The sequence below is a fragment of the Grimontia marina genome, assembly GCF_900060185.1.
GTDB lineage: Bacteria > Pseudomonadota > Gammaproteobacteria > Enterobacterales > Vibrionaceae > Enterovibrio > Enterovibrio marinus.
Genome location: NZ_FIZY01000001.1, coordinates 115,343 through 173,013, shown reverse-complemented (window position 1 = coordinate 173,013; position 57,671 = coordinate 115,343). Strand labels below are relative to the sequence as shown.

The 57,671-nt window shown below is 45.8% G+C and carries 50 protein-coding genes, 1 tRNA gene and 2 pseudogenes (1 of these 53 cut by a window edge); 11 read left to right on the top strand and 42 right to left on the bottom strand.

What is annotated here, in order from left to right:
• The first annotated feature begins 198 nt into the window (after positions 1-198).
• The 3 genes from GMA8713_RS00790 to GMA8713_RS00780 all read left to right on the top strand — a co-directional run bounded on the left by GMA8713_RS00790 (position 199) and on the right by GMA8713_RS00780 (position 3,197).
• Entirely contained in the window at positions 199-594 is a 396-nt protein-coding gene (locus tag GMA8713_RS00790) for an NINE protein (RefSeq protein ID WP_062704787.1), read from the top strand.
• Between the two features lie 120 nt (positions 595-714).
• Positions 715-1,314 (top strand): TetR/AcrR family transcriptional regulator, encoded by a 600-nt coding sequence (locus GMA8713_RS00785; protein WP_062704785.1) that lies wholly within the window; start codon positions 715-717, stop codon positions 1,312-1,314.
• A 17-nt stretch (positions 1,315-1,331) separates the two neighbouring features.
• On the top strand, positions 1,332-3,197 hold the full coding sequence (locus GMA8713_RS00780; RefSeq protein ID WP_062704783.1) for an MFS transporter: 1,866 nt from the start codon (positions 1,332-1,334) through the stop codon (positions 3,195-3,197).
• On the opposite strand, the gene menE is transcribed toward GMA8713_RS00780, so the two are convergent.
• From menE to GMA8713_RS00750, 6 genes are read right to left on the bottom strand one after another with little or no spacing between them, the layout of a single operon-like run.
• Positions 3,194-4,537: an o-succinylbenzoate--CoA ligase gene (gene menE / locus GMA8713_RS00775; RefSeq protein WP_062704781.1), complete on the bottom strand. Its 1,344-nt coding sequence runs from the start codon at positions 4,535-4,537 to the stop codon at positions 3,194-3,196. The genes GMA8713_RS00780 and menE overlap by 4 nt on opposite strands.
• A complete protein-coding gene (menC, locus tag GMA8713_RS00770) occupies positions 4,519-5,499 on the bottom strand; it encodes an o-succinylbenzoate synthase (protein ID WP_062704779.1) in 981 nt (326 codons plus the stop codon). Before menC ends, menE begins: the two co-directional genes overlap by 19 nt.
• 12 nt (positions 5,500-5,511) lie before the next feature.
• Positions 5,512-6,378, bottom strand: coding sequence for a 1,4-dihydroxy-2-naphthoyl-CoA synthase (menB, locus tag GMA8713_RS00765; protein ID WP_062704777.1), 867 nt, complete (start codon positions 6,376-6,378; stop codon positions 5,512-5,514).
• Positions 6,379-6,402: 24 nt separating this feature from the next.
• Positions 6,403-7,197, bottom strand: a complete 795-nt coding sequence (gene menH, locus GMA8713_RS00760) for a 2-succinyl-6-hydroxy-2,4-cyclohexadiene-1-carboxylate synthase (RefSeq protein ID WP_062704775.1) — start codon at positions 7,195-7,197, stop codon at positions 6,403-6,405.
• Positions 7,181-8,899, bottom strand: coding sequence for a 2-succinyl-5-enolpyruvyl-6-hydroxy-3-cyclohexene-1-carboxylic-acid synthase (menD, locus tag GMA8713_RS00755; RefSeq protein ID WP_062704773.1), 1,719 nt, complete (start codon positions 8,897-8,899; stop codon positions 7,181-7,183). The genes menH and menD overlap by 17 nt, the downstream gene beginning before the upstream one ends.
• Positions 8,896-10,212: an isochorismate synthase gene (locus tag GMA8713_RS00750; RefSeq protein WP_062705076.1), complete on the bottom strand. Its 1,317-nt coding sequence runs from the start codon at positions 10,210-10,212 to the stop codon at positions 8,896-8,898. The genes menD and GMA8713_RS00750 overlap by 4 nt, the downstream gene beginning before the upstream one ends.
• Positions 10,213-10,707: 495 nt before the next feature.
• Here GMA8713_RS00750 and GMA8713_RS00740 point away from each other — a divergent pair, with 495 nt between their 5' ends.
• Entirely contained in the window at positions 10,708-11,922 is a 1,215-nt protein-coding gene (locus GMA8713_RS00740; protein ID WP_062704769.1) for a pyridoxal phosphate-dependent aminotransferase, read from the top strand.
• Between the two features lie 123 nt (positions 11,923-12,045).
• Here GMA8713_RS00740 and rrtA read toward each other — a convergent pair whose 3' ends face one another.
• Complete coding sequence (gene rrtA, locus GMA8713_RS00735; RefSeq protein ID WP_062704767.1) at positions 12,046-12,609, bottom strand: rhombosortase; 564 nt, start codon at positions 12,607-12,609, stop codon at positions 12,046-12,048.
• 49 nt (positions 12,610-12,658) lie between these two features.
• On the opposite strand from rrtA, the gene GMA8713_RS00730 reads away from it, so the two are divergent.
• Positions 12,659-13,285, top strand: coding sequence for a tRNA-uridine aminocarboxypropyltransferase (locus tag GMA8713_RS00730; protein ID WP_062704765.1), 627 nt, complete (start codon positions 12,659-12,661; stop codon positions 13,283-13,285).
• 135 nt (positions 13,286-13,420) lie between these two features.
• Here the strand turns inward: GMA8713_RS00730 and GMA8713_RS00725 are convergent, their stop codons facing one another.
• From GMA8713_RS00725 to GMA8713_RS00680, 10 genes are all read right to left on the bottom strand, one after another.
• Positions 13,421-14,776 (bottom strand): anti-phage deoxyguanosine triphosphatase, encoded by a 1,356-nt coding sequence (locus tag GMA8713_RS00725; RefSeq protein WP_062704763.1) that lies wholly within the window; start codon positions 14,774-14,776, stop codon positions 13,421-13,423.
• Positions 14,769-15,365, bottom strand: coding sequence for a 5'-deoxynucleotidase (yfbR, locus tag GMA8713_RS00720; RefSeq protein WP_062704761.1), 597 nt, complete (start codon positions 15,363-15,365; stop codon positions 14,769-14,771). The genes GMA8713_RS00725 and yfbR overlap by 8 nt, the downstream gene beginning before the upstream one ends.
• A 199-nt stretch (positions 15,366-15,564) precedes the next feature.
• On the bottom strand, positions 15,565-15,849 hold the full coding sequence (locus tag GMA8713_RS00715; protein ID WP_062704759.1) for a ComEA family DNA-binding protein: 285 nt from the start codon (positions 15,847-15,849) through the stop codon (positions 15,565-15,567).
• A gap of 159 nt (positions 15,850-16,008) precedes the next feature.
• Entirely contained in the window at positions 16,009-17,901 is a 1,893-nt protein-coding gene (gene ppiD / locus GMA8713_RS00710; RefSeq protein ID WP_062704757.1) for a peptidylprolyl isomerase, read from the bottom strand.
• Positions 17,902-18,189: 288 nt separating this feature from the next.
• Entirely contained in the window at positions 18,190-18,462 is a 273-nt protein-coding gene (hupB, locus tag GMA8713_RS00705; RefSeq protein ID WP_062705075.1) for a nucleoid-associated protein HU-beta, read from the bottom strand.
• A 198-nt stretch (positions 18,463-18,660) separates the two neighbouring features.
• Positions 18,661-21,033: an endopeptidase La gene (lon, locus tag GMA8713_RS00700; RefSeq protein WP_062704755.1), complete on the bottom strand. Its 2,373-nt coding sequence runs from the start codon at positions 21,031-21,033 to the stop codon at positions 18,661-18,663.
• A gap of 419 nt (positions 21,034-21,452) precedes the next feature.
• On the bottom strand, positions 21,453-22,733 hold the full coding sequence (clpX, locus tag GMA8713_RS00695; protein WP_062704753.1) for an ATP-dependent protease ATP-binding subunit ClpX: 1,281 nt from the start codon (positions 22,731-22,733) through the stop codon (positions 21,453-21,455).
• A 138-nt stretch (positions 22,734-22,871) separates the two neighbouring features.
• The gene (gene clpP / locus GMA8713_RS00690; RefSeq protein WP_062704751.1) at positions 22,872-23,495 is read right to left on the bottom strand and encodes an ATP-dependent Clp endopeptidase proteolytic subunit ClpP; all 624 of its coding nucleotides are present in this window, start codon (positions 23,493-23,495) and stop codon (positions 22,872-22,874) included.
• A gap of 107 nt (positions 23,496-23,602) precedes the next feature.
• Positions 23,603-24,904 (bottom strand): trigger factor, encoded by a 1,302-nt coding sequence (gene tig, locus GMA8713_RS00685; RefSeq protein ID WP_062704748.1) that lies wholly within the window; start codon positions 24,902-24,904, stop codon positions 23,603-23,605.
• A 456-nt stretch (positions 24,905-25,360) separates the two neighbouring features.
• Positions 25,361-25,437 (bottom strand) — tRNA-Arg (locus GMA8713_RS00680).
• Between the two features lie 288 nt (positions 25,438-25,725).
• On the opposite strand from GMA8713_RS00680, the gene GMA8713_RS00675 reads away from it, so the two are divergent.
• The 3 genes from GMA8713_RS00675 (at position 25,726) to folD (ending at position 28,576) form a co-directional block, all read left to right on the top strand.
• On the top strand, positions 25,726-26,223 hold the full coding sequence (locus tag GMA8713_RS00675; protein WP_062704746.1) for an MgtC/SapB family protein: 498 nt from the start codon (positions 25,726-25,728) through the stop codon (positions 26,221-26,223).
• A 181-nt stretch (positions 26,224-26,404) separates the two neighbouring features.
• On the top strand, positions 26,405-27,592 hold the full coding sequence (locus GMA8713_RS00670) for an MFS transporter (protein ID WP_062704744.1): 1,188 nt from the start codon (positions 26,405-26,407) through the stop codon (positions 27,590-27,592).
• Positions 27,593-27,721: 129 nt separating this feature from the next.
• On the top strand, positions 27,722-28,576 hold the full coding sequence (gene folD, locus GMA8713_RS00665) for a bifunctional methylenetetrahydrofolate dehydrogenase/methenyltetrahydrofolate cyclohydrolase FolD (RefSeq protein WP_062704742.1): 855 nt from the start codon (positions 27,722-27,724) through the stop codon (positions 28,574-28,576).
• A gap of 296 nt (positions 28,577-28,872) precedes the next feature.
• On the opposite strand, the gene GMA8713_RS00660 is transcribed toward folD, so the two are convergent.
• From GMA8713_RS00660 to GMA8713_RS00635, 6 genes are all read right to left on the bottom strand, one after another.
• Positions 28,873-30,039, bottom strand: coding sequence for a nucleotide sugar dehydrogenase (locus GMA8713_RS00660; RefSeq protein WP_062704739.1), 1,167 nt, complete (start codon positions 30,037-30,039; stop codon positions 28,873-28,875).
• A gap of 241 nt (positions 30,040-30,280) precedes the next feature.
• Complete coding sequence (locus GMA8713_RS00655; RefSeq protein ID WP_157515445.1) at positions 30,281-31,393, bottom strand: hypothetical protein; 1,113 nt, start codon at positions 31,391-31,393, stop codon at positions 30,281-30,283.
• Between the two features lie 42 nt (positions 31,394-31,435).
• On the bottom strand, positions 31,436-32,518 hold the full coding sequence (locus GMA8713_RS00650) for a hypothetical protein (protein ID WP_062704735.1): 1,083 nt from the start codon (positions 32,516-32,518) through the stop codon (positions 31,436-31,438).
• Positions 32,519-32,798: 280 nt separating this feature from the next.
• Entirely contained in the window at positions 32,799-34,157 is a 1,359-nt protein-coding gene (locus tag GMA8713_RS00645; RefSeq protein ID WP_062704733.1) for an MBL fold metallo-hydrolase RNA specificity domain-containing protein, read from the bottom strand.
• Between the two features lie 203 nt (positions 34,158-34,360).
• The gene (locus GMA8713_RS00640; protein WP_084387630.1) at positions 34,361-34,915 is read right to left on the bottom strand and encodes a sugar transferase; all 555 of its coding nucleotides are present in this window, start codon (positions 34,913-34,915) and stop codon (positions 34,361-34,363) included.
• 18 nt (positions 34,916-34,933) lie between these two features.
• Entirely contained in the window at positions 34,934-35,881 is a 948-nt protein-coding gene (locus GMA8713_RS00635; RefSeq protein ID WP_198159437.1) for a UDP-glucose 4-epimerase family protein, read from the bottom strand.
• A gap of 147 nt (positions 35,882-36,028) precedes the next feature.
• Between GMA8713_RS00635 and GMA8713_RS00630 the strand changes: the two genes are divergently transcribed.
• On the top strand, positions 36,029-37,912 hold the full coding sequence (locus GMA8713_RS00630; protein ID WP_062704731.1) for a polysaccharide biosynthesis protein: 1,884 nt from the start codon (positions 36,029-36,031) through the stop codon (positions 37,910-37,912).
• Positions 37,913-37,974: 62 nt separating this feature from the next.
• On the opposite strand, the pseudogene GMA8713_RS26505 reads toward GMA8713_RS00630, so the two are convergent.
• The 15 genes and pseudogenes from GMA8713_RS26505 to GMA8713_RS00565 form a co-directional block, all read right to left on the bottom strand.
• Positions 37,975-38,257, bottom strand: a pseudogene (locus GMA8713_RS26505) (transposase).
• A pseudogene (locus GMA8713_RS28720) lies at positions 38,231-38,308 on the bottom strand (IS200/IS605 family transposase); the annotation flags it as partial. The pseudogenes GMA8713_RS28720 and GMA8713_RS26505, both read right to left, overlap by 27 nt.
• Before the next feature lie 236 nt (positions 38,309-38,544).
• Positions 38,545-39,291, bottom strand: coding sequence for a class I SAM-dependent methyltransferase (locus tag GMA8713_RS00625; protein WP_062704729.1), 747 nt, complete (start codon positions 39,289-39,291; stop codon positions 38,545-38,547).
• A 1-nt stretch (position 39,292) separates the two neighbouring features.
• The gene (locus GMA8713_RS00620; protein ID WP_062704727.1) at positions 39,293-40,120 is read right to left on the bottom strand and encodes a glycosyltransferase family protein; all 828 of its coding nucleotides are present in this window, start codon (positions 40,118-40,120) and stop codon (positions 39,293-39,295) included.
• Positions 40,110-41,396: a capsular polysaccharide export protein, LipB/KpsS family gene (locus GMA8713_RS00615; RefSeq protein ID WP_062704725.1), complete on the bottom strand. Its 1,287-nt coding sequence runs from the start codon at positions 41,394-41,396 to the stop codon at positions 40,110-40,112. The genes GMA8713_RS00620 and GMA8713_RS00615 overlap by 11 nt, the downstream gene beginning before the upstream one ends.
• Before the next feature lies 1 nt (position 41,397).
• Complete coding sequence (locus tag GMA8713_RS00610) at positions 41,398-43,602, bottom strand: glycosyltransferase family 2 protein (protein ID WP_062704723.1); 2,205 nt, start codon at positions 43,600-43,602, stop codon at positions 41,398-41,400.
• Positions 43,603-43,628: 26 nt separating this feature from the next.
• Positions 43,629-45,425, bottom strand: coding sequence for an ABC transporter ATP-binding protein (locus GMA8713_RS00605; RefSeq protein ID WP_062704720.1), 1,797 nt, complete (start codon positions 45,423-45,425; stop codon positions 43,629-43,631).
• Entirely contained in the window at positions 45,418-46,335 is a 918-nt protein-coding gene (locus GMA8713_RS00600) for a rhamnan synthesis F family protein (protein WP_062704718.1), read from the bottom strand. Before GMA8713_RS00600 ends, GMA8713_RS00605 begins: the two co-directional genes overlap by 8 nt.
• Before the next feature lie 2 nt (positions 46,336-46,337).
• Complete coding sequence (gene rfbC / locus GMA8713_RS00595; RefSeq protein ID WP_062704716.1) at positions 46,338-46,892, bottom strand: dTDP-4-dehydrorhamnose 3,5-epimerase; 555 nt, start codon at positions 46,890-46,892, stop codon at positions 46,338-46,340.
• The gene (locus tag GMA8713_RS00590) at positions 46,873-48,066 is read right to left on the bottom strand and encodes a rhamnosyltransferase WsaF family glycosyltransferase (RefSeq protein WP_062704714.1); all 1,194 of its coding nucleotides are present in this window, start codon (positions 48,064-48,066) and stop codon (positions 46,873-46,875) included. Before GMA8713_RS00590 ends, rfbC begins: the two co-directional genes overlap by 20 nt.
• Before the next feature lie 6 nt (positions 48,067-48,072).
• On the bottom strand, positions 48,073-48,927 hold the full coding sequence (gene rfbD, locus GMA8713_RS00585; RefSeq protein ID WP_062704712.1) for a dTDP-4-dehydrorhamnose reductase: 855 nt from the start codon (positions 48,925-48,927) through the stop codon (positions 48,073-48,075).
• Between the two features lie 24 nt (positions 48,928-48,951).
• The gene (gene rfbA / locus GMA8713_RS00580; protein WP_062704710.1) at positions 48,952-49,821 is read right to left on the bottom strand and encodes a glucose-1-phosphate thymidylyltransferase RfbA; all 870 of its coding nucleotides are present in this window, start codon (positions 49,819-49,821) and stop codon (positions 48,952-48,954) included.
• Between the two features lie 94 nt (positions 49,822-49,915).
• Entirely contained in the window at positions 49,916-50,977 is a 1,062-nt protein-coding gene (gene rffG, locus GMA8713_RS00575) for a dTDP-glucose 4,6-dehydratase (protein WP_062705070.1), read from the bottom strand.
• A gap of 86 nt (positions 50,978-51,063) precedes the next feature.
• The gene (rfaH, locus tag GMA8713_RS00570) at positions 51,064-51,561 is read right to left on the bottom strand and encodes a transcription/translation regulatory transformer protein RfaH (RefSeq protein WP_062704708.1); all 498 of its coding nucleotides are present in this window, start codon (positions 51,559-51,561) and stop codon (positions 51,064-51,066) included.
• 224 nt (positions 51,562-51,785) lie between these two features.
• The gene (locus GMA8713_RS00565; protein ID WP_062704706.1) at positions 51,786-52,841 is read right to left on the bottom strand and encodes a response regulator; all 1,056 of its coding nucleotides are present in this window, start codon (positions 52,839-52,841) and stop codon (positions 51,786-51,788) included.
• Between the two features lie 299 nt (positions 52,842-53,140).
• Between GMA8713_RS00565 and GMA8713_RS00560 the strand changes: the two genes are divergently transcribed.
• Positions 53,141-54,031 carry a LysR family transcriptional regulator gene (locus GMA8713_RS00560; RefSeq protein ID WP_062704704.1) on the top strand — a complete coding sequence of 297 codons (891 nt, stop codon included), beginning with the start codon at positions 53,141-53,143 and terminating at the stop codon, positions 54,029-54,031.
• A gap of 182 nt (positions 54,032-54,213) precedes the next feature.
• Positions 54,214-54,813 (top strand): Yip1 family protein, encoded by a 600-nt coding sequence (locus GMA8713_RS00555; RefSeq protein WP_062704702.1) that lies wholly within the window; start codon positions 54,214-54,216, stop codon positions 54,811-54,813.
• Between the two features lie 95 nt (positions 54,814-54,908).
• Here the strand turns inward: GMA8713_RS00555 and purF are convergent, their stop codons facing one another.
• The 4 genes from purF to folC form a co-directional block, all read right to left on the bottom strand.
• Positions 54,909-56,423, bottom strand: a complete 1,515-nt coding sequence (purF, locus tag GMA8713_RS00550) for an amidophosphoribosyltransferase (protein ID WP_062704700.1) — start codon at positions 56,421-56,423, stop codon at positions 54,909-54,911.
• Positions 56,424-56,500: 77 nt separating this feature from the next.
• Complete coding sequence (gene cvpA, locus GMA8713_RS00545) at positions 56,501-56,992, bottom strand: colicin V production protein (protein WP_062704698.1); 492 nt, start codon at positions 56,990-56,992, stop codon at positions 56,501-56,503.
• A 63-nt stretch (positions 56,993-57,055) separates the two neighbouring features.
• A complete protein-coding gene (locus tag GMA8713_RS00540) occupies positions 57,056-57,583 on the bottom strand; it encodes an SPOR domain-containing protein (protein WP_062704696.1) in 528 nt (175 codons plus the stop codon).
• Between the two features lie 2 nt (positions 57,584-57,585).
• Positions 57,586-57,671 carry the 3' portion of a bifunctional tetrahydrofolate synthase/dihydrofolate synthase gene (gene folC / locus GMA8713_RS00535; RefSeq protein WP_062704694.1) on the bottom strand. 1,183 nt of this gene lie beyond the right edge of the window, so 86 of the gene's 1,269 nt are visible here — the last part of the coding sequence; its start codon lies beyond the right edge, outside the window; its stop codon occupies positions 57,586-57,588.

The following is a 57,671-nucleotide window of genomic DNA, read 5'->3' as shown; positions in this document are numbered from 1 at the left end:
TAAATGGCTATACGTAACTGCGAGCAAGATTTCTCCTTTTTGGCGAATTTTTGAGAACAATGAGGTAAACCTTTGAGGGGATGGCGATCCTAGATGAACAATTGCCTTACAATGCAGTCCATATTCATAGAGAGGAAATAAACCCAAAGATGCTCGCATTCAGATTGTTTGGGTGTAACAAAATTAAAGGTTGATGCGATGAATGATACACACAGTAAAGTCGTTGGATACATTTTGTGGATCTTTGGCTTTCTCGGTGCACACCGTTTCTATTATGGTAAACCAGTAACGGGAACGATCTGGCTCTTCACATTTGGACTACTAGGTATCGGATGGCTGATAGACCTGTTCTTGATTCCCTCAATGGACCGTGAAGCAGACCTCCGCTTCAACAGCGGACAAGTAGATTATTCTGTTGCTTGGATTTTGCTGACTTTCCTCGGCGTATTCGGTATTCACCGCATGTATATGGGGAAATGGCTGACTGGCATTCTTTACCTTTTTACCGCCGGGTTTTTCCTTATCGGTGTCATTTACGATTTCTGGACGCTCAACGACCAAGTGTCTATCAAAAATGCTGAGCGCTTCAGCTAAAGTTTGTCTTCGATGCCTCTCAGTAAAGTGCTCATATCTAAACTGAGAGGCTTGTAACTTGCCCTTTCCAGACCCCACTCCTAAAATATCGAACATTGTTCACTATTTGCAGTAAAAGTAATGGCACGCAGAAATGACCATAGCCGCGAAGAGCTGGTAGAAATGACGCTTAATTGCGTTGAAGAGTACTTGAACAACCAGCCTTATCATGCTTTGAGTTTACGAAAAGTCGCTGCTCAAATCGGCTATGTGCCCAGTACATTGGTCAATGTCTTTGGCAGTTATAATATTCTGCTGCTGCATGTTGTGGCACGTACTCTTGATGACTTACGTCATCAGGCTCAACAAAAGCTAACTGGCACCTCTAACTGCCGTGAAGCCTTGTTTACCCTCGCGCACCTTTACCTCGAGTTTGCATCAAAAAATCCTTATCGCTGGCAGTTGGTCTTCGAGCACAGCATGAAGGGCGACAAGCTTCCTGACTGGCAGAGCGATCGTATCCAGAGCATGACAGGTATGCTGGAAAGCTTGCTTAAACAACTTTCTCCGGCAAAGAGTGAAGAGGAAGTGGTAGAGGCAAGCCGCGTACTCTGGGCGGGAGTTCATGGCATCACGCTGCTCGCAGTTGACGACAAGTTCTTCACCTCAGTGCCTGTCAATGGTGCAGAGCTTATTGATAACCTACTGACAGGCTACCTGAAGAGCTGGACTGACGCTTAATAGCCGGGAAAGAAAGAATGACAAGCCAGACCGGGCTTCTGAAACAGCGACGTTTTCTGCCCTACTTTATCACCCAGGCACTCGGCGCATTCAATGACAACGTTTATAAAAATGTCCTGTTGATCCTTGTTGCCTTTGCCGGTCCCGGTGTTATCGGGATCAGTACAGACCTTTTTATCAATCTTGCTGCCGGGTTGTTCATCCTCCCCTTCTTTTTGTTCTCTGCTTTTGCCGGGGAACTCGCGGATAAATTCGAAAAATCGGGATTTATTCGTGGCGTCAAATTGCTTGAAATCGGCATCATGAGTCTCGCTGCCATTGCTTTTATCTACGAAAGCTATATGGCGCTCTTGGTTCTTCTCTTCTTGATGGGAACACAGTCAGCGTTTTTTGGCCCTGTTAAATACGCCTTGCTGCCGCAAACCCTGAAACCCCAGGAATTGGTTTCGGGTAATGCTTTGGTTGAAACCGGTACGTTCCTTGCGATTTTGCTAGGTACCATGGTGGCGGGTGTCATCGCGAATATGGATGGTGCAAGAGATATTGCTGCTATCTCTGTGGTGGTGTTTGCCTTGCTCGGTTATCTGAGCGCCCGTTCTATTCCTGAGGTGGCTGCTGGCGACCCTTCTCTCAAAGTCAGTTTCTCTCCTATCCGACAAATGAAAACCACGCTGGCGATTGCCCGTAAAGATAGAGTTGTGCTGCAGTCGATTCTTGGGATCAGTTGGTTTTGGTTTCTGGGTGCAAGCTACCTTACGCAATTCCCGAATTTCGCCAAGCTTCACCTTGGCGGTAATGAAGCAACCGTTTCCTTCCTGCTGACGCTTTTCTCCGTCGGGATTGCTGTCGGCTCACTACTTTGTGACAAGCTTTCAGGCCATCGTATTGAACCCGGTATCGTGCCAATTGGCGCAATGGGTTTGACCATTTTTGGTATCCACCTGATGGTCTCGACGCCTGCAGCGCCTTCAACTGCTGCAAGCTTTGTAGAATTTATTGCCGACCCGTCACTGTGGTGGGTGTTTGTTGATTTACTGTTGATTGGTATTTTCGGGGGTATTTTCATTGTTCCCCTGTATTCCATGATGCAGGCACGCTCAGAAGATAGTGAGCGCTCACAGGTCATCGCCGCTAATAACATATACAACGCCTTGTTTATGGTCACCAGTGCGATTCTCGCCATGGTGCTGCTAGGTGTTGTCGGCTTGAGTATCCCTGATTTTTTCCTCGTGCTGGCCCTGCTGAATCTCGTTGTCACCCTCTATGTGGGCAAGCAGGTTCCACTGTTCGCTTTACGCTTTGTTATTTGGTTCTTAAGCCACAGCTTCTATCGCGTGACACACAAAAACCTCCAGAACATTCCAAAAGAAGGCGGCGCATTACTGGTATGTAACCATGTCAGCTATGTCGATGCCCTGATTCTGGCAGGCGCTTGTCCGCGCCCTATTCGTTTTGTGATGGACGAAGATTACTACCACCTACCCGTCCTGAACTATTTCTTCCGTGCCAGCCGCGTTATTCCTATCAAACTCACTAGCGGCTCCATACGTTGTGCGCTAAAGGAAGTGAAAAATCAGCTCAGTGACGGCGAAGTAGTGTGTATTTTCCCAGAAGGCCAGCTCACGTCTGATGGTGACATGCAGCCATTCAAACGTGGCATAGACCTAATTCTGAAACAGTCATCAGTTCCTGTAATACCTATGGCTTTGAAAGGTTTATGGGGAAGTTATTTCAGCCGTGAAGGTGGTCGTGCCCTGCTCAAATTACCAAAACGGTTTTGGTCAAAAGTGGAAGTCGAGGCGGGAAGTCCGGTTCAGCCAGAAGATGCAAGATGCGACCGATTGTTTAGTGATGTGAAAACGTTAAGAGGCGATTATCGTTAATCCAGCTGTTCGCTTGTCAGCCAATCAGCTAACGCGCGGCGGGAGATTTTTATCCCGCCGTCTAGCAAGTGCTTCGGTATCGAGTATGCGGCTTTAGGCACCTGATGGGACGGCAGCAACGACTTTGCATAAGCCAGAAAGTCACCTTGATTAACATTGCCCATCACCAACGCAACAGGAACCTGCCCCCACTTGGCATCCGCAACGGGCAATATAAACAGTTGAACTATTCCTTCAAAGCCAGAAAGCACCCTTTCAATACTCTCCGGCTGCACATTCTCGCCGCCACAGATAAACATGTTATCCAAGCGACCAAGAATCTGAAGCTCGCCCTCTACCCATTCACCTTTATCTTTAGTCGCAAACCATCCGTCCGACAAAGGCTCCAACTTTCCGCCAATCAGGTAACCCGATGAAAGCGTGTCTCCTTTCACCATGATTTCACCAAGGCTGGAAAGCATAAGTTCACGATGCGGAAGCGGGCGACCTACCGAGAAAAGTCCATTCGCCCGTTTCGCCGTGATGGTCGATGCCATTTCTGTCATCCCATAGCCACACCAACAGCCAATACCTTTTGCTTCGGCTTCATCCACCAGCGCTTGGGGTATCACTGCACCGCCCAAAAGCACGGATGTTAACGAAGAAGGACGCTCTCCTTGCATCAATCGCTGCAATTGCGTCGGTACCAAGGAAGCGTGAGTCACACCTTCTAAAGCTGAGCGCAACGCATCACCTTTGGTGTATGCAATCTTCAGAGTCGCCCCACGCTGTAACCACCGCCAGATAATGGCAACACCGGAAACATGAAATAGCGGCAGGGAAAGAAGCCAGCAATCACTCTCACTAAATGGCATCAATGAAAACAATCCGCTGGTACTCGTCAAATGGGCATTGGCATTGTGAGTGACCGCTTTGGGTATCCCCGTCGAGCCAGAAGTCAGAACAAGGGTCAGGATATCTTGGGGATTAAATGGCACCACATCAGACTGTTGCCAATATCCAGAAGGACATGCGGTATGCGGGTCGATAACCATCTCAATCCCCGCTTTCTCGAGTACCTCTTTCTGGAATGCTTGAGAGAAAGCCGGATTCAGCAGCAGTGTTTTCAAGCCTTGTTGCCAGGCAGCAAGGATAACCAAAAGGGTTTGGTAATCATTTTGCGAGAGGATGGCTACATAGCGGTTATGCGGTTTGGGCAGCAACGGCATACTGCCTATATCTGAAACAAGGCGCTGCCAACTAATAGCCTCGTCTTCCAGATATAAAGCAGTATGCAGGGGTTTTACCTCACCCCAGTAAAGCCAGGGCCAAGTTTCAAAACTTATGGGTGCGCCTGCCATACTACTTCACAGTCAGTCAGTGTTTTCATTGGTAACTCACAGCCTGGCCACGTTTGCTCTAACTGCTCACCAAACAATGAGACTGTATCGAGCCCCGGAACGCTTTCCGGCGTTAGCCATTGGGCGATGCGCGCCAGTGTGTTGAGGCCAAAACTGGATTCAATACTGGAGCTGATCACCGCTTCCAACCCCATGGTATGTGCCTGTTCAACCAGTACTTTCACTGTTTTCAGTGAGCCCACTAAAGTGGGTTTAATCACTATCGCAGATAATCCGGTTTTGCATTCTAGCGAAAAGCCTTCATCGCGCAGGGTCTCATCCCACGCAATGGCAATGCCGGTTTCTTTACTGAATTCGAGGCTTTGCTCGGGCGTCGGACAAGGCTCTTCTAAAAAGGCGATGCGTGAGCGGAAAGCAGGATTCACATAGTTAGAAAACTGCGCTGCTTTTACCGGTGTCCACTGACGGTTAGCATCCAGTCGAAGGCGCAAATCTGGAAGGATTTCCAGAAACATATTCACCACCATGCCATCACGAATCGGCTCGTAAAGGCCCACCTTAATTTTCGCCACTTTCTCGCCCGGCAATTCTGCAAGCTTTTCAACCAGCTCATCCGGATCGCCGCTACACAAGGGCACAGCGAGGAAATTACCTTCCGCCGGGATTTCACCATCAAGTTCCGCCAGTGCAGCGGACAAACCAAAAGCAACCGAAGGATAGAGCGAGTCCCAATCTATTTCGCCGTCCTCCAGCCACTGCGCTAAACAAAGCTCACTCTGAGTTTGTGCTTGCTCGATGGTTTCAGCACTGAATCCTGGCAAAGGCGCAATTTCGCCTCTGCCCACTTTCTCAAAGTCTTTAAGTTCGACAATCAAGCCATCTCGCTGCGCCAGACGGGAGTGACGCAAAATCACACCACTGTCCATCGGCAACGAATAACGGTAAAGCGTTGCTTGCTTCATCTTCCCGCCCTGTTATGGGTTACGTGGGAATTTGTCGAAGTCTGGGCGACGTTTTTCATTGAAAGCGTTGCGGCCTTCCTGACCTTCTTCGGTCATGTAGAACAACATGGTCGCGTTACCTGCCAGTTCTTGTAGACCCGCCTGACCATCACAGTCCGCATTTAGTGCCGCTTTCAGGCAGCGCAGCGCCATTGGGCTGTGCTGAAGCACTTCACGGCACCAACGAGCAGTTTCACGCTCAAGCTCTGCGTAAGGGACAATGTGGTTAACCAGCCCCATATCCACGGCTTCTTGCGCATCGTAAAAGCGGCAAAGAAACCAGATCTCGCGGGCTTTCTTCTGACCGACGATACGCGCCATGTAAGATGCACCCCAGCCGCCGTCGAAAGAACCGACTTTCGGGCCAGTCTGACCAAATTGTGCGTTATCCGCTGCGATCGTCAGGTCACACATCATGTGAAGCACATGCCCACCACCCACAGCGTATCCTGCCACCGAAGCAATCACAGGCTTAGGACAGGTACGGATTTGGCGTTGGAAGTCCAGCACGTTCAAGTGGTGTGTACCTTCATCGTCACGATAGCCGCCGTAGTCGCCACGGATCCTCTGGTCACCACCGGAACAGAATGCATGCTCACCCTGACCACGCAGCACGATCACACCCACTTTTTCGTCGTATCGTGCATCGGCCAGCGCTTTGATCATCTCTTTCACTGTTTGAGGGCGGAATGCATTACGTACTTCAGGACGGTTGATAGTGATTCGCGCGATACCGTCTTCCGATTTTTCAAAAAGGATGTCTTCATAGCCTTCAGAGCAATCATTCCACACCACTGGTGCATACAGTTCCTGTTCAGTTAAGCCTGTTGTTCTAGCCATAGTGTTACCATTTAAATTATTGAATTAATGAGGTTCAATCAGTTGTCTAACCAGCTGGCAAAACAGCTTGGGCTGTTCTGCATGAATGTTGTGGCCGGCGTCTGGGACAATGGAATAAGACAGCCCCGAATGCATCGCCAATGCCAGAAACTTATTGTCCTTCTCTCCACACAGGTAGTGCACCTTTGCTGGCAACGTTCTAAGCAAATCGCCCAGAAAATCCTGTTGGGATAAGGATGTAGCACGCAGCATGCTTGCCACTTTTGTACCGAGGTTATCACTGCGCTTAACGATCAAACTTTGTCTTTGCGCATGATTTAGTGAGGAAAACACTGGTTGTTGGTACCAATCTTGAAGCACATCAACAATGGGCTCATTTTCAAAACGCACCGCCCATTTTTCATCATGTTCACGTCTTGCCACTCTCTCGGGTTCAGGTAAACCTGGATGCCCATTTTCGATAATGAGCCCAGCGAAAGGTACGCTGGTCACCCCGCGAGAACATGAGCAATGGGTAGCCATATACATAGCAATGCGTGCGCCCAGCGAATAGCCCACCAGCCAGAAAGGTGAAGACAATGTCTCACTGATCGTTGCTATCACTTTGTTGCGGGTATCTCCAAAGCCGACCGCTTCGAAATGTTGGCTGCCGCCGTGCCCCGGCAAATCGATAGCAAGACACAGATATTCTTTGGAAAGCTCTTCGATGACAGGCTGCCAATCCCTATGGTCACCAAGCAGGCCATGAAGGAATACAAGGGCAGGTTTGTCTGCCTGCCCTTGGAGGGAATAGCTCAATCTTTCAGAGCAGTTCTGCATTGGCAATTTCACTAAACAGTGCTTTAAGTGCCTTGCCGCACTCGCCCGCCCGAGTCTTGAGTTCAATCACCGTTGTTCCCGGCGTAGACTGCGCATCGATGCATTGTGATCGCGCGGTTTCCAGCGATGAAGGGCACACATAATTGAGCCCAAACATCGCGGCTGCGTGGGAGAAATCAACACCATGCGGCATGCGATAGTAAGTTTCTTTGTTCGCATCCGGTACCGGAAGCATATCGAAAATGCCTCCGCCATCATTGTTGATGATGATCAGTACAAATGGCTGCGGATTGTTAGCCAGTAACGCGAGGCTGTTAAGATCGTAGAGCGCGGAAGTGTCCCCCATCAGCATTGCCATCGGACGCTGTCTTTCGCGCTGAACGCCTGAAGCCGTGGCAATCAGACCATCAATACCCGATGCACCGCGATTGGCAAACACGGCTTTTTCTGGCAGTTGACTACACATGTCCAACAGGCGGATCGCCATGCTGTTTCCAATAAAGAGGTCGCTCTGTTCCGAAAGCCAATGGCTGAAGTCCGCAGCCAAGCTGACTTCTGACAGCGATTCATCAGACGAACCGTTGAAAGCCGCCAATTGCTCAAAATATTGTTGGCTCGCCACAACCAATGCATCAGCCCAACGTGCTTGTTCGGCATCACGGGTGATTTCTGTCAATGCCAGCGCCATATCAGCCAATGACGCATTGATGCGCAAACCGCCTCGATGACTGGGATCCAGCCTTCCTGGATGTTTCTCTACCAACCAGTAGTTACCCTCAAACTGGTTGATGAATTGGCCTAGGCGTTTTGATACCAAACGGCTACCAAATTGAACGATAACATCAGCCTGTTTTAGCACTTCGGCACACGTGGGGTTTTGCAACCAAACATCAAAACCGGCAAATGCAGAGCCTTGGCTCGCTTGAGGATCACAGAAAATAGGCCATTGAAGCTTCTGCGCTAGCAGTTCAATGGCTTGGCGCTCACGTAAAGAGGCCTTACCCACCACTAACACGCCTTTTTGGTGCTGGAGCTGAGCCCAATCGCGCAAAGGCTGACTTAAATCTTCGCGTGAAGGCATGAAGGACAAGTAAGGCTCATCACTCTCCAGCCAGATTCGTACTGGCTCAAGGTAGGACGAAACGTCTTCCATTTCCCCGTATAAAGGTTCAGGGAATGGACAGTTGATATGATAACTCCCGCCCAGTTCTGACTGACGATGCAGCCCCTCTGACACTGTCGACAATAACCAAGCTGGCGAGATTTGTTCTGTGGGTGACGGCAAGAAACTCGTCACTTCTGCGTGCTCGCTGAAAATGTCCTGCTGGCTGATTGCCTGATTAGCGCCACATTGAATAAGCTCAGGCGGACGATCGGCAGTCAGAAGCACCAGCTTTTCGCGGGTTAAACGGCTTTCTGCCACAGCTGGCAGCAAATTCGCTACCGCTGTACCTGACGTGACAATCACGGCAACGGGTTTGTCAGAGGCTTTCGCCAATCCCAGCGCCAAAAATCCCAACCCGCGTTCATCAAAATGGGTATGCAGGCGAATGGAGGAATCAAGGCTTTGAAGTCTTTCCGCTTCCAGCGTTAGCGGTGTTGAGCGCGAGCCCGGAGCAATACAAATGTCTTTCACACTCGCACGTTGCACTGACATCAAAATCAGTCGCGCCCAGATACGGTTGATGATTGAAGGCTTCATCCGGCTTTTTTCTCCAATTGTTTTTCCGGTGAAGGACCCAAGAGATTTCGAAGTGTCGCCATTTTCCGGTCGAGTTCTTTCCACTCACTCTCCGCCACAGAGCCCGGCACGATACCGGCGCCCGCAAAAAGATGGACTTTGTTATCAACAACCAGAGCACTTCGGATCGCCACACAGAATTCACTTTGCTCAGCGCTGAGGTAACCCACTGAGCCGCTGTACCATCCACGAGCGAAAGGTTCATTCTCGACGATAAAATCCACCGCTCTCTCGCGGGGCAACCCAGCCACAGCTGCAGTTGGCTGTAATAAATCCAGCAAAGTAGAAGAAAGTACATCAGCGACCAAACTCGCCTCAATATCGCGCTTTAAGTGCTGCACATTACGAAGGCGCACTAAATGTGGCGTGACTTCCACATCCAATTGCTCGCTATGGGGTATAAGCCGTTGCGTAATGTCATCAACAACCAGACGGTTCTCATAGATATTCTTGCTGTCATTGAGCAGCCAGTTCGCCAGCGATAGGTCCTCCTCGGCGTCTTTACCGCGACCTATGGTGCCTGCCAATGCTTCGGTATATAGCTCGTCGCCGTTTCGCCAGAATAGACGCTCTGGCGTCGAACCAACAAAGCAGTGCTTTTCATCCAGCGCCAGTAGAAAGTGAAAGTTTGACTTATTACTGTCGAGAGAGGCTTTCAGCAGGCTGGCAGCCGGCAAAGCTCTGTCGAGCTCCAGTGTCGTCTTACGTGCCAATACCACTTTCTGAAGATCAGTTGTTTCAATCGACGACAGAGCATTCCTCATCATGGTTGACCATTGTTTAAACTCTGGCTGATGCTGAGTTGCCAGTACTTCACAGTCCGGATGGGATAGCGGTTGGGACTGGCTGATCAATTTGGATAATGTGGCGCGAATTTTTAATAGGTCATCGCAAACGTTCAGCGTGATGAACCACTGTCCATCACGGCAAACTATCTCGATCTGGGGAAGGAAAAAGAAAGACTTGAGACAACGTTGGTCGCGCTCTGTCCGTCCATCGAACGACCGCCCGCCCCAAATTCGCTGGCCTTTAGCGAGTTGACTCTCTGCACAGGCAGGTTCAGAAAATGTTTTAACCTGTCCAAGTGCTAATACCTGTTCTTTACCATCCCGGGTTTGCCAGTAGAATTTAGGGAACAAGGGCTGCGAGTGAAACCAATCCAGCGGATCAGTATTCATTGACCAACAAAATGGCTCAGATAGCTGAGGCGGTAATGGTGATACCGTTAAAAGGGATTTTATCAGTCTATCAATAGCTTGCCGCAAATTTGTCAAACTAACCTCGCTTAAAGCCACGGCCCACACGCACTAGTTCTTGTAGGTAAATGTTCAAGTTCCCAGAAGTTGATGCTTCGAGGCACTCGCGGTGTGGCTAAGAAAACAATCATTCCTCCTCAATGCTACGATGACCTTTGCATTCATTGCTTTCATCTAGATCAATTTCACGTGCTACTTTTAAAAAAATTAATCCCCAGCCATTTTTACTTGCTACGACCACTCTGGAAGGCCAAATAACTTGTAGCAGCCTATAAAACGGGGAATCACGTGCGCTCATCCATCCGATTTTTACCAACATTTCCTTTTGATAATTAGGACTAAGACACTATCAATTGTGACGAAACTCACCTTCAACAGAACAAAACACCCATACTTAGGATTTAATCACTGATTTTAGGTGTTTTCGCCATTTCTTACTATTGACTACTTATAAATCGACTTTTATTAGTGTAATTTACTGCAAAACAGCAATTTTTAAGCTCAGGAACCAAGATGCAAGAAATCGGGATGTCGACCAAGCTGGACAACGTTTGTTACGACATACGTGGCCCAGTGATGAAAGAGGCAAAACGCCTCGAAGAAGAAGGCCACAAAATTCTAAAATTGAACATCGGCAACCCGGCACCATTTGGTTTCGACGCACCAGATGAAATTCTGGTAGACGTGATCCGAAACCTGCCAACTTCTCAGGGTTATTGTGATTCCAAAGGAATTTACTCGGCGCGTAAAGCGGTGGTTCAGCACTACCAAAAACGCGGCATGCTGGATTTGGATGTTGAGGACGTTTACCTCGGTAACGGTGTCTCAGAACTGATCGTAATGGCAATGCAGGCGCTGCTGAACGGTGGCGACGAACTCTTGGTACCTTCTCCTGACTACCCACTGTGGACAGCGGCAGTATCACTGTCTGGCGGTAAACCCGTTCACTACATGTGTGATGAAGAATCGGACTGGTATCCAGATCTGGATGACATCAAAGCTAAGATCACGCCAAATACCAAAGGTATCGTGCTGATCAACCCAAATAACCCAACGGGTTCGGTTTACAGCCGTGATTTCCTATTAGAGATTGCGGAAATCGCCCGTCAGAACAACCTGATCATTTTCGCCGATGAAATCTACGACAAGATCTTGTATGACGGTGCTCAACACCATTCTATGGCGCCATTGGCACCGGATGTGTTCTGCGTAACCTTCAGTGGCCTGTCGAAATCCTATCGCGTGTGTGGCTTCCGCTCTGGCTGGATGATCCTGTCAGGCCCCCGCCATCTGGCGAAAAGCTATATCGCAGGCTTGGAGATGCTGGCGTCAATGCGTTTGTGTGCAAACGTGCCGATGCAGCATGCAATCCAAACCGCGTTGGGTGGTTACCAGAGTATCAATGAACTGATTCTGCCAGGTGGCCGTTTGCTGGAACAACGTGATAAGGCATGGGAACTGCTAAACCAAATTCCTGGTATCAGTTGTGTGAAACCAAAAGGTGCGCTGTACCTGTTCCCAAAAATCGACACCAAGAAATACAGCATCCATAACGACGAAAAAATGATGCTGGACTTCTTGCTGCAGGAAAAAGTGTTGATGGTTCATGGTACGGGTTTTAACTGGCACAAACCGGATCACTTCCGTATCGTGACACTTCCGCGTGTGGATGATTTGGAAATGGCGATTGGCCGTTTCGAGAGATTCCTGTCGACGTATCGTCAGTAAGATAATAGGTCCTAGGGTCCTAGGGTCCTAGGGTCCTAGGGTCCTAGGGTCCTAGGGTCCTAGGGTCCTAGGGTCCTATAGAGATTTTAAAGTCGTAGCTAAGACGTCAAGCTTTTGATTTCCCTAGGATCTAGGACCGCTCTGCCCAGGACCTTCTTTCCATACCAGCGCAAAAGCCATCCCAACTAACGCGCCTGCCACATGCGCCTGATAGGCAACACCTGCTTCTATCAAATCCGCAGTCATTGCATCTCCGCCCGTATAAGCTTCATATCCGAGTTTTACTATCACACCTGCAAGCATAATCCATCCCAGAGGTACTTTGTTCTGGATATCCCGCACCACACCCCAAACAAACAAGCCATGTAAGACACCTGATAGCCCAGCGTACCAATCAAAAGGACTGACGAACATGACCGCGCCTATCACGACCATCATCACCCAAATCATGGGAATAAGGCTTCGGCTGCCATAGTATTCGCGATGAAGAAAAGTGAGTACCACCAGCCCTGTCAGGTTCATGGCAAGATGGATAAAATTGGTGTGCGTCAGGTTTCCTGTTACGATTCGCCACCACTGCCCAGCAAGAATATCTGTGCGATCCCACACCATGAGTTGGTGAATGATAGGAATTTGGGCAATCAGTATGATGATGGCAAGCAAGCCAACAAACCTAAGATGAGCCAATATGTGCTCCAAGCTTCGTGATATTAGTAAGTTATAGCGTACCGTGGTCATGAACCAGAAAGCCAGTCGATATTGTCCGCAGTGCGGAAAAGCCAACAAAGCCTGCATCTGCCCTTTCATCCAGAAGATTGAAAGTGATATGCCTGTGATCGTCCTCCAGCACCCTTCAGAGGTTAAGCAGCCCATCGGTACGGCGCGTATTCTTTCCCTGTCGCTCCCTAACTGTCGACTCATCGTAGGAGAAGACTTCAGTGACAATGATGAGCTTAATGAACTTCTGGACAGCGATGTTCATTATACCCTGCTCTACCCAGCTGAAACATCTGAGCCGATTAGGGACTGGCACGTTGACACTGGCAAACGCCGCGGTTTGATTCTGCTCGACGGTACCTGGCGAAAAGCCTTTAAAATGTATCAGCTCTCCAAAAACCTGCAGGCACTTCCTTGCGTGAAGCTGGATGATATCCAGAGCGGAAATTACCGCATACGAAAATCCCCAATCGACGGTGGCCTTTCAACCGTCGAGGCCGGCTTCTACGCCCTGTCAGCGATGGCGGGCGACAGCGAACCTTTCAAGCCGCTAATGAATGCTTTCAATGAAATGATTGAGTTTCAGATAAAACAAATGCCGCCCGGTGTGTTTGAGCGGCATTATGGGGGGAAAGATAGGTCCTAGGGTCCTAGGGTCCTAGGGTCCTAGGGTCCTACAAAGATTTTAAAGTTGCAGCTACGACGTCAAGCTTTTGCTTTATCTAGGATCTAGGACCGCTCTTTGCTCTTCCTAGGATCTTCTTTCCCTAGGACCTAAAATCTATCGAATCGGATACAGTGGTCCGTGACTTGATGCGGTAAACATGGTCGCGTGAAGCCTTTGCGCATAACCATCTGTCATCCCGGATATGTAATCCGCGATGGTGCGGCGACCGCTTTTTCCTTCGGCTATTTCCTGTTGCCATTGGGCGCGAATCGCAACAGGTAGCAACCTTTGTGGATCGGCATCAAACGCATCAAAAAGCTCCATCACCAGTTGCTGACCTTTGTATTCAACCACCTGAAGTTCTGGTTTCTGTACCACAAACTCACTGACAAAGGCTTTCAGCACTGACAATACCGTATCCATGATATCTGTCAGCTTGGCGTTCCATTGAAGCAAGGGATCGTCAAAGCGGTTCACACCGTCCTGCACAGAAGGCTCAATCGCTATGGATGTCAGCAGAGTGTTGACCAATGCACCAATAGCATCTTTTCGTTCATAATGTGGACCAAACATTTGATCGCTCAAATGCCCAATGTTCTCTTCCAGCCAAGGATCACCACACTCCGCCAGTTTGCTGGCTACTGCTTCCTGCCATTGGTCGCGGTGAACAATACCCATCACAATGGCATCTTCGAGATCATGAACGCCGTAAGCAATGTCATCCGCCAGCTCCATGATCGAACAATCCAGCGATTTATAACGGGTACGGCCATGTTGGTTTTGCGTTGGTGCCATTCTCAGTGAAGTATACAGAGTAGCATCGGTTTCAGACATGCCATCCAATACCCAGTTAAACCGGTCCAGGTCATCTTGATAGATGCCTTTTGCAGGGTGCCACTCCGAGGCTTTCAGGTGACGAAACTCGACAACATCAGGCGGAAGCGCTGAGCGCAATATGGATGCAATCGGCGCCGGATATTTCAATAACCCCAGCAAAGTACGACGGGCGAGGTTCATGCCGTCATGTTCGGTATAAGGCTCAAGTAAGGTAACGATGCGAAAGGTCTGCGCGTTTCCTTCAAAGCCGCCGTCGTTGCGCATCATATAGTTCAGCGCGATTTCACCACCATGACCGTAAGGCGGATGGCCAATGTCGTGTGCAAGGCACAAGCTTTCCATCAAGCTGGTTGAAGGCAAGATATCACGAAACTCGGGCTGTTTCTCTTTGATTTGGGCAAGAATACCGGTACCTATTTGTGACACTTCGAGCGAATGCGTCAGGCGCGTACGGTAAAACTCGCTATGTTCCGCGCCAAGTACCTGCGTTTTTGCCTGAAGACGTCGGAACGCTGCGGAATGGAGAATCCGGGCACGATCACGCTGGAACACAGAACGCTTGTCGTTGCGACGCTTTTTGTTTTCTTCGGCAAGCCGCGCTTCCCATTCCAGTGAAAGTGTCAGTTCAGTCATCGCTGATTTCATCCAGAGAAAGCTCAAAGCTTGGGGCAAAGGTCGTCATGAAATATTCGGTCGCTTTGCTACCCCTCTCACTCATGGTTGTTTCCAAACGACGTTTCGCCTGCTGAAATTCGTGGTTCCCCGCAGAAAGTTCCTCAAGGCATTTTAAATAGGCACAAATCGCATCAGCTTGTTTCACCAAACGATAATCATCGTCATCGATGGCCTCGCTATCGATAAGCGGCCTGTAGTCTTCCCGGAACTCTTCCGGCAACATGCCAACCAATTTGTCTTCCGCAACACGCTCAATCTTTTTGTATTCATCCGCAATGGCTGGATTGAAGTACTTAATAGGTGTGGGCAGATCACCTGTCAGCACTTCACTGCAGTCATGAAACATGGCAAGAAGGGCGACACGCTCTGGCGAGTATTGCCCACCAAACTTCTTATTTTCTATCAGTGCCAGCGCATGGGCGACAAACGCCACCTGAAGGCTGTGCTCGGAGATGTTTTCATTAGAGACATTGCGCATCAGCGGCCAGCGATAAATAAGCTTCATACGCGCGAGATGGGCAAAGAAATGGCTTGTTTTCTGACTCATGGCTTCCTTGATGTCATTAGAACAGTTCTTTACTCATTCTGTTGTCGTCAGCCGAATTTCTCAAGCCCTATACACACACAACCTGAAAATGCCTCTGAATGAGAGCATCTTCAGGTTGTGGGTATAATCGTGGATAGCGAAAATTGGGGAGAACGTGCTCCCCAGCAAACACCAATAAGGATACTAGGGCCTGTTGAGATCAGAGCACGATGCGGTCGCGGTTCTTCTCAACAATTGAATCGCCAATACCCTTCACGCCTTTCAGATCATCTGCCGATTCAAATGCACCATTGGTGTTTCGGTAATCTACGATCGCTTGGGCTTTTGCTTTCCCAACACCATCCAAATACTTGTCGAGCTCTTCGACTTCAGCGGTGTTAATATTCACTTCTGCTGGTGCAACCAGCGCACCATCCTGAGCTGATGCCAAAGGCGAAAGTATCAGTGTGATGGCAAAAAAGATTGCCGATAGAATTGATTTCATATCTGTTTCCATTGTGTTGTTTAAAATGTTTCACAAAGATACAGATCGGCTTGGGACATGCCATTGGAAGGGATAAAAAAACGACGGGGGACGTAAAGTCCCCCGTTGATGCAACTTATCAATTACAGTCGCTTGGCAATCAAATCAAGTTGGATTGATTTATTGCTCAACAGCATCCAGTGTGTAAGTCACTTCAGTGTTTTCTTTCAACTGCGCGATAACAGACTCCAGATCGATGTTCGCTGTGCTACGCGCCACTCGCTCTGCCATCTGGCTTTGTAGGCTGATTTCTTCAGTCGCAGGCTCTTTCACTGAATCAAGCGCCACTAACAATACATCACCATTGACGTTACGGGTAAAGCCGTATTCCGCTTTGCCTTCTACCGGCGTTTTCATGGTAAATGCCAGCTCTACTGTTTCACGCTCAGGAGAAACGCGCGCCAGCTCTGCTTCTTCGCCAAACGCGTAACCTGAAGCATTCAGACTTGCGTCGTTGCCGTCGCTTAGTTCAGCAACCAGTGTATTTGCCAACGCTTCAGCGGCTTTTTCGCCTTCCTGACGCTTCAGTTGCTCTGTTACCTGAGCTTCTACCTCAGCAAAAGGCAGTATCGTTTCAGGGCGAACTTCGTCGACACGAACCACCACAACATGCTCTGGGGCAATTTCGATGATGTCAGAGTTCAGGCCGTCTTCACGCACCTCTGGTTGTTGCAGCGCCTGGGCAACCAATGGGTTAGCCAGTGCACCTTGCAGTTCAGACAGAGACACGAAATCTGTTCTCTCAACTTTCGCATTGACTGACTCAGCGGCATCTTCCAAGTTGTCTGGCATTTCAAATGCTTTTTCAGCCAGCTCGTTCGAAAGGGAATAAAACTTCTCTACCGCGTGATTTTGTTTCAGTTGAGCCATGATTTCATCACGAACTTCAGCAAAAGGTTTAGCATCCGATGGCTTCACGTCATCCAACTTAATGATGTGGAAACCAAAATCAGACTTAACCACGCCAGAAACATCGCCTTTGTTCTCCAGCCCAAATGACGCTTCTTCAAACGCAGGATCCATCACACCTTTGTCGAACCAGTCCAGTTCACCACCTTGTTCGGCACTGAAGGTATCATCAGAGCGGGTTTTCGCCAGTTCAGCGAAGTCTGCACCGCCTTTCAGCTCAACAAGTACCGCTTCTGCTTTTTCTTTTGCCGCATCGTCGTCACCCTGAATCATAATGTGACTGACTTTACGCTGCTCAGCAGTACCATAGTTTGCTTTGTTGGCATCGTAGTAAGTTTGCGCTTCTTCTTCCGTTACATCAGCAACGTCAGCGATGCCTTCACCAGACAACTCAACATAGGCAATCTTAAACTGTTCTGGGCGAACAAATTGAGACGGGTTTTGCTCGTAGTAAGCCTGTTTCTGCTCTTCGGTGATATCCGCTTTTTCAGCAAAATCAGCCAGAGGCAAAGTCAGTGTGCGAACCATGCGCGTTTGACCTTCGAGCTTATAAAGGGACTCAAGTTCACCTTCCAATGCGAATTCACTGCTGATCAGTGCATTAACAAACTGCTCGCGAACCAGATCCTGACGTACATACTCCGCAAACTGATCAGGTGTTAGACCGTTACGGCGAAGTGCTGCCAGATACAAATCGTTGTCAAACAAGCCTGTTGCGCCACGGAATGCTGGCATATCACGAATAGACTGTTTGATTTGTGCATCACTGACTCGTAGACCGAGGTCCTTGGCTTCCTGATCCAGCAGCGCCTGATTCACCATACGGTCCAGTACATTGCGGCGGAATTGTGCCAGGTAGTTCGGGTCACCCAACAGAGTAGAGAAGAAGTCTCCGGCCTGTGCTTGCATCTGTGCACGCTCATTTTGGTAAGCTTGCTCGAATTGATTGCGGCTAATTTCTTGATCGCCCACTGTCGCAGCAGGTACTACCGTGCCACCTGCCAGGTAGCCGCCAACACCAGCGAAAACAAAGGAAAAGATAATAAGGCCTAAGATGATCTTAACCGCGATGCTGTTTACGCCTTCGCGTAGTCGCTCCATCATAACGCGCCGTCACTCCTGCTTATTGAAACGTTCGTCTTTCACATACCCTCTCTTGCACAGCAAATGGCCGATACACATTCGTGTACACAGTCAATTCTTATCAAGAGGAGTTGTTTCGGTATAAACCAATCAACCTGAAGGTGCAAGAAGGTTGGTTCTAAAACTAAAAAAGCGCATCGAGAGATGCGCCTTTACACTCTGATTGAGCCTGATTATACGCTGATGTCGCATACTTTACAGCTTAAAACTAGGACTGCTGCGACAAAGAGCAAAACGAGACGTTTAAGGTTAGTTAACCGCGTCTTTCAGAGCTTTACCAGCTTTAAAGCCTGGGACTTTAGCAGCTGCAATCTTGATTTCCGCACCAGTTTGAGGGTTACGGCCAGTACGTGCTGAACGCTCACGAACTGAGAAAGTACCGAAACCAACCAGCGCGACTTGGTCGCCTTCTTTCAGGCTATCTGATACAGCTTCAATCAGTGCATCTAGAGCGCGACCTGCTGATGCTTTAGACAGATCAGCATTTTCTGCAATTTTATCAATTAACTGCGACTTGTTCACTTTTTCATCCCCTTTACAAACGAACCACAAATCCCATTCTTTGCGGCGGCAGCCGACATTTTCGGTACCAGTAGTTATCAAACAAGACTTAAAAACGCTGTAGCTGTTATGAATGAAGGGCTTGCAGCGTTTTAATTAACTTAGCCCTCAAAAAAAAAGCTGACAAGCCTTTTACCGACTGTCAGCGCTTTACGTTGCTTAATTTTGCTGCACGTCACTCTTTTGTGGGGTTACAAGCTCGATTCCGAGAGGATTGTCTTGTAATGCAAGAGTGAGAACTTCGTCGATCCAGCGCACAGCATGGATGTCTAAGTCTGCTTTTACGTTATCTGGAATCTCTTCGAGATCACGTTCGTTCTCTTTCGGGATGATAACCGTCTGAATGCCACCACGGTGTGCAGCCAGCAGTTTTTCTTTCAAACCGCCGATTGGCAGCACTTCACCACGCAGTGTAATTTCACCTGTCATCGCCACATCAGCGCGCACAGGGTTACCTGTTAGGCTTGAAACCAGTGCCGTACACATCGCAATACCGGCACTTGGGCCATCTTTCGGCGTCGCACCTTCTGGCACGTGTACGTGAATATCACGCTTCTCATAGAAGTCGTTATTAATACCAAGCTTCTCAGCGCGGGTACGAACAACCGTCATTGCTGCCTGAATCGACTCCTGCATCACATCACCCAGAGAACCGGTTTGTGTCAGCTTACCTTTACCGGGCATTGACTCAGTCTCAATGGTCAGCAGATCGCCACCGACTTGCGTCCACGCAAGGCCTGTCACCTGACCAATACGGTTGCTCTCGTCCGCTTTACCGAAGTCAAAGCGTTGAACACCAAGGTAGTCTTTCAGGTTGTCCTGATTGATGGTGATGGTTTTAGTGTCTTTGTTCAGCAGAATTTCTTTCACTGCTTTACGGCACAGCTTAGAGATTTCACGCTCAAGGTTGCGCACACCCGCTTCACGGGTGTAGTAGCGGATGATGCCAATGATGGCTGAATCTTCGATTTCAACTTCTTTTGGCTTAAGGCCGTTACGCTTAACTTGCTTATCAACCAAGTGCTGCTTAGCAATGTTCAGCTTCTCGTCTTCGGTGTAACCCGACAGACGAATCACTTCCATACGGTCAAGCAGTGGGCCAGGGATATTCATCGAGTTCGACGTCGCCACAAACATGACGTCAGACAGATCGTAATCCACTTCCAGATAATGGTCGTTGAATGCATTGTTTTGCTCTGGATCCAACACTTCTAACAGCGCAGAAGACGGGTCGCCACGCATATCAGAAGACATCTTGTCGATTTCATCCAGCAAGAACAGTGGGTTCTTCACACCAACTTTAGCCATTTTCTGGACAAGCTTACCCGGCAGAGAGCCGATGTAAGTACGACGGTGACCACGGATTTCCGCTTCATCGCGCACGCCGCCCAGTGCCATGCGGGTGTACTTACGGCCTGTTGCTTTTGCAATTGACTGACCGAGAGAGGTTTTACCCACGCCTGGAGGCCCTACAAGACACAGAATAGGTCCTTTAAGCTTGTTCACTCGGTTTTGTACCGCCAAGTACTCAAGGATGCGCTCTTTTACGCGCTCAAGGCCATAGTGGTCTGAATTCAGAATCTCTTCGGCTTTCGCCAAGTCTTTCTTCACTTTCGAGCGCTTCGACCATGGCACGCTCACCATCCAGTCGATATAGCTTCGAACCACAGTCGCTTCTGCCGACATAGGCGACATCATCTTCAGCTTCTGCAGTTCTTGCTCGGTTTTTTCTTTGGCTTCCTGAGGCATCTTAGATTCTTCAATCTTCAGCTTCAGGCTTTCAAATTCGTCAGGCGCGTCATCCAGCTCACCCAATTCTTTTTGGATAGCTTTCATCTGCTCGTTGAGATAGTACTCGCGCTGACTCTTTTCCATCTGCTTCTTAACGCGGCTGCGGATACGCTTCTCAACCTGAAGCAGATCGATTTCTGATTCCATCATGGTCATCAGGAACTCGAGGCGCTCAGCAATATCAATGATCTCCAACACTTGCTGTTTATCATTGAGTTTCAAAGGCATGTGCGCAGCAATGGTGTCTGCAAGGCGCGCGGCCTCTTCAATACCATTCAGTGACGTCAGCACTTCAGGTGGGATCTTCTTGTTCAGTTTGATAAAACCTTCAAACTGACTGATCGCAGTACGCACCAGCACTTCCTGCTCGCGCTCATCCATCTCTGGCGTCAACATGTATTCAGCATCAGCGGTGAAGAAGTCATCTTCATGGAACTTTTTAACTTCCGCACGCTGCAAGCCTTCCACCAGCACTTTCACTGTGCCGTCGGGCAACTTCAGCAACTGGAGAATCGAAGCGACAGTACCAACTTGATAAAGGTCTGAGATTGATGGGTCATCAGTAGCGGCATCTTTCTGCGCTACCAAAAGAATCTGCTTATCATTGTCCATCGCTGCTTCAAGGCAACGAATGGATTTATCCCGTCCCACGAAAAGCGGGATAACCATGTGAGGATAAACAACCACGTCACGCAAAGGCAGGACCGGAATTTCAATGCGCTCGGAACGCTCCAAGTTCATATTTTTCTCTCTTCCGTTTTCGTTATTACTGAGTATATGGGGATAGATTGTCAGGATTCAACGGCATAGTCAGCAGAAAGTAAAAAAGGGAGCCCACGCTCCCTTTTTTTCGATATTTTGTTGGTTAAATAAGCAACTTAACCCTAGGGTCTGTTGACCTTTGGTGGTTAAATTTTGTTCTAGCTCTAAGCGTTTTAGGCGCGACGAGGTGTGTGCCGCCTAGTACTCTAAGCAAATACACCTCAACAAAGCATAAAACGCTTAGAGCAGAACCCTTCGGGCAGCATTTGTGGGGAATTTCTGCTACGTTATCGGCTTCTCATGTAGGCTTGCTACACATCGAAGCCTCTGCCTTGCATAAAATCCCCACAAACTGCTGCAAAAATCATCACCAAAGGTCAACAGACCCTATCAACGTTTTACTCCGCGCCTGCCGCCTGATTTTCTGATGTTTCATAAATCAGCAGTGGATCAGACTCACCTTTAATGACTGACTCATCAATGACAACCTTGGTCACGTCTTTGCTTGATGGTAGGTCATACATGGTGTCCAGAAGTACTGCTTCCACAATCGAACGCAGGCCACGAGCACCTGTTTTACGATCCATGGCTTTCTTCGCAATCGCTGTCAGTGCATCGTCACGGAACTCTAGCTCAACGCCGTCCAGTTCCAGAAGCGCGCCATACTGCTTAGTGAGCGCATTCTTTGGTTCACGCAGAATCTGCACTAATGCATCTTCATCAAGTTCACCCAGAATCGCACTCACTGGCAGACGACCGATGAATTCCGGAATAAGACCGTATTTCACCAAATCTTCTGGTTCTACTTTGCTAAACAGGTCGCTCAGTGTCGCTTCCTGATCTTTTGAACGCACTTCCGCGCCAAAGCCGATACCACTGCCTTTCGCCACACGCTGATCTACCACTTTGTCGAGACCGGCAAACGCGCCACCACAAATGAACAGGATCTTGGAGGTATCGACCTGCAGGAATTCCTGTTGTGGGTGCTTACGGCCACCTTGTGGTGGAACAGAAGCAATCGTACCTTCAACCAGTTTCAGCAGCGCCTGCTGAACACCTTCGCCCGATACGTCGCGGGTGATAGATGGGTTGTCAGATTTACGTGAAATCTTATCGATTTCATCGATGTATACGATGCCACGTTCTGCTTTTGCCACGTCGTAATCACACTTCTGAAGCAGTTTCTGGATGATGTTTTCAACGTCTTCACCCACATAACCCGCTTCGGTCAATGTCGTGGCATCAGCCATAGTAAACGGCACATCCAAAAAGCGCGCCAGCGTTTCAGCCAACAGTGTCTTACCGCTACCGGTAGGACCAATCAGAAGGATGTTACTTTTACCCAATTCAACGCCATCGGCTGTTGTGTCGCCATTGCGAAGACGTTTGTAGTGGTTATATACCGCTACAGACAATACTTTCTTCGCCCGATCTTGACCGATAACGTAATCATCCAGGTGCGCGCGGATCTCTTGCGGAGTCGGAAGCTCGTTACTGTCGCGCTTAGGCATGACCTCTTTTATTTCTTCACGAATGATGTCGTTACATAGGTCAACACACTCATCGCAGATATAAACAGAAGGTCCAGCAATTAACTTGCGTACTTCATGCTGGCTTTTGCCGCAGAAAGAGCAGTAAAGCAGTTTACCGCTGCCACCGTCTTTTCGCTTGTCTGTCATTCGCTAACCTCTTTAGGCCTTAGCCCATGTTTACCATGATCTGAGTCTATAACATCTCGGGGAATTTTTCCGAGCACCGAGAGACTCAATTCAGAGACAGGAAGTGTCAGACGAACCTAACTGTCTCAGAATTAATAATTAATCGCGTTTATTCAGTACTGCGTCAACCAGACCATAGTCCACTGCATCCTGTGCAGCCATAAAGTTGTCACGATCAGTATCGCGTTCAATCACTTCCAGCGGTTGACCCGTGTGCTCAGCCAACAAAGTATTCAGCTTTTGCTTGATGGTCAAAATTTCTTGCGCGTGGATTTGAATGTCGGACGCCTGACCTTGGAAACCGCCAAGTGGCTGGTGAATCATCACACGTGAGTTCGGCAGGCAGTAACGCTTATCTTTCGCGCCACCCGCTAACAGGAAAGCCCCCATTGAACATGCCTGACCCATACAAACCGTGCTCACGTCTGGTTTAATGTACTGCATAGTGTCGTAAATAGACATACCTGCAGTCACCGAACCACCCGGTGAGTTGATGTAAAGGAAAATGTCTTTATCAGGGTTCTCTGATTCCAGGAACAGCAGCTGTGCAACAACAAGGTTCGCCATATGATCTTCAACCTGACCGGTCAGGAAGATCACACGCTCTTTCAAAAGGCGGGAATAGATGTCATACGAACGTTCACCGCGGGAAGTTTGTTCAACCACCATCGGCACCAATGCATCCATGATAGACGGCATTCCGTTTTTTTCTTGAAAGCTCATAGTGTTATATCCCTAAAATAAATGGCCCGGATGAAATTACTTCATACGGACCATTGTTATCAGAAGAGTGAATTCTAAGTCAATTGTCCACTCAACAATTCTAGCACTTATGCTTGAGCTGGGTTCATCAGCTCAGAGAAAGCTTGCTCTTTTTCAGAAACTTGTGCTTTACCCAGCAGTGCATCGATAGCTTGTTCTTCAAGAGCAACGTTGCGCATGTTTTCCATCAGACGCTGGTCTTTCTCGTAGTAAGCAACAACTTCTGATGGATCTTCGTATGCAGAAGCCATTTCTTCGATCAGCGCTTTCACGCGGTCTTCGTCAGCTTTCAGCTCTTCAGACTTGATCACTTCACCCAGAAGAAGACCAACCACTACGCGGCGTTTTGCTTGCTCTTCAAACAGCTCACTTGGCAGCTCTGGTGCGTTTTCCATGTTGCCACCGAAACGCTGAACTGCTTGCTGGCGGAGAACGTTAACTTCTTGATCGATCAAAGCAGCAGGTACGTCGATGTCGTTGTTAGCAACCAGACCATCGATCACTTGCTCTTTCACTTTGTTCTTAACTGCTTGCTTCAGTTCGCGTTCCATGTTTTTACGAACTTCTGCTTTCAGGCCGTCGACACTGCCATCTTCAACGCCGAAGCGTGCTACAAACTCTTCAGTCAGCTCTGGCAGTTCTTGCGCTTCAACTTTGCTCAGTTTGATGTTGAACTTCGCGGCTTTACCTTTCAGGTTTTCAGCGTGGTAGTCTTCTGGGAAAGTCACGTCGATAGTGAACTCTTCGCCGGCTTTCTTACCAACGATGCCGTCTTCGAAACCTGGAATCATGCGGCCTTGGCCCATAACCAGTGCAAAGCCTTCAGCTTTACCGCCTTCGAACTCTTCACCGTCAACAGAGCCAGAGAAGTCCATCGTTACGCGGCTGCTAGCTTCAGCTGCTGCGTCAACTTCTGACCAAGAAGCCTGCTGCTTACGCAGAGTCTCGATCATCTCAGCAACGTCTTCTTCTTTAACGTCAGCCAGTGGCTTAACCACTTCAACTTTGTCCAGATCTTTCAGCGCGATTTCTGGGTAAACTTCGAAAGAAGCCTTGAATACCAGATCTTTGCCTTCTTCAGCGTCAACTGGAGTGAAAGTTGGTGCACCCGCTGGGTTGATTTTCTCTTTGATGATCGCTTCGATGAAATGACGCTGCATCACTTCACCCATCACGTCGTTACGTACTGCTTTGCCGTACATACGTGAAACCATCTTCAAAGGCACTTTACCTTTACGGAAACCATCGAAACGACGATTTTTAGCAATGTTGCGAAGCTCTGCAGTTACTGCGTCTTCGATGTTTGCTGCTGGAACTGTGATTGTCAGGTGGCGCTCTAGGCCTTCTGTGGTTTCAACGGTAACTTGCATTGTATTAATAACCTCAAAACTTACTCAGGGTCGCTGAGTGATGTTGCCCGGCTTCTGCCGGTAGCATCCTTTCGTGCTACAGCGAATCGTTCGCCATAGCGCCTGTGAATCTGGATACACTGCGCGTTTGCGCGGGTATCGATTAGCCTCAACAAACGAGGCATGATTTTTAAGACGCGCCATTATAGCGGCACCGCCCTGTCGAGTCGAGACGGGCTAGGTCCATCGTCATGTTTCTGTGAGATTGGGGCGGGAAAATGGATTTCAAGGGGTGGAATGCAGGTTTTTGGCGTGTATTTGAACCGAATAAAGCGGTGGCAAAACGGGTTACGGATTACGGATTACGGATTACGGATTACGGATTACGGATTACGGATTACGGATTACGGATTACGGATTACGGATTACGGGGAAGATGTTCGATGAGTGTTTATGGAGAAGTCAAGAGAGATAAAGTGGCACGCCCTACAGGATTCGAACCTGTGACCCACGGCTTAGAAGGCCGTTGCTCTATCCAACTGAGCTAAGGGCGCACTTCATTCACACAGTGTGCGAACGCAGGGCAGGATTATAAAGGCACGAGTTTTATCGTCAACGCTTTTCCTTGCGCTTTGCTGTTAAATGCCTAAGAAACAAACACAGTTAATGCCCTGAGACGAAAAAATCCCTTCTTTTATCCTCTACCTTCGTCATTAAAAAACTTACGCACTGACGATAAAATGATTTCATCGAGTTCGCTATTGTTCTTTTTCTGTCTAAAGCGGATATTTCTGCGCCACAAATACCAAGGGTCAACAGCCCCTAGCCAAGAAGAGAAAGAAATGACTGAAATTTGGGATATCACCCCATTTAGCTGGGAAGGCGTGCTCACCTGTGCGGCCTGCGGATGGATTTTAGGCCTGGAACGCCAACTCCGTGGTAAGCCCGTTGGTATTCGAACGGCCATCCTGATCATTCTTGGGACCTACCTCTTTATGCGTCTGGCAATGTCCCTTTCAGACAACTCTTTGGATCATGCCCGTGTATTGGGTCAGATAGTGACAGGCGTCGGCTTTCTGGGTGCTGGCGTGATGATGGCACGTGATGGTCAAATTCAAGGAGTGACATCTGCGGCTGTCGTCTGGCTGATGGCAGGCCTCGGCATGGTGATCGCTTTTGACTATGGACGCCAGGCGATGCTGCTTTGTGCGTTCGTGCTTTTTGTTCTGGTTGGCCTAGATAAAGTGGAAACCACCTTTTCTTCCCTCACAAAAGGCGTGCATAAACACTGGGAGGAAAAGCGGAAAAAGACGGAAAAACATGCAGATATCATCGACTAGTAAGTGGTCATTCTGTGTGACCATTTTCATTAAAAAATTTCATCGTCACCACAAAATTATCTCTCTTTACGTTTGTGGGTGGCGAAACAATAATCACGCCTGAACGCACCTTTCTCTGCGTGAAAACCTGTGCTTCCTGTGCAGGTTTTTTAATTTCAATTCAGACCATTAAGGAAAAACATTGCAACAGAACCCTGTTATGCAGGCTGATCGCAACAGTCCTCTTGTGCCTGTTCTTAGCCTAAGCCTTTTTGCCGTTGCGTCAGGTTTCCTGATGAGCCTCATTCCGCTTGCGCTTGACGCACGTGGCATGTCGGTGAATCTTGCCTCCTGGCTCGCGAGCGTGTTTTACGCAGGCCTGCTTGGCGGTGCGTTGATCAGTGCGCGCATCGTTGGCAAATTTGGCCATCGCAGTTCGTTAGTTGCGTTTTTACTTATCGTCGTCAGTACTGTGGGCTTGATGGCGTTCAGCGCATCACCGGCAGCATGGCTGTTTGTACGCTTTGTGGCTGGTGTTGCCGTAGCCGGTGTTTTTGTTGTTATTGAATCATGGCTGCTGATGGCTGACTCAGAGAAAGCACGCGCCAAGCGTCTGGGCCTTTACATGGCTTCGCTTTACGGCGGCTCAGCGCTCGGCCAGCTTGGCATCGGTATGTTCGGAACCGAAGGCGCGATGCCACTGATTGTGGTCGCCACTTTGTTCTCAGCTGCGATTTTGCCACCACTGGTGTTCAAAAGAGGTCGCCCGAAAGCAGTTGGCCATGCCAGCATCAAAGTCAGCGAAATGAAAACCCTGCCAGTAGCGGCCTACATTGGTTGCATTGTGTCAGGCTTGGTGTTGGGCTCTATTTATGGCCTGCTGCCATTGGAGCTTGAAAGCAATTACAGTCACGATCAAGTCGGCGCATTGATGGCAATCGTGATCTTGGGCGGCATGGTAGTGCAACCTCTGGTGAGCTGGCTGAACTCTCGCATGGAAAAAGCCCTGCTGATGGCCTTGTTCTGTTTCCTGGGCTTGCTTTCCATCGCCATGATTGAAATCGCCACAGTAACAGGCGGCGTGATGGCAGGTATGTTCCTGTTGGGTGCATCAGCATTTGCACTCTACCCGGTGGCTATCACCCTGGCTTGCCGCAACGTCGATGAATCAAAAATCGTGGCAGCAGCAGAGCTGATGCTACTGAGCTACAGCGTGGGTTCGGTGATTGGTCCGATCGTGGCCGGTGAAGCTATGTCCATGAAAGGCGGCCTGATGCTCTACTTCGTGGTCTGTTTCGCGGCAACGCTACTGTATATGCTGGGTTCCACCAAACGTAACCGCTCTACCGGCACAGATGGCGTCGACGAAGCGGTATCTGTCGATATCTAATCATTCAGCCCAACACAAGACGTTGGGCTTTAAATTCGCGACCTACGCAAACGTTTGCGCTATAGCCATGTCACATTTTTTTTGTCAAAATAGCGGCACTTTCCCGTCTATCTTCGCCAAAGGAAAAACATGGCCGCCCAAATCATTGATGGAAAACTTATTTCGCAGACCGTTCGACAAGAAGTTGCTGCACGTGTTGAAGCAAGAAAAGCGGCTGGCCTCAGAGCCCCCGGCCTTGCGGTAGTGCTGGTCGGCGACGACCCTGCCTCGCAAGTTTACGTTGGCAGTAAACGTCGTGTTTGTGAAGAAGTCGGCTTTGTTTCCAAGTCCTATGACCTTCCTTCGACCACCAGCGAAGCAGAGCTTCTGGGTTTGATTGATGACCTGAATGCTGACCCAGACATCGACGGCATCCTGGTTCAACTGCCGCTTCCCGCACAAATGGATCCAACCAATGTGCTTGAGCGCATTCACCCAGAGAAAGATGTTGACGGTTTCCACCCATACAACGTCGGCCGCCTGTGCCAGCGCATGCCAAAGCTACGCTCATGCACACCAAAAGGCATCATCACTCTGCTTGAACGCTACAATGTGCCGCTGCGTGGTAAGCATGCTGTTGTTGTTGGTGCTTCCAACATTGTCGGCCGCCCAATGACGATGGAACTGCTTCTGGCGGGCTGCACCACCACCACGTGCCACCGTTTCACCAAAGATTTGGAAGGCCATGTCCGCCAGGCAGATTTACTGGTTGTCGCGGTAGGTAAACCCAACTTCATTCCGGGTGATTGGGTTAAACCGGGTGCTGTGGTGATTGATGTCGGTATTAACCGCTTAGATGATGGAAAACTGGTCGGTGATGTGGAATACGGTGTGGCCGCAGAGAAAGCCAGCCATATTACCCCAGTACCCGGCGGCGTAGGCCCAATGACAGTAGCAACGCTAATTGAGAATACGCTGCTGGCCTGTGAGCAGTACCATTCTTAAACGAACGATAAAGGGTAGTGATTTGCTACCATAGGGTCTGTTGATCTTTGGTGGTTAAATTTTGTTCTAGCCCTAAGCGTTTTAGGCGCGGCGAGGTGTGTGACGCCTAGTTATTCTAAGCAAATACACCTCAACAAAGCATAAAACGGTTAGGGCAGAACCCTTCGGGCAGCGTTTGTGGGGACTTTCTCCTGCGTTATCGGCTTCTCATGTAGGCCAGCTACACATCGAAGCCTCTGCCTTGTATAAAGCCCCCACACACTGCTGCAAAAATCATCACCAAAGGTCAATAGACCCTAATCTTTTTGGAACAAATCCCGCGTGTAGACTTTATCTTTTACATCCAACAAAGCGTCATCCATTCTGTTAGAAACAATAATATCCACCGCCTCTTTAAACACGGCCAAATCCGTCACCACCAGCGAGTTGAACAAGGTCTGTTCCTTATAAACAGGCTCATAAATCACAATCTCTATGCCTTTCGCCTTCAACCTTTTCATCACGCCAAGAATCGAAGAAGCCCGAAAGTTGTCAGAACCCGACTTCATGATCAGGCGGAAAATACCCACGGTTCTGGGCTTTCGTTTCAATATAGATTCAGCAATAAAGTCTTTTCGCGTGCGGTTCGCATCAACAATGGCGCCGATAATGTTATTGGGTACGGACTGATAGTTGGCGAGAAGCTGCTTGGTGTCTTTCGGTAAGCAATAGCCACCATAACCAAAAGAAGGGTTGTTGTAGTGATGGCCAATCCGCGGGTCTAAACACACCCCTTCAATGATCTGTTTCGAATCCAGCCCCAAAGATTCCGCATAAGAGTCCAGCTCGTTAAAGTACGCAACGCGCATCGCAAGATAAGTATTGGAAAAAAGCTTCACCGCTTCTGCTTCCGTCGAATGCACAAACAGAGTTTGGACTTCTTCTGCTAACGCGCCTTCATTCATCAGTGCCGCGTAGGTTTTTGCCTGCTCAGAAAAATCACCGACGATGATTCGGGAAGGGTAAAGGTTGTCGTAAAGCGCACGACCTTCTCTTAGAAACTCCGGGGAGAACAAAATATTGTCAGCATGATGCCGCTTGCGGAGCGAGTGGGTAAAGCCGACGGGCACCGTCGATTTAATCACGATGGGGATAGCAGGGTTCACCGACAGAATGTCAGCGACAACCGTCTCGACACTACTGGTATCAAAGAAGTTGGTCTCCGGATCGTAATCGGTGGGAGTGGTCACCAAAATAAGCTCCGCCCAATGGTAGGCAGTGTGAGCATCGGTGGTCGCGTAGAATCTCAGCTCTGGGTCTTGGAGAAAATGTTCTATCTCGGTATCTGAGATAGGAGATTGACCTTGATTCAGTAAATCCACTTTGTCCTGAATAATATCAACCGCAACGACGTCGTTATGTTGTGCCAGCAGCATTGCATTGGAAAGACCGACATACCCAGTACCAACCACTGCTACCTTCATCTATCGTCCATCCTCTTTTCATCCCTTCAGCAAAGCACGTAGTCAATTAGCTTCAGGTTAAGTGTCAAGGATGACACTTTTCTTATTATTTAGAGTCATGGAGATGAAGGTTTAGCTCAAAGGTCGAATTCTCCTATCTTCCGGTGATTACGAACCTAAAGGCTAAACAATAGAAAGGCTCCCCAATAGGAACCTTTCCAGATAAAGGGAGTGTTAAACTGGGAAGACATGTTAGTCTTGGTCACTCCTTACCCAACAGCTCATTCGCCTTCTCTTGCCACCCTTTCACTTCGCTTTTCTTATCTTCAAACGCTTTAAGCAAATCGACTGTCAGAAAATAGCCTACGTCACCATCGCGTTCGGTGACGCCGAATGAATAACTGTTTTCGATATGGAACATCAGACCATGACCGAAGTCATCAACGCCCGCCCGGTCGGAATAGGTGCTGACAATCGACGCTCCGCAGGCAAAGTTTGCGCCGAAACAGGATTGCCAGGCATTAATACCTATCCATTCCACAGCCAGTGCCGCTTTGAATTGACTGCCATCAGCGGCGTCATCAACGTATTCCATCAACACACTTGGGTGAAAGGCAAAAAACTGGTATTCCGGTGGCAACTGGAAATGACTTTCTTTCAGGTAATCGCTATAGATACCCGCCGTCAACAGCCGATCGAACAATGTTTGTGAGCGTGCCTCTGTAAGATAGCGATCCCAGGCCTCACTGTATGCAATTGATAATTTTGCCATCTGGAGGGCATTTTCTTCCCTCACCGCATTCCGATAAGAAGCCACCGCATCTGACCAACCCTCTAAGTAAGACTGACAGACATTCGTCCCGCCGCCGGGCACTTCACAGCCCATGACTGCAGCACAAGCGGCTTCTCGGCTTTCCGTATCAAAATACACCGTATCTTTGGTATTTTTCGCGCCAAAATGGACCCTATCACCCCGGAGATCGTCCAGATCATCATTGACGGCAAACTTGAGCCCAGCCAAGCTTTCTGTATTTGACTGCCACTCACCATCAACCAGATTCTGTTCAAGCAACAGTGTGACCAGCCTGTCAGCCCCACGCCCCTGCTGAACGCCGAACACAGTATTCACTTCCACCGCACTGCGCTGTATCGACTCCTTCCAATCCCGGGCTTTCTGGATTTCCTGACTGCTTAATGGCCGCGATTCCAACTTCGCCAACAGCAAGGCATCACCCAGTGCTTTTGAAGAGCCTGTCACTTTTTTTGACCAATAGGCGGTGCCACTGTCCGGTACCTTGCAGGTTGCAGCAACCCCACTCACACTGAACAAAGAAGCCAAAAGCAGTACAATTAACTGAACCGATAGTTTCATCATGCGTCTCCTGCTTATAACCAAACAACCTGAAGATACTTGTATTCAGAGGTCATCAATAAATGTTTTGAAATCTTTCAGCATCTTAATGAAGGCACTGAAGTCCTCTACCGAATCTATCTCCTTTACATGGTCACCGATTTGGTCAATCTTAGCGAAAGCACCGACGACACTGTCCCGGACCTGTCTCGCTTCCTCCCTAGGGGGAGAGAAAGTGCCAGAGGGCATCACGCGTCGTAAAAACGGGTCAGCCACTAAGGGGTCGGAAAGGTATCCGCCGAGATCATGAGGGTTCTTTGAAGTGAACAAGTCTTTGGTGCGTATTTCCCGGTAAATTTCCTCAAAATCGTCAGCGGCAACCCAGTTATCTTCAAGTTCCGGTTCAAAACGCTTGAATAGGGTAAAAGGGTCAAAGCGGTGATAGACATTGTAAAAATAGCGAATAGCGCCCGTTCCGGTGCCACTGGGCTTTACCCGGCTGTTATACGGATCGAACCCAGTGCGGATAGGATTAAGCTCAAACAGCAGATTGCTGATATTGGCCACCATCCACAAACTGTCTATTTTGTCTCTTGTCGGATCCAAGGCATACCTGCGACCGGTATTCTGGTCGATAATCCCTCCGGTAAAGGCCTTTTCCAGCGTATCGTGCATGGCAGCCGTTCCCAAAGAGTGAGCCAGAATATGTACATCCCTGTTACCACGCCCGCTCAGCACTTCCACCAGTACTTTTAGCATTTGTACCCGTACCCGCTCACACAGAAGACTGGCGTAAAAAAGCACGTCAGCAAGGTGGGTGGTATAGAAATTATCGTCAGCCAGCTTCCCTTCCAACTTCACCAACTCTTTCACAAAGCGCAGGTCGGCATTGGCCACCGTCCGGAAATAATCACTGACGGGTTTATTGGCTTCAACCAGCCTTTGCCGCTCTTCCTCGAAGATGTTGTTGTATTCAATCGGTACAACATCGACATAGTCTTCAAAGGCCTTATTTTCCTGCTGTAAGCGAGCCTTGATGGTGGGATAACGGTTCAGGGAGAGGTTGGCAGCATCGACCACGGTTTTCTTAAGACTTTGCGCATCATGATCTCCCATTCCGTGAGTCACTATAAGAATGGACTTCTCCATATCTACCTCTACAAATAGCCAGACAAGATGACTGAGTTTTAATACTCGACCAAGTTAGCCTTACAGGGTGTATAGATTTTGATAATACCGGTGAGGGGCTGTTGGAGGGCTGAAGGCGGATGGCTTATTTGCTTGGAGGGAGACTGGAGGTTTTGTGGCTATTTAGGGGGTAGGAGGTGATGGATTACGGATTTTTTCCAATACCCCAACCAGTTCAAGCTTTTCTGGAGTCATCTTTTCCTGTTTCCCATTCTCGTCCCTTAAATCACTTTCTCTTACCCTAGGGGCTGTCTTTTGCCATCACCACCCTCTCCGCCAAACCCCGCTGCTCTATCTCTTTCGCCAGCGCTTCTTGCGCGTCGCTATCACCATGGACGATTCTGATTTCTTTTGGCTTTGTGGGAATGCCTTCGATAAATTGCAGCAGGTCGCTTTGGTCAGCATGGGCGGAGTAACCTGAGATAGCGTGGATGTGGGCGTTGACATCAATCCGTTGATGGTCGATTTCTACCTGCTTTTGCCCGCGTTGTAGTTGACGCCCCAGCGTTCCTCTGGCTTGATAGCCTGCTAATATCAAGTCAGTTCTGGCATCAGGCAATAGCGCTTTCAGGTAGTTTAAAATGCGTCCGCCGTTACACATACCACTGGCAGCGACGACAATCGCAGCCTCGCCAGTTTGTTTAAGGCGGTTAACAAGTGCTTGGTGATCGCGGTGCGAATCGATGGTAATGCATTGTTCAAAAGCAAGTGGATGCCTACCCGCTTCCAATCTGGTTTTCGCTTCTTTTCCCCAAAGGTTTTTGAATTCGCGATACCGTTCAGTCACTTTGGCTGCCATTGGGGAATCGAGTATCACCGGGATTTTCGACCATTCCCGTCTTTCCGGTTCATTCAATTGTGTAGCGAGGATGGCTTCAATATCAAAAAGGAGTTCTTGTGTTCTCCCCACGCTGAATGCAGGAATAAGTATTACGCCACCGTCTAACAATGAACGGTCAATTAAAGCTTTGAGTCTTTGCGCTCTGTGTTCTATTAACTCGTGTACCCCGTCACCATAGGTACTTTCGATCACCAGTACATCTGCTCTTTCAGGTGGCGTTGGGTCTGGGAGCAAAGGCGTATTATTAGGGCCGAGATCACCAGAAAAGACAATCACTTCTTTGCTGGGGAGTTTTATTTCAACATACGCTGAACCAAGGATATGACCCGCTGGCTGAAAGCGGATATCGGCAACCACGCTGCGCTGATGACTCACAGTGTGCCAGGTATGGTAATTGACGGGGACAGTCAGGGATTCAATAAGTTTGAGGATGCGTTGGCGGTCTTTTCTTTTGAGCCCAAGCTGAAGACGAAGCGCATCGTCCAACATCATGGGTACCAGTTTTGCCGTAGCTGGTGTGCAATAAATAGGAGAAGTGAAACCCGTGGCAAGCAGCCAAGGCAGACGGCCAATGTGGTCTATGTGGGCGTGAGTCAGGATCAGGGCATCGATATCATGGACATCAAATTCGATATCAAGTGGCCGGGTTTCGTCACCTTGAAACAAACCACAATCAATGAGCAGCTTTCCGTTTTCTGTGGTGAGTTGATGGCATGAGCCCGTTACGCCGGTTTTGGCACCGTGGTGAGTGATGTGCATGATTTATCTCTGCGATAAGCGGATGTAAACCAGTTTGAACCTTTATAGATTGGAGTAAAGTGAAGGGAAGTTACTGCAGGGAGGAGTTGGTAATTTCGATTGTAATAGATAGGCAGTTTCAAAAGGGATTCGAGCAGATAGGAATATTATGTGGGTGCATTGATAAGGCGCTCCAATAGGGAGCGCTTTTATGGAGAGTTTGATTAGTTTTTGATTCTGTCGCCCGCGCCGCCGCCAGTAGCTGTTTGAATAATGTAGGTAAAGTAAAGTTTCACCGTCAGCGTTTGAATCATCTTTTGATCCCACTCTGCAAGCAACTTGGGTGTCGACATATCAATTTCGTTGACCTGTGCTAAGCCGGTAATTCCAGGTAAAACGTCAAAAACGCCTCTTGAATCGCGCTCGGCAATAAGCTCTTCTTGATTGAAAAGACAAGGACGAGGACCAACTAAGCTCATCTCCCCCTTTACCACATTGATCAGTTGGGGCAATTCGTCTAACTTGGTTTTTCTCAGGAAAGCCCCAAGTTTCGTTACCGAGGAGGCACTGGCGAGATGCGTCGCTACCGATGCTGTGTCCGGTGCCATGGTCCGGAATTTTATCAGGGTAAATGGCTTTTGGTTTTTGCCTACCCGCGTTTGTCGAAAGATTGGAGAACCAGTATCAAAGTAACCAATCACTGTCACGATAAGAAGCACCGGCCAAAGGAAAAGTAGCCCTATTAGGGCAAAGAAAAAGTCAAAGAGTCTTAACATCATTTTTTCTCATAGATTACTTCATTTATCAGACAAAAATGCACTGACAGTTTCCTGAATGCCTTTCTCAAACGAAACAGGAGGTTTCCAGGACAAAGTGTTTAATGTTTCGGTAACGTCTAATTGAAGGTTGCCACAGAGGCGATCAGACAAGTGGGATTTCCCCAACACTTTAGCGCCTACTTCTATCAAGCTCTGCGGTATTGGAATAAGCCGAGAAGGTCTGGCCATACTATCGGCAATCTGCTGCATGAGTTTTGTTGTCGAGACATCATCGTTATCCGACACCAAGAATGTTCTGTTGGCTGCATTCGGGTGCTCGCAACAAGTCAAAATGAGCGAGACGAGGTTGTCTATATAAACCAAGCTACGTTGGTTATTGATTGCGCCAAATGGGAGCGGAATGCCTTTGCGCATGAGCTTCATCATGGATTCAAAGTTGGCTTTAACACCTGGGCCATAAACCAGAGGTGGCCTTATGATAACCACTTCCATTCCCGTTTCTTCAGCTATCTCCCTCAGGCCAATTTCAGCTTCATATTTGCTCAAGCCGTATGGATCTGTCGGGGCATCAGCCAGAGTAGGTTCAAATGCTTCATCTTTTCCGGTTTTCTCCCCATTGACTTTAATAGAGCTGATAAAGACGAAACGCTTAACGCCACTTTGAGCAGCCTGCCGAGCAAGGTTTAATGTGCCTAAGGTGTTAACTTCACGATAAGAAGCCAAAACATCTTCAGGACTTTGGGATTCTGTCATTTGGTGAACACGAGCGGCGCAATGAACAACCACGTCTACGCCTGTTAAAGGAGAAGACCAGTCTGTATCGCCATCAATCGAAGTAACAAACTGCGACTCTAGATTTATCGTTGCGCTGCGCGACTGGTATGTGCACTGCCACCCCAAGGATGTTCCAGCTTCAACAACCCGTCTTCCTACAAAGCCACTGCCACCAGTCACAAAAAAGTTCACCGTTTCACTTACTCTAGGTCTTAAAACGCACGATTCTAGCATGAGACAGTGGCGGCCAGCATCAAACATCCCTAAAATGTCCGCATACTTGGCTTGCTGCTCCATCGTCAACTCATTTAAAAATTATAACGAGAACTACAACACCCAATGTTTACACCGATTCAGTTGCTTCTTAGTGCGCAGCGAAAAAATAAGAGAATTATCAGCATCATATACGACCTCTTAGCTGTCACATTCTCTTTGTACTTCGCAATGGCTTTACGTCTGGATACATTCAACATTTCCTTTGGCCCAGAGGAAATTGCATGTCTGGTTATCACGGGTGGCGTCACTGTCTTTTGCTTTGTGAAGTTGGGCATGTATCGAGCGATACTTCGTTATATGATGATGCCTGCGATTGGCAACATCTTTATTGCAGTCGTGCTATCTTCAATTACTCTTGCCCTCAGTGGTTTTTTCCTGCAGGCATTTATTCCACGAAGTGTTCCTTTTATCTACTCTGGCCTCGCTATGATTATGCTGGGCGCACCACGAATTATCATTAGAACTGTCTATTATCACTACTACCGTCGTCAAAAACCGAATGTGTTCATATATGGCGCGGGTAGCACTGGTCGTGATCTTGCTTATGCACTTATCCAAGGCGACGAATATCACCCGGTCATATTCCTCGATGACGACCCCAAAAAGAGTGGCCAGATAATCACCGGGGTTAAAGTTCATCATGCAGACGAATTCGCACGGTTAAAGTCTCTCTATCAGCCAGTCAAATTACTCCTTGCTATAAACAATATTAATAAGGGTGATAGGTTAAGACTTCTCGACAAACTCTCAACCTGGCCAATAGAGGTACAATCCGTGCCTTCCGTAGAAGACATTGCAGCAGGTAAAGCATTGGCTACGGAAGTTCGAGACCTAGACATTGCTGATTTACTCGGCCGTCAGGCAGTCGAACCTGATTTTGAACTTCTCGGAAAAAACATAATTGGGAAAAATATCTTAGTTACAGGGGCTGGTGGCTCCATTGGTTCAGAGCTCTGTCGTCAAATCCTTGCTCAATCTCCAAGAAAACTGGTTCTTTTTGAGCTTAACGAGTACAACCTTTACTCGATCCATCAAGAACTGACTTCTCTCGCTCAACGCCAGAGTTTTAACGTTGAGATAGTGGCAGCTTTAGGCTCGGTTCAGAAAGAAAATAGAATGACAAAATTGATGGTCAATAACGCCATTGATACGGTTTATCATTCAGCTGCTTATAAGCATGTCCCTCTAGTAGAAGACAACATCATTGAGGGAATTCGCAATAATGTATTCGGTACGCTCCATTGCGCGAATGCTGCTATTGAGGCCGGAGTTAAAAATTTCACCCTAATTTCGACCGATAAAGCGGTTCGCCCAACCAATGTGATGGGTGCCAGCAAGCGAATGGCAGAGTTAGTACTCCAAGCTCTTGCCGACAAGGGAACATCGACTTGTTTCACTATGGTTCGTTTCGGAAACGTACTAGGCTCTTCAGGATCTGTTGTCCCTCTATTCAAAAAGCAGATTCGCGAAGGAGGTCCGGTTACTGTTACTCATCCAGACATTATCCGCTACTTTATGCTGATTCCTGAGGCAGCGCAGTTAGTCATCCAAGCTGGTGCTATGGGACACAACGGCCAAGTTTTCGTACTTGATATGGGTGAGGCAGTTAAGATCGTCGATTTAGCGAAAAGAATGATAAATCTTATGGGGATGAAGGAGTTCTATGATGGTCAATCCGATGAGGGAGATATCGAAATTCGCTTCACTGGGTTAAGACCTGGCGAGAAGTTGTTTGAAGAGCTTTTGATTGGTGAGAATGTAGAAGGCACTAGTCACGCTAAAATAATGACTGCTAGTGAAGAGAAAATGAACTGGAAAGAAATGGAGAATACCTTAAAAGAGCTTGACCAGCACTGTCATGATTTTGAATTTGAATATATTAAGACTATGCTTAAAAAACTACCAATCAACTATAAACCACGAGAAGAAGTTCGTAACGACCAGTGAGTAAAAAGCCACCTGCAGAGCAGGTGGCTTTGAAACGGCCCCCTAGAAGGGGGCTGTCGACATTAATGTTTTATATCTAACTCCATTTGACGTAGCTCCTCCTCCTTGGCAACCTTGTCTTGATATCTTACCTATCTTCTAATTATCTCTTCGTTAGCTCCTACAGAATCGACAAAGTATCCCATTTGCCAGAAGTGGCTACCCCATAGTTTCTTCTTTCTCAGGTACGGAAATTTGGCAAAAAGCTTTATCACTGTTCGACCTTTTACAAATCCTACTAGCTCCGAAACGCTCAAGCTCGGAGGCGTTCTCACCTCTAAATCTGTATTTCGGAGTCCAAACTATATGGTACTGACAGCGATAAAATACATGCGACGATGAGTCATATCTGCTCATGCTACTTACTCCTTCGATTTGCTGGTAACAAACGATGACAGTATCTAGCATGAGCTCTTTACGGGCTTAGCCCCGATTTAACTTAACGATCACCACCTCCATAGGAGGTGGTTTAAGACTGACAATGAAAAATGGCTTTTGTATCATTAAGAACATAGATACTCTTATGCAAAAGCCATTGATTTAATAGTGTTACAGACTTAACTCACGTTTACTACTCAGTTTGTGATAAAAGTTTACCAATTCACGTTATAAATACGACCATCAAAGCAGTCAGTTTCGCCAATTGCATCTCTTATCTGCTTTGGGAAATATTGAGACAGGTACTGAATATCACCAGAATCATAAGTCAAACCAGACAGGTCAAGGTCGTCTGACGCCCTTACTATTATGGATATGTTATAACCATAGGTATGTATAGATGCTTCTCGACAATCAAAGCCAGCAAGAACCATTTGATATAATAATAGACCTGCGTTGTACAGATTAATGTGCCCACCAACAATGTCATGCTTTAGAGGTGGCACTGAAATAGCAACGAGACCACCAGTTTTTGTATCAGACCTGATTTTTTTCAAAAAAAGATTTGGATTAGGTTGATGCTCTAAAACGTGTGATAGCCATATACAGTCGAACTTTTCTTGGGGTTCATATTTCATGTAGTCACAAGTGACTGCAATTTTATCATCTTCCGCTTTTTTAAAATAAATTGATTCACCGTAATCAAGCGCAGTAACTTTCTTTCCACTTTCAATGAACAATTGAGCGTGTCTACCCTCTCCCGATCCTATATCAAGAACTGTTTCAAAGTCATAATCTCGTATTAACTTTATTAGAGCTTCATCAGCCATTAGTCCATAATACTTTGCTGATTTGTCTTGCTCCTTTCTATCAAATTTCTGAACAATATAAGGGTGCTCAGAGAAGTAATCTAATATCTTTAACTTTAGTGATTTGGGGAACAACCGTTTCAATATGGTCATTTTAAAAAACCTTTACTCCATGCTGATAGAAAAATCCAAGCATTGATTTTAGGAAATATGAAATATGCTTAAATCCTTTCTTTCCCGTATGACCACCAAAATGAGATACAACAAAACCTGGGCAGTATACAAGTTTGCCTAATCTTCTTAGTCTAATAGATAAATCGAAGTCTTCGAAATATAGGAAGTATCTATCATCAAAACTACCAATTTCTATCAAGTGCTTTTTGCGCAATAGCATGCAGCAGCCTGTAGCTATTTCCACAGAAGCTGGCTCGTCTGCCTCTAATAGATCTCGACATTCGTAGTCTCGCAATTTTTTACTAAACAGGCCATTCAAAAACTCGTTATTCATAAATCGTAGAGAGAGCACCAATATGGAAGGGTATCGCTTGATACCAGAGATTACGCCTTGTTCTTCATCTACTATTTTAGGAGAAACAAGAATATTATCTTGTGTACATTTGATAAGTTCAAGTGCATGCGTCATGGAATCTTTTTCAAAAATCACGTCGGGATTCAAGACAAGATGATAATATCCATCGCCGATTTCAATACAACGATTGTTTGCTGCACCATAACCTGGGTTTTGATCAAGTGTTAAAAAGTTAACTGCATATTTCAGTTTTACATCAACACTTTCCACCAATAAGCGAAAGGATTTAAAATCGAAATCTCCCTTATTATCTGCAATGTAAACATTAACTTCAGTAAGGAAAGAGCTATCACATGAAACTAAAAGAGATGAAACAACATCAAAGATTTCATTTTTTGAGTGTCCATATACAACTATAGAGACATCTAATGTATTCAGGTTACTATCTAGCATTTTGAGAAAACCTGCGATTAATCTTGACTAGAATACGCTCTAACTTTTCTCCGAATATATAAGCAAAATTAGACTTTATTTGATAAACATGCTTATCAAGTGTGACAGCGGTATCCTTCAAAGACTCTATTTCAAGAATCTTTTTCTCAAGGTGTCTAAGTCGCAAATCAAAACGTTTTTGCTTTAGTCCATTTAAATAGTCGTGGTCTTGGGAGGTTACAATGAAATAGTTCAATATATCATCTAAACATGTTACTTTTGCTTTCTTAGGATTAAAGTAAATCACTTGATATAAGTAAGCTGCGTAAAAAAGTTCTTCTAAAGACCTATTTGCTTTTCGGTTAGAAAAGACCTTTCGATCACTCGTAAGGCCCCACCCCGCATAAAACGGCTTGCCATATACATTCACCTGTTTACCACACATCAAAGCTTCAAACCCCATTTGTGTGGTAGCACAATATACTATGTCTACTTCTTTTAATAACTCTATCGAATTTACATTATCGCTTAGAATAGTTACCCCAAAAGATGAGAGTTCCTCGACAGAGTAATGGCCTTTGCGAATCCCTAAAATTGACTCTGGGTGAAGCTTAACGATAATTTCTTTATCAGGATGCTCAGAGATTGCATCCTTTAGCATATTATCAAAGTCGCTTGTATCTGCACCACCCATTACGATGGACATATCTCCGTAAACCTGATCGATTACTAAAACTTTGCCATTATCAGCATCAGGAAGAGATGGTTTTTTAGGAGAAAGATACTTGGTCAGACTATTATTGACTATTTTAGATATATATTCCGCACACTCACCTTTCTGTGATTCATTCAGCTCAAAATCAGCACTATTTAATAAGTCTAATATGGAAGAATTATGATGGGAGTCATAATAACATCCCTTATTATCCAATCTAATTGATGCAGATACTTCCCCGAAACTCATCGGAAAGAAAGACCTTAGAAAACCATCCTCAATAATCAAGATTGGCTTTTTCTTTATCTGCGCATAGCTAAGTATCTTGGAAGCATTTTCGTCGACTGGTGAAACTCCCCAGATAACAAAGAAGTCTATCTCCTTATCAGCAGGTTCACCTTTGGTATAACAATAAAAATCGGAAACATTGAGTATTTTCTCAGCTAACTTCGGAAACTCGCCGTCAAATTCCTTTTCAATAAAAAGGGACATCCCATATGCACTATGCTTTCCATCTAAAAGCGATAAATCGAAAGGATACTTCCTTAAATGCTCGTCCAATTCTTCTCGAAATTGATTCATGTTATACCTGCATAGCTTTAAGCATTACTTCTGTCGCCTTTTCAATATTAACTCCTGGCAACACAAAGCTAGATTGTTCATAACGTTCTTCTGTATTTGCTATTTTTTCCGAAGCTATAACCAAACTTTCAAACATTGACTGAACATTGTTATCACAGCTAACTATGTTGGAAGAATAGGAAGATAAATCTCGGTTTTCGAATCTGTTAACGACAGTAACTATGCCTGCACGCGGGAATTCTAAACAAGGATACGCAAAGGCTGGCGATATAATACAAGACATACCTACATTAAACTGTTTTAAGAAATTAACGTAATCTCTATAATCCACTTTTCCGTGATTCTTGATTGTAACACCGCGATACTCAATGTCATCAGCCTTCTCACCAATACCAGTTATTTCTAAACCATTTAGCATCTGCGGTTTATTATCAGTAATATGGTCAATAAATAGTTTTAAAGCCTCAACTTTTAGCGCGTAAACATTTTTATCGACTGTAGGCCTAGAATAGAATACAAGCTTGATATCACTTGTGTTCATATTGCTGGCTGGTAAAGGCTTAGTATCGCAAGGTTCACCATGAAGAACTTGTTCGTCATTCCATCCGTCAATAATACCTAGAGACTTCATGTAGCCACACACAAAAACAGAGTTGTTATATATTGGATAGTAGCCTTTGTCTTCTAACGTTGCTTTTGACCGAATGTATTCGCTGCCCCATCTATAAAGCATTGATGGTTCATAATCTTGAATGATGTAAACAAAGTTATCGTTTTCAAAATGTTGCAACTTGCGAAACTTAATAAAATCTTCTGCTGGCTCCCAGAATCCAGCTATGAATTGATCCGATTTGTTAAATCTAATTTGATTATTTCGATACGTTGAAGCACTGATGACTTCTACATGTTCAGATACAATTTTTCCTTCTACCTTGAAGTTTTCATCAACAAAACCAAGAAATTCTTGGATTAACTCTTCCGAATGCAATCCATAATTAATGACCCTTACCTTTTCATTACGAGAAATGATTGTTGGGATCATTTTAAGGATGGTGTTTAGCCCCCCCATTGCCCATTTTTTTTCAATCGTCCAAATACCTATATTGATTCTTTTTTTGACTGAAAAATCCTCGAAAGCTGCAAAATTAACGTCTTTATTAGCTGTTAATACAGCCATTGATATGGATAGTATTCGATTGAATACAGGAATTTTATGGAAAATCCTGTATCTGTTAATTTTCGACAGAACTCTAAACAAAAACTTTAGAGCACTAGGCGGTAAAGCATGGTAAATTGCCTTCATTACTTTAAACAAGGGGCGCATAACGACAATCCCGAAAACTCTTCTTAAAAACAGTACGAACGTAGCCAGATAAAACCTACAGTAGTGATACCAAAAGAACTTAAGCCCATTTTTGTAACTTCCGCTAGAAAAACAATCTTTCAAAATCCCGTTGTTTAATTTTGAAATTTTTTGTCGAATATCACTTTTGCTTTGTTCATTAAACTGACCACACATCCCAGTGTTTACTATTCGATATTTCACTAACACTTCAGGAACCTTCGAGATCAGAAGTCCACGATTAATAGCTCTGTTGTATAGATCCCAGTCTTCTGCAAATACATCCTCTCTGTACATTATTTTTTTAAATGCATCTGTTCGACCAAAAAGAGAACTATGGCAGATTCTTGTTGTTTTGTAGGTTTCAGCGGTTATTAGTTGGGTTGTACGCTCAGTATCGTGAGAAGGATCTATAAAGTTAAAATGAATTTCTTCCATAGCAGACGTCGTAGCGTACGCACTGCCCACATTGTCATCATCATAAAAACATTTAACTAGAGTACCTACGAAAGATAATTCGGGATTACTCTCCATAAAATCAAATTGAGTTTGGAACCTATGAGAGAGGGAAATATCATCGGCATCCATGCGAGCTATGTATTTTCCTCTAGCAGCTCGAATACCAACATTAAGGCTAGCTGGCAGTTTCTTGTTGACTGCATTGTTAATAATGCGGATTCGCGCATCACTAGCTGCATAGCTCTCCAAAATGGAAAGTGAGTTATCGGTGGAACAGTCGTTTATAACAATTAATTCAAACTCTATAAAACTTTGACCAAGAATAGAATCAAGTGTTTCTGCTATATACTTTTCGCCGTTATAAACAGACATAACGACCGAAATAGTTGGATTATCTATATTCATAATTTCCGAGTTTTTAATGTTATAAATTAAAGTTTTGAAAGCGACACAAGATTCGCAAAGTTAACATTATTATCAACTAAAGACTCAAACGAGTCCGTGTCTTCAATTTCACCCCAATTAACCAGTATAATTCGATCAGAGCTTCTTATCGTCGACAAACGATGCGCAATCGCAATAATTGTTGTCTTACCTTTTAAATTACTAATCGCTTTTGATATTTCACTCTCACTTGCGACATCAAGTGCTGAAGTTGCCTCATCTAAAACAATAATTTCTGGTGAGGAATATAAAGCCCTTGCAATAGCGATTCTTTGCTTTTGTCCTCCAGATAACCTTTTACCGGATTCTCCAAGCTTAAAATTGAGCTTCTCAGGTTTTGAATCGAAAAACTCATAGAGACCAACCAGTTTCAGTACTTCATTCACACGATCTTCATCGATATCGGATGTTTGGTTTCCATAAGCAATGTTTTGTTTAACAGAAAGGTCTCCAATAAATGGATTCTGAGGCACATAGCCAATGCTATTTCTTAATGCTCTTACATCGCTCTCTGTTGCTTCTTTGCCATCGATGAGTAACTTACCCTGTCTTGGTTTAAGCAACCCCATCAAAATATCAACTATAGTGGTCTTACCCGAACCAGAATGGCCGACTACGCCCACAAACTCACCTTTTTTAATATCAACGTTGATATTTAATAATACATCTACATCGTTATATGCAAAGTATACGTTATTAAGTGAAATACTCTCTTTAAAAACCGATGACTGCTTATCACTTGTAACACATGTATCTTGCTGGGTTGAGATTTCACTAAACTCTCTAATGAGTACTTTTACGGACTCCATTGACGCACGAACTTGAGAATAGGATGTCAGTATACGGTTTATTACAGGGGTCAATCTGAAAGCGATAGCAACGAGAATAGCTAAACCTGCGAAGTGATTACCATCTCCACTATTGAAGTAAACTGAAGTACAAACCATGACGATTAACGCTAGAATTATAATTATCTCTGTCAAGTAGAGTGGGATATACTGTATTAAATTCGCAAGACGTTCGTTTTCAGTAACCCGGCGATTTGAATACCTAAACAAGTCAGAAAAAAAGGACTCGCGTAAGAACATCTTCGTTTCCTTAATAGCTTCGATTGATTGCTTTAAGTTCCCCAAGTTTTCTTCTTTTACCGCGACACTTTCTCTTGATATTCGTTCGTTGGCTTTTTTCAACATTTTTAGCTGTGCTGTTATAAGCACAAATATACAAACACTTGTAGCAATTGTTGCTTCAGGAAAGTTTGAAACCATGTACAAAATTAAGAAGACAGCTACGATACTGTAGGAAATAATAAAAAGCACTTGTAAAAGAAAACCATTTACTGCAGCTGAAACAGTAGATGTAAGAGTATTTATTATTGATGTTGACGCTTGCCTCAAATGATATCGATAATTTAGATTAAGATATGCTGTCATGAATTTCTCTGACAACTCATTTCGCCATCTGGTTACCAAACTGAACTGATAGTGCTGGAAAGCGAGCATATAAACATCTTTAAGTATAAAGCTTGCACCGCAGAGAAGGCCAATCACATAGATCAAAGATGATGGTGATGCCAATCCTAAGAGTTCGTACAATTTTGAAATAAGGTTACTATTCTCTAGTGTCGACACAGGATCTATGGCTACTTGAACAAATGGCAATATAAGCATAATACCAAACAGCTCAAGCAACCCTGAAATTATTGACCCCACAATAATCATTGAGAAATCAAATGTAAGCCTTTTATCAAAAAGCTTCATAAATCTTAATGTTAAATCAATCATTTCTTACTCGAGATAAGTGCTTACTTATTAATTCAATATTGTAATTTGATACTTTTTTTATCTCCGCTGGCCAATCGTCTAAATCAGGGACATTAGAGGGATTGTCTCTTAATAGCATGACCTTAACGAAGGGGTCGCCAGCATTAATCAACTCCTTCCAGGCGACAAACTTTATATTTGAGTTGTCAGCCAAAGAAAACTCTACTAATTTTGTATAGTAATTTCGTATAAGACTTACAACACCAATAATTTTTTTTCTAAATCCCTTCTCATCCAAAATATTTTTTTTTAGCAGCAATGCGACACGTCTAATTTTGTCTTTATATACCTTACTAGTATCTAACTGAGATACTATTTCTTTTGATTTAATAAGACTGTCCACCTTAAATCCATTAGAAATAAGGCAAGACGTTAGCCCTACTTCATACTTTTCTACGACGTCGAACTTACTTTCCTCATGCTTTATTCCTGTCATAAAGTTTACAAACACATCAGACGAGAATGCCGCCCGGTTAAATACAAGAAAATAGCTTTGTAGGTGATAGCTTATCTGAGAGCTATCTGTTATCCCCCAAACATCGACTCCACGAGTAGACATCTCGTTAAAAACATCTTCAAAAGAGCGAAGGGGTCCATAGCAGCTGTCATTGCACAGAATTAACTCATCAAAATCAAACATGTTTGATTGTGACGCTATGCCCTGACTCCAGCTCATGAAATCATATCCAACATTTTCCCTGACGATTATTTCATCAACAATACCATCTAAAATGTCAAGATTCTTGGGATTACTAACACTTACAAACACTACTTTGTCTACAAAGTTTTTCAGAGACTCTATGTAGGCATAAACATGATCATCTACTAAGTTATCTCGATCATAATGTGCAAAGACAGCTATTCTTTTCATTTTTAAAACTTAGGCTCAGATTTATAAGAAGATAAACATTGTTGTTGTTTATCTTTATCAGACACATTAGCGACAGATAGTTCTATCATCCAATCAATAGCAAGTTCAGTATCGTCAAATCTAATTCCACCTTCACTCGCTGAGTCATAATGCGCATCACAAAGATATACCACCTCAGCGATCTCAGAAAGCACAGAAAAGCCATGTGCAAAACCCGCAGGAATGAATAGCCCTTTCTTGTTTTCTTCTGAAAGTCGAATTGAGAAGTACTTTCCGTAAGAGGGCGACTCCACCCTCAAATCAACAACGACATCCAGAATTTCACCTCTAACAGCTCTTACAAACTTTGCTTGAGGATACTCTCCTCCTTGGTAATGGAGCCCTCGAACTGTGCCATAGCTAGATCTGGATTGGTTTTCCTGAACAACATCAAATTTAATTTCTGCGGTCTTAAATATTTTTTGATTATAACTTTCGAAAAAATAACCTCTACCATCATGAAAAATCTTAGGTTCAAACACATATAATCCAGGGAAATCAACTATAGTCTTTAGCATATGATTTATTCCTCAAAATATTAGAGATAGCTTTACCACATAGTTCCCAACTATATTGACTTATTACATTATAAGAGTTCACGATCTTATCCTCCGCACTTGAACGGTCAGTAAGAATATTGGGAAGTGATATTTCAATTTCGCTTGGAGAGGCTCCGACAAAGTATAAACAACCTTCGTCAAAAGACTTCTTCAGTTCTTCATTATGGTTTGATATCAAGCAGATACCTGATGAAATAATATCTAGTTGATGATAGGAGTAAGTAGGCGAGGTAATAAAACTAATTCCAAAGGAGCAAGATGAATATAACTCTCTGATCTTCATTTTATCCGAAATGTTACCATGAACTATAAACTGTTTATTCAAATCATACTTATTTTTAGATATAGTCTCTCCAACCAAGTGAAATATATAGTCATCACCAAGAAAGCTAGCTACATTTTTTAGGCTAACGATAATTGCTTCGAAACAGTTTCTTTGATGACTTGGCCTACAATACACAAGAACATTTGTTTTTCCACTAGGCCGTTCAATTTCCCTAAGAGATAGTAAAGATTCATCAATACCAGGGCGATAAACAAAACAATCTTTTCCTGATATTTCTTGATATATTTTCTGAATAGAAAATGAGTTAGATATTCCCGTAAAACCAAATGTATAGGTAGATTCTACTAAACTATAATGACTCCCCTTAGCATAGAAGCTTCTCTCATCATCCTGCAACAAGTAATACTTTCTTTTGCATTTATTATATTTCAGAAGAGAAAATGCTGTCGTCCAAAATGTACAAATACCAACACAAGCACTAGGTAAAGTTTTTGGGTTCCCGGACTGAACAACTTCATATTTAATCCCAGGATACATAGAATTAACGGCATCAATCTGTTGTTTATTTATGTTCTTTTCAAACACAAATATGTTATCAATCTCGAGTCTTACACTTAAATATTGAGCAAGCTTCAATATTGTAACAATTCCGCCCGCATTAATATTTGCTATTTGGGGAAGGAACCATATAACATTCCTTATATCACTACAACCAATATTTGAGTCTATTAGAACGAAGTTATCTTTTAATTCAGATTCGGTAAACTGGTAGTATCCAAAAACTTTAATCTTCCTACTTGGAATAAGTATTTCAGCAATTTTATGAATGTCAGATCTCGACAGCATACGGTGTTAACCTTTTGACTTTATATTCTCTAAACATTCGTTAAGAGCATCTCCATAGTGTCTAATCTGAATGGAGAACCTGTCTTTAACCTTCGTTTTACTTAAAACAGAGTAGTTTGGTCTTTTTGCTTTCGTAGGAAATTCGTGACTTAAGATTGGCTCAACTTTACAGTCTAAATTTAGACCTTTCATTATCTGACAAGCCAGGTCATACCAACTACACACACCATCATTACTAAAATGGAAAATTTCCTTCTCTCCCACTCGAAGTTCAGTCGCAATAACTAATAGTGCTTTCGCTAAATCCGGTGCGTATGTCGGCGAACCTATTTGGTCAATAACAACATTCACACTGCTTCGATTAGCCGCTATTCGTTCCATTGTACCGATAAAATCTCTTTTTTGTTCAGAAAAAAGCCAAGCAGTTCTCACGATCGCACACGATTCAGATAATTCTAGTATTGCTTTTTCGCCTTCTGCTTTTAATTGACCATATTTTGAAAGCCCGTTTGTTAGGTCTTCCTCTGTATATGGTGTATTTTTCTGTCCATCAAAGACATAATCCGTCGATATATGAATCAATTTAAAATTAAACAGCTTTGATGCTTCGGCTAAGTTCGAAGGCCCCGACACCGTTATTTCATATCCCCAATCGGGGTTTTCTTCAATAAACTCTGCATCTGCACCTGCTGCACAGTTAATCACTGATGTGAATTCATTATTGCTTTCAAAAAACTCCATAACATCGTTTTTACATGTAATATCTAGTTCTTCTTTTAAAACAAAAATAACATTTTTTCCGTTTGATAGCTTTCTGATTTCGTTAGCTAAAAGCCCATTAGCTCCGGTTACGAGTATCATAGTTCCCTCACATAATATTTATAATTATTCGTTAGTAATGAGACGCTGCAAATATCGACCATATTCGTTTTTACTCATTCCCTCAGCTAACCTCTCTAGTTGGGCGTCAATTAGCCATCCGTTACGCCACGCAATTTCTTCTAAACACGCCACTTTTAGTCCTTGAACATGTTCGATAGTCTGCACAAAAGAAGAGGCTTCGTGAAGGCTTTCATGCGTCCCTGTGTCCAGCCATGCAAATCCCCGTCCCAACAGTTCTACATTGAGTGAACCATCATTCAAATACATTTCATTTAGGGTAGTGATTTCTAGTTCACCCCGATCAGAAGGTTTAACGTCTTTGGCCAAGCTCACGACACGGTTATCATAGAAATACAAGCCCGTGACAGCATAGTTCGACTTCGGCTTCGATGGCTTTTCTTCAATTGAGACCGCACGCATTTGCTCATCAAATTCCACCACGCCAAAGCGCTCTGGGTCTTTCACCTGATAACCAAATACGGTTGCGCCTACCTCTCGGGAAGCCGCATTTCTTAAGGTTTTACTGAACGACTGCCCATAAAAAATGTTGTCACCCAACACCAAACACACACTATCATTACCAATGAATTCCTCACCAATGATAAAAGCTTGCGCCAGACCGTCTGGGCTTGGCTGCACAGCGTATTCCAGATGAATACCAAAGTCGCTACCATCGCCTAGCAGTCGCTTAAAGCTCTCGTTGTCTTCTGGGGTTGTGATGATGAAGATCTCTCGAATACCCGCCAACATCAGCGTCGACAATGGGTAGTAAATCATCGGTTTGTCGTAGATTGGAAGCAATTGCTTCGATACGCCTCGGGTGATTGGGTATAAACGCGTGCCTGAGCCGCCCGCCAGAATGATGCCTTTCATTGATTTGGCTCCTAGAGAAAAAGGTCCTAGGTCCTAGGTCCTAGGTAGGAACTAGAACGTAGAACCAAAAATAAGTGTGACGAGAACTTAATGCCTAGTTTGTACCAAGGCGCTCACGTGAATAAGAGCCGTCCAGTACTCGTGACCACCACGCTTTGTTGTCGAGATACCACATCGCGGTTTTACGAATGCCCGATTCGAACGTTTCTTCCGGTTTCCAACCTAACTCCCGTTCAATTTTTGAGGCATCAATAGCGTAGCGAACATCATGGCCTGGGCGGTCTTTTACGTAAGTGATGAGGTCTTGATACTGCACCACACCCTCTGGCTTAGTTGGTACCAGTTCTTCTAATAGCGCACAGATGGTCTTCACGACCTCGATATTGGCTTTTTCATTATGGCCACCAATGTTGTAGGTCTCACCTATCTCACCTTCGGTAGCCACTTTGTAAAGCGCACGTGCATGGTCTTCTACAAACAGCCAGTCACGGATTTGCATGCCATCCCCATAAACTGGAAGAGCTTTGCCATCTAGGGCATTCAAAATCATCAATGGGATAAGCTTTTCTGGAAAATGGTAAGGACCGTAGTTGTTTGAGCAGTTGGTCACGATGGTTGGCAAACCGTAAGTACGGAGCCACGCGCGAACCAAATGGTCACTTGAGGCTTTTGAGGCAGAGTAAGGACTTGATGGCTCGTACGATGTTTCTTCGGTGAACAAGTCTGTTGTGCCTTCAAGGTCACCGTACACTTCATCGGTAGAGATATGATGGAAACGGAACGCAGCTTTCTTGTCGTTATCCAGAGAGTTCCAATACTGACGTGCTGCTTCTAGCAAATTGTAAGTACCAATGATGTTGGTTTCAATAAAGGCAGCAGGTCCATCAATGGAACGGTCTACATGAGACTCTGCAGCTAAGTGCATCACAACGTCGGGTTGATGCAAAGAAAATATGCGATCTAGTTCTGAACGGTCGCAGATATCTACTTGCTCAAAGGCATAACGTTCGTTATTAGCAACCGAAGCCAAAGACTCTAAGTTGCCCGCATAAGTAAGTTTATCGACATTAACAACGCTATCTTTTGTATCTTCAATAATATGTCGAACGACAGCGGAACCAATGAAACCCGCCCCACCTGTAACTAAAATCTTCATTTCTGATTCCAACATTTGGTTTTCTCTACGCTACCGCCCTTAGGTGTCGTCCCCAAAGTACGCGATAGCATCTATGCTTGTTGCAACTACTTTTTACGAAGTGCCTTATTTTCTGTTGATACTTCAACCTGCCGGCTGATCAGGTTGATCAATAAAATCGAACGAAGTTCCCCATCCGCTTCTTTGTAGATAGCCTCTGCCCCTAAAAACTGACCTGCGAGCACTTCTAGTTGGTCACCGGGCTCGAAGACGTCGCCCAGTGCTTCACGCTGTTCATCGCTGTCTTCGTGAGACATTAGATCCGAGATGAGCTCTATAGGTACGATAGTTGGTATCGCGCCTTGTCGAACAAAGTCGACAACCCCACGTGTCGAACGTACTGTGGTGTAAGAGATTTTTTCAGCGTCAAAGGAAGCAAAAACGTAGTTGGGAAAGAGCGGCTCCAACTCGCTGGAACGCTTGCCTCTGCGGATTTTTTCTACAGTTACCTGTGGGTAGTAACAATCGACGCCTTGTCTTTTGAGGTGCTGCTCAGCGCGTTGTTGCTCGCTGCGTTTACAATAGAGCAGATACCATGGATTCATTTCTAGTCGTTCTCGCCGATTTACCGATTTATTGCTAGCCAATTTTGCATCATCTTTGCGACGCAACGCCTGAGTATATTAGGCTGGGCTTTGTGCAGCAAGCATACAGCCTTTAACTGCTCAAATAGTCTGCACTGCTTCATAGTTTGGAACGCAGAGGTTGATTTTTCATCACGAAAAAAAACCGCCTATCTGGGCGGTTTTTGGGGATTGTTTTGGTTTAATTATGCGCTCAGTCTCTGGATGTCTAAACTGAAGCTGGTGAGACCAATCTCGCTAAGCGATACCCGTACACTCCCTCCGGAAAGGTCGATGGTTTGAAAACGCGTACTCGATGCGTCAATACCTAACAAGTTATCGTTCTTCACAATCAATGCCTTACCAGAACCATCAACCACGGCGTTAAGGCCCGCTGACAGAACGTCCAGTTGGTCGTCTGCAGCGTTTAAAATGCCAAACATGGCCCGGATTGGGCTAGCATAGGTGGAGCGCTTTATGGCATGTTCAATTTGGTGGACAAGGTGAACAAAACCACGCTCGTCGGCATCTTGCGAACGGAGATACTCATTGAAAAAAGCACGGATCATCAGCGTTGTCGCCGTACCATTTTCTCCCGCAGAGGCACTGTCAACCATATAGAACGCCATCTGTCCGTCCATCATCCAGGTGTAATCAAGCACAACCGGGTTGGTGTCAGCAGATTGCAACGAATGATAGGACAGTCGCCAATCGCCTTGCTGGGAATCCTGTTCCGGCATCAAGCCTATTAATAGGTCTCTAGCATTACCGGGGTTGTCCAATAGATCTTCCAGATGCCATTTCAGTTCTTCAGTCAGCGGTTGATCGCCATTTTGTGAGACCTTGAACCATTGCTGCGAAAAATCCGCATCGCTGTTCACACCACCATCTGCATCTTCGAGTACAGAGATAATGGCAGATTTCACGATCATAATGTCTTCGATAGGCTTGATTAAAAAGTCTTTCACACCAAATCTCAGTGCCTGAGCAACATCTGACATGCCACCAGTACCTGAAATAACAATCACTGGAAGCATTGGGTATTCCATACTGACTTCTTCGACGAACTCTAGTCCGGTCATCACCGGCATAGAGAGGTCGCTAAGTAACAAGTCAGGAATACCTTCTCTCAGTGCTTTTAATCCATCTAGTCCATTCCCGGCTTCTCTTACTACGCACCCTTCCTTACGAAGAAAACTACCAATGATGCGGCTGAACACGGGATCATCTTCAACAATGAGAACTTCTTTTCCTTCCAACACAATATGTTCTCCTGTTTTCTCTTGCCTTGCTGGTATCTAATACGGGCGCTTTGCTATTACTAGGATAGTTTGAAAATCAGCACGAGGTTATCACTAGCCTGTATTAGACGACTCGAAAGTGGTTAACTTTCTGTATCCTGAAAAGAAAATAATTTGGATATTTTCTATCTTTCAGTACCGTCACACCACCTTTAGAGTCCCACATATTGACATGAGACAACGAAAAATGACCCAGTTTAATTTGAAATAGCTAAAACAGTACTTTTTTGTTGAAGACCATCGCAAGACAGTGAAATCCTATGAAATTAGATGATTTAAATCTTTTCCGACTGATCGTCGAGAATGGAAGCTACACATCGGCATCAAAAAAGACGGGAATCCCTATTGCTACCCTAACCCGAAGAATTCAGGTGCTAGAAGAAGATCTGAAGATCAAACTCTTGCATCGTGATGCCAGAAAACTGTCACTGACGGAAGCCGGACAAAGTTTTTATGACCGGTGCTCGCCTTTATTGGAGCAATTGGTGGAAGCGACTGAAAACCTGTCTGAATATTGCCAGGGCACTTCCGGTACGATCCGGCTTGCTGCTCCTTCTAATATTGCGATGAAGCTATTGCAGCCCATGTTCAGCGCCTTTCTCGTCGCTTACCCAGACATTAGGATTGATCTGTCACTCTATAATGATGCCTCACCTTCCCTCTTGGATGATAAACATGCTTTTATCAAAATAGGGCCGCAACGCGACTCTTCGATGATCGCCAGAAAGCTTCACACGGTCAGAGATATTCTTGTTGCAAGCTCTAGTTACCTTTCAACAAATGCACCGCTTACGGACGCCTGCGATCTGGAGAAACATCATCTTTTGAAAGGTTGGCCGCTCATGAGATGGCAGCTTTCCAACGATAAGGACCAATATATCTGTGTCTCTCAGCAAGGACGATTTGAGGCAACAGAGCTCAGTGTAGTAAGGGCTGCGGCAAAAGATGGGTTGGGTATCGCACTGATCCCCGATGTTTTGGTGCAAAGAGACATTCAAGAAGGTGAACTCGCCCAGATTTTGCCAGGCTGGACCACTGAACCTCGTGATATCTTCCTGATGTACCATGACAAAACACACCACCCGGCAAAGCTGCGTGCATTCATCGACTTTTCTCTCTCATATTTTCACTCAGAAAACATTGAAGAGTGAAGCTGATCACCAAGTGTCCCAGATTCGATAAGTGATTAAAAAACCACCATACTTTTGGTGGTTAAAACTTGCGAATGACGTCCCTCAGCACCTAATGTTATTAGTATGTAACAAAGCGATCGATCACGTATCGCTGTTGCGTATAAAACATTGCTGGTTACCGCTACAGGAAGGAGCGACCTATGATTTTGGGACATTTGCTCGGCCTTTATACCCATCCGAAAGAAGAATGGAAAAATATTGATGATCTCCACGAAGGGACGGCAAACAGTATGGGACACGCCGCCATTATGGCGCTCATCCCACCTATCTGCGCATATTATTCCAGTGTGCATATTGGCTGGCAAATCGGCGTCGGTGATCCGATTTTCCTCACTCAACAAAGTGCGATCATTATCGCCTGCGCGATGTATTTTGCACTCATCACGGGCGTGATGGCTCTTGCCTATCTCACCCTCTGGATGAGTCGAACGTTTGGTTCCACTCCAACATATACTCAAGCCCTGGAGCTTGCGGCTTATACGGCAACACCGATATTTATGGTAGGTCTGGCTGCTCTCTACCCCATAGTTTGGTTTGTCATGTTAGTAGGTCTGGCTGGTATCGCCTACTCAGTGTATTTGCTTTACACAGGGGTACCGATAATTATGCATATCCCAGAAGAGCGGGGATTTATCTATGCAAGTTCAGTGGTAACGTGCGGTTTGGTGCTTTTGGTTGCGATCCTTGCCAGCACAGTCATCATGTGGAATGTCGGCTTCGGTCCTATGTTTGTCCAATGATTAAATTTGTGCAGTAATTTAAGACTAAAACTAATAAACGCGGCTTGATAGCCGCGTTTATTGTTGGAATAGCTAACCATCAAAGGAGCCAAAACTTAGCTCTCGTTGTAGATTTCGAGGTTAGCCAATTCTTGCTGCTGTTCACGGACCGCTTTAGAGTCGTCGTTACGGAGACTTTCCAGATAATCCAGATATTCCTGATTGATATCGCTAGTGACATACTCGCCACTGAACACCGAGCTTTCAAAGCGTTTCACATCAGGGTTACCGTCGCGCACCGCTTCTTCCAAATCGCTCAGGTCTTGAAAAATCAGGCCATCAGCACCAATAATTTGGCAGATTTCATCGACTTCGCGACCGTGTGCAATCAGTTCGTTCGCGCTCGGCATGTCGATACCGTAAACATTCGGGAAGCGGATCTCTGGTGCAGCTGACGCCATGTATACACGCTTCGCGCCGGCTTCTCTTGCCATTTCGATGATTTGTTCAGATGTGGTGCCGCGAACAATCGAGTCATCCACCAGCAGTACAGATTTGTCTTTAAACTCTGAGCGAATAGCATTGAGTTTACGACGTACTGACTTACGACGTTGCTGTTGGCCCGGCATGATAAAGGTACGGCCAACATAACGGTTTTTCACGAATCCCTGGCGATATGGCTTCTCAAGTACCTGAGCGATTTCCAATGCAATATCACAGGAGGTTTCAGGAATCGGGATAACCACGTCAATATCCAAGTCTTCCCATTCACGACGGATTTTAGCACCGAGCTTTTGCCCCATGTTGATGCGTGCGCCGTAGACTGAAATCTTGTCGATGAATGAATCCGGACGCGCAAAGTAAACGAACTCAAAGATACAAGGAGACAATGCAGGGTTGTCAGCACATTGGCGGGTAAACAGACGACCGTCGAAGGTAATATAGATGGCTTCGCCCGGCGCTATATCACGCACAAAGTCAAAACCAACTGCATCCAGTGCCACAGACTCTGAAGCCACCATATACTCTTCACGACCATTGACTGTGCGCTTGCCCATGCAAAGCGGGCGAATACCGTGTGGGTCACGGAAGGCAACCAGACCATGGCCAATAATCATTGCAACTACGGCGTAGCCACCGGTCACTTGCGAGTGAAGCTCACGAACTGCCTTGAACACATCTTCTTCTGTCAGTTCTTGAGACGCCACTTTGTCGATTTGGTGGGCAAGGACATTAAGAAGGACTTCTGAGTCAGAGGTGGTGTTGAGGTGGCGTCGGTCTTGAGCAAAAAGTGATTCACGAAGCTGATTGGCATTGGTTAGGTTACCGTTGTGAGCCAATGTGATGCCGTAAGGTGAGTTCACATAAAATGGTTGCGCTTCGGAAGCGCTGGAGCTACCCGCAGTTGGGTAACGGGCGTGGCCAATACCCACGGTTCCCTGCAGTCTTTGCATGTGCTTAAGTTGGAAAACATCTTTGACCAAGCCGTTCGCTTTTCTCAGGCGGAAGCGGTTATCGTCAATGGTGACAATCCCTGCCGCATCCTGACCTCGGTGCTGAAGTACTGTCAACGCATCGTAAATTGACTGATTAACCGGGGTCTCGCCCACGATCCCAACAATCCCACACATGTATGCTGTTCCTTGTAACGCGAAATTGAGCCCAGGGAACTTGTGGATTTGCCCGCGAACCTTGCCGCGGGAAAACCTTAGATCACCTTAGGCAGAAAGCTGGAGCTTTGCTCCAAATAATCGAAAAACCATTCAATCACTACCCCAAATTTAGGGATTAACTGCGATTGTTTCCACTCTGGAGAACTGGCAAGGCTGGTGAATGCATCGAGGAAAAACAGTAGTGCAGCGACAATCAGCACGCCACGAATACCCCCAAAAACAATCCCTAACACGCGATCTGTACCTGAAAGGCCAGTTTTTTGTACTAACTGTCCAATCACGTAGTTAACAACCGCACCAACAATCAGAGTGGCAATAAACAGCGCCGCTATTGCTGCGCCGTTTCGAATCATTTCGTCATGAATATTTGTAAAGTAAGCTGCCAGTTGCGGGTAAAAATCACTTGCGACAAAGAAGGCACCAAACCAAATCACCAGCGACAAGGCTTCTTTAACAAAACCGCGGACCAAGCTAATCAGAGCAGAAAAGCTGATCACGCCAATAATGATGTAATCTATCCAATTCATCTTTTAATCATCTGAGCGATTCGCGCGCATTTTAACAGAAAAAATGACGACGCAAACGTTTTCTTATGGGTTGAGTGGGTTAAATCTAAGCAGTTGACCTTTCAAGCCCGTCAAAGACTCTAAATCCGCAGTCATCGACTCTAACTTTTCTTTCGAGACATCAGGACCTACTTCAACACGCGCTAATTCACCTTCTTTGATATCACGTGGCATAAGTTGCGCTGCATACCCTTTACTCCGAAGTGTTGCTACTAGATTATGCGCATTTTCAATGTTACGAAACGTACCTAGACGAATAATCCATGCCGAGTCGGTATAGTTTTCTTTGGGCGCTGAAGCGACATTCGGTGCCGCCGGCGCGTCTATGGTGACGACGACAGGCTCTTCTGGCGGCATAAAGCTTTCAACTTCTTCGGGTGCCATGACAGGCTCGGTCAGCAAGGATTCATCCACTTCCTCGCGCAAAGGGATGGCTTGATAGCTTTCTTCATAATGTGCCTTTTCACCGTCAAACACATCGGGGAGGAAAATAACGCCTAGAGAGACAAGGATGAGCGTCCCGACCAATCGGTTTTGAAACTGGGTTGCCACGATTACTCCTGTTTTTGGAGGTGGTCGGCGATCTCACCGACTGTATGGAAAGAACCGAATACGATAAGGATATCCCCTTGCCAGTCGA

Coding starts and splice junctions, on each gene's coding strand:
- GMA8713_RS00615 (WP_062704725.1), bottom strand. CDS start 41,396: ATGAATCAATTTCGAGAAGAATTGGACGAGCATTTAAGGAAGTATCCT.
- GMA8713_RS00675 (WP_062704746.1), top strand. CDS start 25,726: ATGACTGAAATTTGGGATATCACCCCATTTAGCTGGGAAGGCGTGCTC.
- yfbR (WP_062704761.1), bottom strand. CDS start 15,365: ATGAGTCAGAAAACAAGCCATTTCTTTGCCCATCTCGCGCGTATGAAG.
- GMA8713_RS00740 (WP_062704769.1), top strand. CDS start 10,708: ATGCAAGAAATCGGGATGTCGACCAAGCTGGACAACGTTTGTTACGAC.
- GMA8713_RS00640 (WP_084387630.1), bottom strand. CDS start 34,915: ATGATGTTAAGACTCTTTGACTTTTTCTTTGCCCTAATAGGGCTACTT.
- rfbC (WP_062704716.1), bottom strand. CDS start 46,892: ATGCTAAAGACTATAGTTGATTTCCCTGGATTATATGTGTTTGAACCT.
- menH (WP_062704775.1), bottom strand. CDS start 7,197: ATGCAGAACTGCTCTGAAAGATTGAGCTATTCCCTCCAAGGGCAGGCA.
- rfaH (WP_062704708.1), bottom strand. CDS start 51,561: ATGAATCCATGGTATCTGCTCTATTGTAAACGCAGCGAGCAACAACGC.
- menD (WP_062704773.1), bottom strand. CDS start 8,899: ATGAAGCCTTCAATCATCAACCGTATCTGGGCGCGACTGATTTTGATG.
- menE (WP_062704781.1), bottom strand. CDS start 4,537: ATGGCAGGCGCACCCATAAGTTTTGAAACTTGGCCCTGGCTTTACTGG.
- GMA8713_RS00785 (WP_062704785.1), top strand. CDS start 715: ATGGCACGCAGAAATGACCATAGCCGCGAAGAGCTGGTAGAAATGACG.
- purF (WP_062704700.1), bottom strand. CDS start 56,423: ATGTGTGGGATTGTTGGGATCGTGGGCGAGACCCCGGTTAATCAGTCA.
- rffG (WP_062705070.1), bottom strand. CDS start 50,977: ATGAAGATTTTAGTTACAGGTGGGGCGGGTTTCATTGGTTCCGCTGTC.
- GMA8713_RS00555 (WP_062704702.1), top strand. CDS start 54,214: ATGATTTTGGGACATTTGCTCGGCCTTTATACCCATCCGAAAGAAGAA.
- clpX (WP_062704753.1), bottom strand. CDS start 22,733: ATGACAGACAAGCGAAAAGACGGTGGCAGCGGTAAACTGCTTTACTGC.
- tig (WP_062704748.1), bottom strand. CDS start 24,904: ATGCAAGTTACCGTTGAAACCACAGAAGGCCTAGAGCGCCACCTGACA.
- GMA8713_RS00605 (WP_062704720.1), bottom strand. CDS start 45,425: ATGATTGATTTAACATTAAGATTTATGAAGCTTTTTGATAAAAGGCTT.
- menB (WP_062704777.1), bottom strand. CDS start 6,378: ATGGCTAGAACAACAGGCTTAACTGAACAGGAACTGTATGCACCAGTG.
- GMA8713_RS00780 (WP_062704783.1), top strand. CDS start 1,332: ATGACAAGCCAGACCGGGCTTCTGAAACAGCGACGTTTTCTGCCCTAC.
- rfbA (WP_062704710.1), bottom strand. CDS start 49,821: ATGAAAGGCATCATTCTGGCGGGCGGCTCAGGCACGCGTTTATACCCA.
- cvpA (WP_062704698.1), bottom strand. CDS start 56,992: ATGAATTGGATAGATTACATCATTATTGGCGTGATCAGCTTTTCTGCT.
- clpP (WP_062704751.1), bottom strand. CDS start 23,495: ATGAGCTTTCAAGAAAAAAACGGAATGCCGTCTATCATGGATGCATTG.
- rfbD (WP_062704712.1), bottom strand. CDS start 48,927: ATGATACTCGTAACCGGAGCTAATGGGCTTTTAGCTAACGAAATCAGA.
- GMA8713_RS00625 (WP_062704729.1), bottom strand. CDS start 39,291: ATGACCATATTGAAACGGTTGTTCCCCAAATCACTAAAGTTAAAGATA.
- GMA8713_RS00560 (WP_062704704.1), top strand. CDS start 53,141: ATGAAATTAGATGATTTAAATCTTTTCCGACTGATCGTCGAGAATGGA.
- GMA8713_RS00590 (WP_062704714.1), bottom strand. CDS start 48,066: ATGCTGTCGAGATCTGACATTCATAAAATTGCTGAAATACTTATTCCA.
- GMA8713_RS00715 (WP_062704759.1), bottom strand. CDS start 15,849: ATGAAATCAATTCTATCGGCAATCTTTTTTGCCATCACACTGATACTT.
- folD (WP_062704742.1), top strand. CDS start 27,722: ATGGCCGCCCAAATCATTGATGGAAAACTTATTTCGCAGACCGTTCGA.
- GMA8713_RS00650 (WP_062704735.1), bottom strand. CDS start 32,518: ATGGAGAAGTCCATTCTTATAGTGACTCACGGAATGGGAGATCATGAT.
- GMA8713_RS00620 (WP_062704727.1), bottom strand. CDS start 40,120: ATGCTAGATAGTAACCTGAATACATTAGATGTCTCTATAGTTGTATAT.
- GMA8713_RS00610 (WP_062704723.1), bottom strand. CDS start 43,602: ATGAATATAGATAATCCAACTATTTCGGTCGTTATGTCTGTTTATAAC.
- ppiD (WP_062704757.1), bottom strand. CDS start 17,901: ATGATGGAGCGACTACGCGAAGGCGTAAACAGCATCGCGGTTAAGATC.
- GMA8713_RS00660 (WP_062704739.1), bottom strand. CDS start 30,039: ATGAAGGTAGCAGTGGTTGGTACTGGGTATGTCGGTCTTTCCAATGCA.
- GMA8713_RS00645 (WP_062704733.1), bottom strand. CDS start 34,157: ATGCACATCACTCACCACGGTGCCAAAACCGGCGTAACGGGCTCATGC.
- GMA8713_RS00790 (WP_062704787.1), top strand. CDS start 199: ATGAATGATACACACAGTAAAGTCGTTGGATACATTTTGTGGATCTTT.
- GMA8713_RS00655 (WP_157515445.1), bottom strand. CDS start 31,393: ATGATGAAACTATCGGTTCAGTTAATTGTACTGCTTTTGGCTTCTTTG.
- GMA8713_RS00730 (WP_062704765.1), top strand. CDS start 12,659: ATGAACCAGAAAGCCAGTCGATATTGTCCGCAGTGCGGAAAAGCCAAC.
- lon (WP_062704755.1), bottom strand. CDS start 21,033: ATGAACTTGGAGCGTTCCGAGCGCATTGAAATTCCGGTCCTGCCTTTG.
- GMA8713_RS00630 (WP_062704731.1), top strand. CDS start 36,029: ATGTTTACACCGATTCAGTTGCTTCTTAGTGCGCAGCGAAAAAATAAG.
- menC (WP_062704779.1), bottom strand. CDS start 5,499: ATGAAGCAAGCAACGCTTTACCGTTATTCGTTGCCGATGGACAGTGGT.
- GMA8713_RS00725 (WP_062704763.1), bottom strand. CDS start 14,776: ATGACTGAACTGACACTTTCACTGGAATGGGAAGCGCGGCTTGCCGAA.
- GMA8713_RS00600 (WP_062704718.1), bottom strand. CDS start 46,335: ATGAAAAGAATAGCTGTCTTTGCACATTATGATCGAGATAACTTAGTA.